We start from the raw sequence: 40,945 nt of genomic DNA, 5'->3' as shown, positions 1-40,945 counted from the left end.
CTCGCGTACCTGCGAAGTGCAAGGCGGCAAGTTCTCCTTTGAAAACTACACCCGCACGGCCCAGGTCCTGGCCGACACGATTGCCGACGCGCATTTTGCGTTCGTGGACAAGCCCATGCACCCCAGCTTGGTGCGCGACATGCTGGGCTACATCAATAGCCGCTTCCGCGACCTCGTGGGCGGTGGCTACCTGATCGGCGCCGAGGCCTACTTTGACCCCGACCGCAACAGCAAGGAAGACCTCGCAGCCGGCCGCCTGCTCATCAGCTACCGATACACGCCCGTGCCGCCGCTGGAGAACCTCATCTTTGAGCAATCCATCACGGACGACTTCCTGGCCGAGTTCGCGGCTGCCATCCAGGCCTGAGCCTGAAACCATAGGAGCACCAATCAATGGCACTGCCTTCCAAACTCAAAAACTTCAACCTCTTTGGCGACGGCAACGTGTGGCGCGCCCAGATCGACAGCGTGACCGTGCCCAAGCTCACCCGCAAGGTCGAAGAGTGGCGCGGCGGCGGCATGCACGGCCCCATCGAAGTGGACCTCGGCCTGGAAAAGCTGGAGCTGTCTTTCAAGGCTGGCGGCTTTCTGCTCGACGGCTACCGCGCTTTCGGCGGCAAGACCCACAACGCTAATCAGTGGCGTTTTGCCGGCGCCTATGAAGACGATGGCACTGCCGTGGTCACCGCAGTCGAAATTCTGGTCAGCGGCCGCGTGCGCGAGATTGACCCCGGCGATGCCAAGGCAGGCGACGACACCGAGCACACCCACACCATCAGCGTCAGCTACTACAAGCTGACCGTGGACGGCCGCGATGTGATCGAGATCGACATGCCCGGCCTGGTCTTCAACGTCGATGGCCAAGACGTTCTTTCCAAAATCCGCCGCGCTATCGGTATGTGACCCGGCGCCCTTCAATTCCCTTTTTCTGAGAACCCATCACCATGAACGAAAACGAAACTACTCCCGTGGTCGAAGGCGTGGAAGTTGTCACGCTGGACTACCCCATCAAGCGCGGCGACACCGAAGTCACGGCCATCACCCTGCGCAAGCCACTGGCTGGCCAACTGCGTGGCATCAAGCTGGGCGAGCTGCTTAATCTGGATGTGGGCTCTGTGCAGATGCTGCTGCCACGCATCACCACCCCCACCCTGCTGCAGCATGAGGTGGCCCAGCTCGACCCGGCCGACCTTGCCGAGCTGAGCATGAAGGTGGCTAGTTTTTTCGCCCGCAAGAGTATCCGCGCGGAATACCTGACAACGTAGAGGACGCCATGGCCGACTTGGCCATGGTCTTTCATTGGCGGCCTGCGGACGTGGAGGACCTGACGCTGGCTGACCTCATGGAATGGCGTGAACGAGCCCGCATTCGCGCCCAACATCAGGGTGTGTAATATATGGGCCATGTTTGCCGACTTCTTCCTCATAGCGCTGTTTGCACTGGCCGCCCTGGTCGTGCTGGGCTTTGCCCTGGCACCCATCATGGCTGCCACTGGCCTTTGGGCGCACAGCAGCGCCGAGGACCACCGCGCCCAGGCCCGCGAAATCGAGCGCCTGCTGGCCGAAAAAGACTAGCCGCCCCCCTGCACTCCCGCGCCCTGGCTCAAGGGGGTGCCCATGTCTGACACCCGCCTGCGGCTCATTCTGGAGCTGCGCGATAGAGTCCTTGCGCCCCTGCGCGGCATTCAGTCCGGCAGCAAGGACGCCGCCGCCGCACTCAAGGCCACCCGCGACCAGCTGCGCGACCTCGAAAAAGCCCAGCAAGACATTGACGGCCTGCGCAAGACCCGCGTTCAACTGCGTGGCCAGCAACGCGACCTGCAAGACCTGCAAACCAAGCTGGCCGCCAGCAATGGCAGCCTTGTGGAGCACCGCGAGCGGCACAAGAACATCGCCGCATCGCTCAAGACCGCGCGCGAGTCGCACAGCAAGCTCACCAAAGCGCTGCAGGACGGCGCCACCGCCACACCAGAATTCAGCCGCCAGCTGGAGATGGCCCGCATTCGGCTGCTCAGCAGTCAGACTGCCTATGAGCGCTCCAACTCCACGCTGAGCAAATACCGCACCCAGATCAAGACCACTGAGGCGGGCATTGCCCAGCTCAGCGGCAAGATCGACAACGGCAAGGAACGGCTGCAGGGCTACCAGCAGCGGCTGGAGCGCGCGGGCATCAGCACCGAGCGCCTGGGCCAGCAGTCCCGCAATCAGAAAATCCAGATCGAGGCCGCCACTGCAGCCATGGACCGCCAGAAGCAAGCGCTTGCGGGGCTCAAGGCTCAACAGGAGAAGCTGGCCACGCTCAAAGATAGTCACGCCAAGGCCATGATGCACACCGGCATGGTGGCCGGCACCGGCATGGCCATGGTGGCCGCTGGCCGTACCGTTGCCAAGCCCGTGCAGGCCACACTGGGCGCCTTCTCGCAACAGGAAGATGCATCGACCCAGCTGCGGGCGGCCATGATGCAGTCCGATGGCAGCGTGCAAGCCGAGTTTGCGCAGATCGATGCCCTGGCCAAGCGCCTGGGGGACCGCCTGCCTGGCACAACGGCTGACTTCATCGAGATGATGACCGTGCTGCGCAAGGAAGGCATCTCTGCGCAGGCCATTCTCGGCGGCACGGGCGAGGCTGCTGCCTTGCTGGGCGTGCAACTGAAAATGCCCGTCACTGCTGCTGCAGCCTTTGCGGCCAAGATGCAGGACGCCACCCAGGCCACCGAGGGCGAAATGCTCGGCCTGATGGATGTGCTGCAGAAAAATGCCTACCTGGGCGCCGACCAGAATTACCAGCTCAATGGCATCACAGCCATGGCTGGAGCCATGGGCTTGCTGCGCCTGAAAGGTGAGGAAGCCTACAAAGCACTATCCCCCATGCTAGTCATGATGAATCAGGCAGGCATGACCGATGGCGGCAGTGCGGGCAACGCCATCAACAAGGTATTTGAAGCAGGGCTGGACACCAAGAAGCTGAAAAAGGTCAATGAACTGCTCAAGCAATCGAAGACCGGCATCAAGCTGAACTTTGCAGATAAGGGCGGCAAGTTCGCCGGGGTTGAGAATTTCTTTGCGCAACTGGAAAAGCTCAAGAAGCTGGGCGAAAACGACGTTCTGAAAACCGACGTTTTCAAAGAACTGTTTGGCACGGACAAAGAAAACCGTCAGGTGCTCAACAACTTTATTGCCAAGGGCTACGACGGCTACAAGGAAACTGTGGCCAAGATGGATGCCCAGGCCAGCCTGCAGCAGCGCGTCAATGAGCAGCTGGGCACGCTGAGCAACGTCATGGAAGCCGCCCAGGGTGGGTTCACCAACGTCATGGCCGACATTGGCGCAACCATCAAAGACGACGCCAAGAATGTCATCAAAGCCATTGGCGACATCACCAGCGGCGTGGGCGGCTGGATCAAGCAACACCCGGCCTTGACTGCAGGCATTGCTCGCACCATGGCCGTGCTGGCCGGCTTGATGGTCGTGCTGGGCACTCTGCTGATTCCATTGGCCTTGATCGCAGGCAAGTTCATGCTGATGCGCTTTCTGTTCGGCATGCTGAGCATCAAGGTGCCTGTGCTGGGTGCAGGTATCCAAGCGCTGGTGAGTATGGTTTCCAGGCTCACCGGCGCCCTGCTTTCGGGCCTCATGGTGGCATTGCGCGCCACTACGGGCGTCATCGTCAGGCTGGGGGCGGCAATGCTGGCCACTCCTGTGGGGTGGCTTGCGCTGGCCATTGCAGGTATTGCGGTGGCGGGTGCATTGCTTCTCAAATATTGGCAGCCCATCAAGGCATTCTTTCGGGGCTTCTGGCAAGGTTTTTCCGAAGGGCTTGCGCCTTTGGGCGGCATGCTTTCGTCCGTCTTTAGCGGTATAGGTGCAGCGTTGGAGCCGCTTCGACCAGTCTGGCAATGGCTGGGGAGTGCCATCAGCAAGGCATGGGGCTGGATGACGCGTCTTTTCGCACCTGTTCAGGCGACACAAGAGGCGCTCAACAATGCCACAAAGGCCGGGCACGGCTTTGGCGCTTGGCTGGCAGGACTTGTGGTCAGCCTTGCAAAACTGATTGGCGGATTCTTCAGTTTCGGTGCAAGCCTCGTGCGCGGTCTTGTCGCTGGAATTGCCAGCATGGTCGGCGCCGTTGTCGAAGTGGTTAGCAGCCTCGCAAGCACTGTTGCGGCCATTTTTACGCGCCTGTGGCAAAGCATCAAAACCACCGCCAGCACGGTCTGGCAGTCCATCATTTCCGCATTGTCGGTCTTGTGGTCTGGTGCAGCAGCCCTGGCTCGCTCGGTATGGGGTGGTCTGGCGGGCTTCTTCGCTGGCATGTGGCAAGGCATCAAAGACACGGCCTCTGCCGTGTGGAATGGCACTGCATCCATGCTCGGCCAGATGTGGGCCGCAATGGTCAACACCGCCAGCACCATCTGGCAGCAAATGGGCGGCTCTTTCGCTGCTGTGCTGCAAACCATCAGCACGGCCATCGTCAATTGGAGTCCGCTGGGTCTCTTCTATCAGGCCTTTGCTGGCGTCATGAGCTACTTTGGCTTTGAGCTGCCCACCAAGTTCAGCGAGTTCGGGGCCAACATCATCCAGGGGCTGGTCAACGGCATCACCAGCAAGATGGCCATGGTTCGGGATGCCGTGGGCGGTGCTGCTGATTCGGCTATTGGCTGGTTCAAGGAAAAGCTCGGCATTCACAGCCCTAGCCGCGTTTTCATGGCGGCAGGCGTCAACGTGGGCGAAGGCGCGGCCATTGGTATTGACCGCACTTTTGGCATGGTGCGCAAATCCGCTGCTGCGATGGCCATGGCAACAGGGGTCACGCTGGCCGCGCCCACTGTGGCCGCGCCCGTCATGCCCGCGCCCGTCATGCCCGCGCCGCAGATCGACCTGTCCGCCAAGGTCGCGCAGCTGCCATCTGTGCCCGCCCAGGCGCTGCCGCCTGCCACGCAACCGCTGCTGCCTGCCCTGCACAAGCTGCCGCCCGTGCCGGCCCAGGCCGTGCAACTGCAGCCCGCTGTGGCACAGGCTCTGCCACCCGCCGCGCAGCCACTGCTACCCATGCTGCAGAAGCTGCCGCCATTGCCCGCCCAGGTCGTGCAGCTGCAGGCCGCTGCAGCCCAGGCGCTGCCGCCCGCCGCACAGCCGCTGCTGCCAGCGCTGCAAAAGCTGCCGCCTGTACCAGCCCAGGCCATGCAGCTGCAGCCCGTCATGAAGCAAATCCAGGCCATTTCTGCGCAGCAGCTGCTAGCCATGCCCGCCATAGCCGACCCCGTGCAGATTGACCGCCGCCCGGTGCTGGCCACCCCAGCGCCTGCAGCTGCGCGCCCTGCTCCTGTAATCCATGGCGACACCATCACCATCCAGATTCACGCCGCTCCTGGCATGGACCTGCAGGCTATCGGCAGGGAAGTGGAGCGAGTGATCGAGCAGCGCGACCGCGCCAAGGCCGCACGCCTGCAAAGCAGCTTTACAGATTGGAATTGACCGCCATGCAAATGTGTCTCGGCCTCTTTGTTTTCAGCCTCGATACCCTCTCGTATCAAGAGCTGCAGCGCCGTACCTCTTGGAAGCACCCCACCCAGAGCATTGTGGGCGGGCGCGATACCTCGCAATACCTGGGCTATGGCGAAGACATCATCACCCTGAGCGGCAGCATGGTCCCCGAGTTCAAGGGCAAGCCCGCCAGCCTGGACGAGTTGCGCCGCATGGGTAACACCGGCCTAGCCTGGGCGCTGGTGGAAGGCAGCGGCACCATTTACGGCGCCTACGTCATCACCGAAATGCAGGAAACCAAAACCTTCTTTGAGGCGGACGGCACGGCTCGCAAGATTGAATTCAGCCTCACCCTACGCCGCATCGACCAGGACGATGAGGGCGACGGCGGCTACTCCGATGAAATGGGCGACCTGGAAACATCCGACGCCGTGAGCATGAGCTAAGGGTAAGGCCATGAGCGATATTTCCGACATCCGCGCCACCCTGCCCACGGCCGGCACCACGGGCAGCAGCAACCGCCGCCTGTTTCTGCAGCTCACGCCCATTTGGCGTGTGACGGTCAAGGGCCAGGACGTTTCCGACCGCTTCGCGCCGCGTCTGGTCAGCCTCACCATCACCGATAACCGCGACGGCGAGGCCGATGAGGTGGAAATCGTCATCAGCGACCATGACGGCACCGTAGAGCTGCCCGAAACCGGCGACCCCATGACCGTGGCCATAGGCTGGCAGCTCAGCCCCGGCAGCGGCCCCTACCGGGCACCAACGGCTGACGAAATGGGCGGCTTTCCCCTGGGGCTGGTGGATAAGGGCAGCTACACCATCCAGGCCGTGGAATACAGCGGCGCACCCGACACCATCACCCTGCGCGGCCGTGCGGCCAATATGCTGGACGAGCTGCGCACCCTCAAGGACCGCAGCTGGCACAAGACCACCGTGGGCACCATCGTGCGCAGCATCGGCGCGCAAAACAAACTGAAGGTCAGCATTGATAAGGAAATTGCTGCGCGCAAGATTGGCCACGCCGATCAGGCGCAGGAGTCCGATGCCTCGTTTCTGCGCCGCCTGGGCAGGCAAATGGATTGCCTGTGCAACATCAAGAACGGCACACTGCTGTTTAGCCAGGCACGCAAGGCCCGCACGCCCAGCGGCAAAGAGCTGCCGCCTGTCACCATCACCCGCGATGCCGGCGACCAGCACCGCTGGGCACGCTCAGACCGTGACTCGTATAGCGGCGTCAAGGCCTTCTATAACAACATCAAGCGCGGCACCCGCTCCAGCGTGGTGGCCGGCATCAGCGGCCGTGCCAAGACCTTGCGCCAAACCTATGCCAATGAGGCAGACGCCCTGGCCGCCGCCCGTGCCGAATGGCTGCGCATTCAGCGCGGCATTTACTCCTTTGACATTACCCTGGCCTATGGCCGTGCCGATGTCATGCCCCAGCGGCCGGTCATCGTCAGCGGCTGGAAAAAGCAGATTGATGAAACCGTGTGGATGGTCACTGCCGTGCGCCACAGCCTGAGCAATAGCGGCTACATCAGCCAACTGACGCTGGAGACGCAGCAGAGCGAGGGCGTGGACGGAGGAGATGAGGCAGAAGAGAAATCGTACTAATTTTATTCTGCTTATCAACTCCTTAACAATTAAATATTTCTCAACTTTTCTAGCTCTAACTTGAGATTTTTAATCCCCTTCTGTGATCTAGCAAATTTTTGCCATTTTTTATTTACTTTCCTAACTTCCAAAGGCGAATAGACTCTGACAATCAGGTATTTATCTATAAAATCTTGAAGGTTAATGAATCTTATCAGCCAAAATAAGCATATAGAAAATAAGACAAATGAAACAAAAATCATAAAATACAATAAATTCATCTGCTCAGAAATTGTCTTTTTGTAATAATCTTTCTTTTCATCAACCTTTAGCAAATCGCATATAACAATAACATCGTGATCAGTTATATTTTTTGGAAAAATAGTTTCTTCATTAATTACGTTCTCACAAAATTCTTTATTAAAAACTATTTTTTCGGCAACAGCTTTATCACCGTAATATTTAATACCTAAACCAGTTTTCCTTACTTTGAGATAGGCCACACTTGAATCAAAGGATGTATAGCTTAAAGACAAAGGAATATAAAACAATAAAACCATCAACAAAATAGACAATTTAAATATAATAAACCTGTAATATTTATTATCAATATCCATTGATTCAACATTAAAAAATCTCGTGATTCTATAAAACTCCACCTCTGGTAATTTTCTATTTTTTCTCCACTCCTCAACTCTTGAGTAATCATTAAAGTCTACTATCTTTAAATTTGTCTTGTATCTAAATAGCTCAACGTCTGATATATTTTTCCATTGCTCGGCCATAATAGTGTTATTAAATGCACTACCGCCTGAGACAAATTTCCAAATTCTATCCACGAAAAAATGAGATGACCCCGCTCTATGGGCGCTATAAATCCAGAATAGAGCAAATGCACCCAATATGAAGAGTGGTCCATAAACTCCAAATCCATCAATTACTTTTTTTATAGAATCTGTTGCTACATCATCCATTTAGACATCCAACAAAATATGGTTTCTAAAGAAAAGACAAACCTTCATTTTTGTCGCACCATATCAATCATCTTTTTGATTTCATCAGCATTTAGCTTTTCAAGCATCTGAAAAACAGGTGGCTTTTCGGTGTGCTTACCGTCCAAAGTTGTCGAAGCGTTGTAAGCGATTGCATTGATCGACTTGGCAATCAACTCCTTCTGCAAGTCTTCTGCATCACCCTTCAGGTCCTGAAGCTGCTTCTTGTAGCCTTCATAAGACGACGCAAGTGCCTCTTTGTGCGCGTACTCTTGCTGGAGTCGTTCATACTGGCTTCTGCGAGTAGCAGAGAACACTGCAAACCAAACTACTGGAATCACAACTGGTGCGCGAACCAGGAGTGTTTTCAGCATCTCAGTCCAATCATGCGCTTTCACAAGTTCAATCTTTAAAGGATCGCTAGTGAAATCAATAATCATAAAAAGTCCAGATAATAGCAAAACAACCAACGCACAATAAAACGCTATCGTATAGTTTTTAATGGGTTTATTGAATGAGTCTTTCAGCGATTTATAGGCTGTTGCTAAGCCTGCGCTAGTTGCCCCAGGCAAGAGAGATTCAACTTTCTCGAACATCGCATTATGTCGAGTTTGATGTTCACCCTCAAAAACTCCAAGCTGTTTAAGTCGATCATCAATTTCCTGCTTGAGTCCAATGCTATCAACTTTCCCGTCTACACCGGGCGAAGAACCGAATACTCTCTGATAGAACTGCTTTAATTCTTCATGCTCTTTTTCCGAGGAATTAGTTAACTCCGTTAACCTATTTCTCAAGTTGTCGATATCGCGCTGGTATCCACCAATTAACTGAGCAGTAGATTCAGGCCCCAAGAGCAATTTGTCATGCAAATCTGAAACTGACTTTTGATCCGTAGTGACTTTTTCCACCATGGATTTTATGCGTTGCTCAGTTGACCCCTGCTCATCAATATTTAAAAATAGATAGTCATCAAATCCTTTTATCTTAGCTTCAATTTCATCGATTCTCTTCTTTTGTGCCGCTGCCTCGCCGTTTGCAATAGAGAGTGCAGATTGAGCCTTTTTTGCAGCTTGTTCAAATGAGCCTATATACTCATTAACCTGCTCTACGTATTTCTTCTGTGCAATCCCATGAGCCTTTAAATATCCATCGGGAATTGAAATATATGGCCGCAGATATGAGATCAACGCATCGGCATACTCGTTCGAATTAACTAGATACCCATAATTTTTGGTTGCCTGATATTGCCTTATATTCTGCAAACAATTATCTGAGCTTTGCTGGCAGTTAGAAAATAGTGATAGTGGCACCAGCTCAAAATCTAAACTTGAAATTAAATTTTCCAAAAATGCCAGAACCTTCTTCAGCCGTGCTAACTCCTCCATAAGACTAGCATCAGCTGTTTCGTCAATAATTGGCTCCTGAACAGCGTCCAAGAGTGATTCCCAAGATTTCTTAAACGGATGAATCTCAGCTGCACTAATCCAACGACTCATAGTGTTCCTCCTTGGATTTTTAATTCAAGTTCTTTAATCAACCGAGTGCGTCATAGAACGCCCTCACCGCCGCACATAACTCTTGCGCCCTGAATCCGTATAGCAATACTGCCCACCGCGTGGCCCGGTGCAAATACTTCCGCTACGACAGCTGCAATCACCACCAGCGGATTGGGCAGGCTTAGGCTGTGACGTCAGCCCCAGCGCGCGGCTGGCACCGCCGCCCATCTCTGCGCTGCAGCTGCGTTTAGAGCCGCTGACGGAGCCGTCATTGCAGATGAACAGCTCACCCTGGCAATGCGATACACCGCCCTTACGGCCAGAGCATGGGTAGTTGGCTGCATTCGCCTGGGTAACGGTCGTAGCCAGTACAAGGCAAGCGCAGGTAGCCCTAAATAAGCGAGCAAACATGGCGTCGCCTATTCAGAGAAAAATCTGCACTAGCGTTGAAGTGGGGCCGGTGGACAGCCCAACGCGCTTGCCTGCAAATTTGCCGTCACGCACGGGGTCGCCATTCTTGACGCTTTCCAGCAACTGACGTGCGGCGTCCTCGCCAAGCGCATAGGTCAACACCTGGGCGGCCAACTGCAGGTTTTCGGCGTTCTTTGCTTCAAAGGTCTCGCCGTCGTCGTCCCTGAAAAACTCCCAATACACGTTCACGCGGCCGCGGCGGAATTCAAGGCCAAATTCCGGCCCGCACACGCTCTTGCCGCACTTGTCGGTCAGAAAGCTATAGCCCTTGCCATCATTGAGGCGGGTTTCGCTGACCACAGGGCGGCCAACGGCGGCGATAAGTCCGGCCTCATCTAGCTGCGCTTGTTGGCTTCCCCCGGCATTGCTGCCGTTCTGCTGCGAGCAACCTACGAGCAAACCCAATACAGCAACGCCCAAGGCTGTGAAAAGACCTCGCCGCGTTGAACGAGCGTTCTCTAAAAACAGCATTGCACTCCCCCTCTTGAATGAGCTGCAGTCTCTCTGTACCGTCAGCCCGAAAGTCGGCTCTTACCTATTTCTCTTTCTGTTCTGACGAAAAAGCGAGCTTCGCAACAGCTTCCAGGGCGATACGGCCTTCAGAGGTGCTGTTACGCCACGCTTGCAGCAGTTCACGCTCAGCGGGCGCAAGCGTGCTTTCCGATGCATTGGCCCTCTGTCCCGTGACCACGTAGAGCACATCGACACCAAGGGTAGCCATTACGCCTAGTGCAGCTGCTGAGGGCGTCTGATCGCCCTTTTCCCAATTCGATAACGTGCCCCGGTTGATTTCACATGCATCCGAGAAAGCTATCTGGGAGTAAGCAATCCGCGTGCGCTCTTCCCTCAGCCGCTCGCCGATTTGTTTAAAAGTTTCGACAGTCATCTATTGACATGCTGAAAATATTCAGCAATGATTCTGCTTACGTTGTAAATCTCAGTTCTCATCGTACATGACCACCACCGTCAACCTGCAGACATCCCAGCGCGCCGCTTTGGTCAGTGCCTCTGCGGACAAGCCCATTGCCATCCGCCTGGGCCAGCAAGAGCTGGACGAAGTGCTGCAATTGGCCCGCGCAGAGGACCGCCCTGCAGGCAACTTTGCGCGCATGGTCTACCTGCTAGGGCTGGCCGTGTACCGCGAGCAAGGCTTTTTGACGCTGCAGGCCGATGTGGCCCAGCCTGCCCGCAGCCGCTGGCAGGCCGCCAGTGGTCTGGTCAATGAAAAGCCGATTGCCATGCGCCTGAACTCCGCAGAGCAGGCCGATGTGGAAGAAATGGCCCGCAACGAATCGCGCCGCCCTGGCAACTTTGCGCGGGCCGTGTTTCGCATGGGCATGCCGATCTACCGCCAACGCATACAGCAGCGCGCTGTGGCCGCGCCCGCAGTGGGTGCTGTCAGCTATGAGTGAGGTGCCCATGGTCGAAAACGATCCTTTCAATGCAGAGCCCGGTCTGCAGGCGCATCGTAGTTTTGCGCAGGCTGCCCTGGGCGTAGGCGTGCGTAAGGTCAGCATGGGCGTGGTGGAGCCTCAAGCTGTGGGACAAACCGGGCAAGGCTGTAACACCGCGAACGGCCAGACCGTGGCACGCGAAGAGAAGCAGGCGCCGCTGATTCTTGACCGCAAGCCCAAGAGCATCCCGCGTGACAGGACGCGCCTGCGCTGCCCGCATTGCAAGTCGCCTTGCAACTCGCGCACCAGCTTTGAAACCAGCGCGCTGACTCGCACCTTCATCTATTGCTGCACCAACTACGAGTGCGGCCATACGTTCAAGGCGGTCATGGAGATTCACTACACGATCTCCCCCAGTGCCACCCCTGACCCGGCAGTGAACCTGCCCATATCCACCCATGTGCGCCGTGACTTGGTACGTACCCAGATGGATGTGGCGCGGTCTGCAGACCATGTGCCCGAACACACCGAGCCGGTAACGGGCGACCTGTTCGCAGGCATACCGCCCGACCCGCCGCGCACCTAGCGCCCTAACCGCTTCCCCTTTTCCACACCGCTGACAGAGCCAGTTTGCTGGCCCTGCGGCCCTTTTCACGCCCAAAAACCTGAAAGACCCTTGCATGAGCCGCTTTGCCATCACTCACATAGACAAAAACCATGTGCGCCGCCGCATGGTGATCGGTGCGCCCAACAACGCCATGGCCAGGGATTGCGCAGTGCGCATCTATGGCGCTGCATGGTTCATGAGCTGCGTGAGGGTCTGAATGAACGCCCCGATGCGCAATGCCTTGGTAATGCTGCCGCCCAAGCTGGCACCCGCAGATGTGTTGGTGGCAGAGTGCCTGCCCGATACCTCTGCGCAGCCGAGTGCGCTGCTGCCTGGGGCGGTTGAACTGCTGCGCATCACCGTGGAAGCCTGGGGCCCGCTGCGTGAGAGCGATGCAGTGCCCATGCCGCTGGAGACGCGCAAGCAGTGGGCAACCCTGCGCAAGGAATACCGCAAGCAATCCGGTCGTGGCTATATCGATGCAGAGAACCAGGAGTGGTTCAGCCTGCCCGAAGAGTTGCGCATGGTCATCCTGTTGCTGGCCCAGGTGAGCGGCAACCTGCCTGACCTTGTTGGCAGAGACTGGCGCGAAACGCCACCGCCCGAGCGCGCAGCCATCAAGGCTGCGACACGCTCGCTCAAACGACATTCCGGCCGCCTCATCGCGCTGGCCAGCCTCTGGTAGTTCGCCATGGCTGTCTCTCTCATTCCGCGCAAGCGCGTCACCACCAACTTTAGGGAGTGGCTGCGCCATCTGCCCAAGCAGGCGCACGTCAATCAGCACCTGCAGCGAATCATCGAGTCCGCGCCAAAGGAGTGGCAAGGGGCCATTCGTGCGCGCTTTGTCAAGACCGCACCCTGCCCGCCTGCCGGTGTGGCGCTAGACGCTGAGGCCTATGCACGCTGGGAGATGGGGCAGCCCACCGAAACACAGCAGGCCTGGGCGGCCCTGCAGGAGCTGGCGGACTATGAAGACCGCTATGGAGATGCACTGCGCCTGAACCTGAGCGATGACGAAATCTGCACCTGGGCCAAAAAGCTGGCCGAAGATGTGGAAGAGTTTGACAACCGCCTGCAGGCACATGCGCGCACTACGCTGAGCTTTCCCAAACTGCAGCCGGTTGACCCGCAAGTCACTTTGCTGGCTCGCGTCAATGCGGTGCGCGGCATTGTGGACATGCTGGGCGTGGAGGTCAGCAAGCCCATCAAGGGCGAATCAGACATTGCCCGCGCCAAGTGCGCGCGCTGGTGGCGCCGCCGCCTGCGCCGCCATATCGCCCGCGTGGTGGAGGCTGGCGCCATCCACATGGGGCTGGTGCATCTGAACAGCGGCGGCTATGTGAGCCACAGCGGGCTGCACCGCCGCAAGGGCCAGTTGGCACGCAATGCCGATGCCTTGGGCCGCACGTATTACAAGAATGAAGCGGGCCAGCATTACAGCCTGGCTGAACTCTCGGCACTGTCGCCATCCAATCCGGCTATTCGTGGCGGCGAGTTGATGACGCGCATTCGTGGTGCTGAGGAATATGCCGACACCCATGGCCATGTGGGCCTGTTCCTGACGCTGACACTGCCCAGCAAGTACCACGCCATGCGGCTCGTGGGCAGCGGTGAAAAGCGCTGGGCCGAGCGCAACCCCAAGTTCAACGGCGCCGACCCACGCGAGGGCCAGCAATGGATGCTTGCGCTGTGGAAGCGTGTGCTGGCCAAGCTCGATCGTCTGCACATCAAGCGTTATGGCCTGCGTGTGGTAGAGCCCCACCACGATGGCACGCCCCACTGGCACATGCTTGTGTGGACAGAAGACAAGGCCCAGGCGCGCGCCCTGGTGGCCACCATTCGCAAATACTGGCTGAGCGAAGACGGCAACGAACGCGGCGCCAAGGAAAACCGCGTGGATGTGAAGCGCATGGAGCGCGGTGGTGCAGCGGGCTATGTGGCCAAGTACATCGCCAAGAACGTGGGCCACATCGCACTGGCCGAGCATATGGACGTGGCCATGGGCCAGGAAATCCAGATGCGCCTGGGCCTTGACCAGCCCGACCAGCCTGCGCCCACCGACACCCATGGCATGGCCGCCCAGCGCCGTGTGGATGCATGGGCTGCAACCTGGGGTATTCGCCAATTCCAGGCCTTTGGCATGCCCAGCGTGACGGTATGGCGCGAGCTGCGCCGCGTGAGCAAAGACCAGCCACAGCAGCTTGACCTGTTCTGCCCAGAAACCCAGCACAACATTCAACGCGCCTATCAGGCCTGCCACCGCCATGGCGATGGAGAGAACGCCATACGCGCGGACTGGCGCATGTTCATGGAGTGCATGGGCGGCCACAGCTGCAAGCGCTACGACTGGCTGCTGCGCCCTGCCCGCCGCGCCGCAAAGGCCGGGGCCACCAATATGTACGGCGACCCGCTCACCGTGGGAACGGTGCGCGGCGTAGAGATTCAGCGAGGCCGTGCGCGTGGCCACTGGCTGGTGAGCCGCCGCATTGCGTGGTCGCACTGCACAGATAAGCCCCAGGCAGCGCACGCCGCCGGCGTGGCTGCAGACGCCGATGGTGTCATCAACAGCGCAGGCCAAGAGGCGCAGACACGGCCGGCTTTGCCGGCCGCTTGGACTGGTTTCAATAACTTCACGGGCCGCCTTCAAGGCGCCGCCGCTGAGCAGATTTCCATAAGCGGCAACCGTGAATCTGAGGTCAAAACCGATCACCTCACCCCGGATTCACCGGCCTACCAGCGCCAAGCACTGGCCAACCGCTTCCAGCAAGCCGCGCACTTCTTCAAAAACGCCCATTGATCCATCACAGGAGGAACCGCCATGCCCGCAAAACGCACCGAACCCAGCCGCGCGGCCGTCAATCCGGCCGCGGGCTTCAAGTACACGCGCGCCGAGAGCACCGATTTGGCCAAGCGCTTTGCCGCCATCCGCCGCGAGCAGGCCAAGGCCCAGCGCGAAGCCGCTGCCGCTGAGTTCGCCCAGACCCAGCAGTCGCTGGAGCTGGAGCCGACCGCCCAGGTTGTCCCACTTTTCAAGCACGCCGTTTAACCCAACTCACATCAGGAGGTATCACCATGGACCAGAACATCACCGCACTGCATAGCTATCGCGCCATCCTCATTCCTACCGACGCTTCCGGCAACGTGGAAGCCCTGGCCGACGCGGGCCTGCTGCCCACCATCCGCGTCAAGGCAGGCAATGCCACCCAGGCCAAAGTCAACGCGCATGTGGCCAGCGGCCAGGGCGTGCTGCGCGTTGAGCGCGTGGAGGGCTGAGCAATGAACACGCTGAACCTCATTCGGCTGATCGTCCTCAAGCTGGCTCTGCTCGGCGGCGGCGCCATGGGCTGGGCCTTTGCGCGCCACTACATCGCAGACAGGGTGCGCCAGATGGGCCAGATACTGCTGGGCAAGCAAGACCTGCGCTGCATCTTCTCCATGCTGGAAGTCATGCAGGCCCGCCAGAGTGCAAAGCGTGTCTATCTGTCCGGCCCCATGAGTGGCCTGCCAGAGCTGAACTATCCGACCTTCAACGACAAGGCCACCGAGCTGCGTGCGCGCGGCTGGCATGTGGAGAACCCGGCAGAGAACCCTGCCCCGCCCTGCGGCTCCTGGCGCGGCTATATGCGCATGGCCCTGTGGCAGCTGGTGAGCTGCGAGGCCATCTACCTGCTGCCCGGCTGGGAAAACAGCAAGGGCGCCCGCCTGGAATACAGCATTGCTCAGTCCCTGGGCCTGGAGGTGATCGAGGCCGCCATCAGCATCCACATCAACAGCACGAACAAGGCCGCAGCCTGAGAACGGGAGAAATGAACATGAATCAATCCAATTGGGTCACCATCGCAAAAGCAGGCGCAGAAACAGGTCTGCCGGAATCCTTTTTCAACGAGCGCACCGGGCTTTCCGGCATCTGGCCAGAGGGGCCAGTCTGGAAGTGGTTTGAAGGCCGCAAGCTCATCAACATGAACGGGTTCTATGCGTTGGTCGACAAGACTCCCAGCGTGCGCAGCAACCGAGGCCGCAAGAAGGCAAAGACATGCCAAGAGCAGTAGCCAAAACCACGGGGGTGATTGTTCGGGAGTCACACCTGCAGATCGACCTGCGCGCCCAAGGCTTTGGGCGCGAGCGCCTGGACTTGGCGCCGACGCCAGCAAATATCCAGTACGCGGCCCGACTGCGGCTGGAGATTCTGGCCAAGATCGAGCGCGGGGCATTTGCCCTGGCGGATTACTTCCCTGACTCGCCGCGCGCCGTCAAGGATGCGCAGTCCCTCACCTTCAAACAGTTGGCAGGTGAGTGGCTGCGCGTGAAAAAGCCGCAAGTGCAGCACAGCACTTTCCATCACTATGAGCAGACCTTGACCAGCTACCACTACAACGAGCTGATGGAAATGCGGCTGGCCAGCCTGGACTACCGCGCGTTGATGAAGCTGCTGGCGGACTTCCCGTCCAATGGCAAGACCTTCAACAACGTGGCCACCGTGCTGCGCCAAGTGCTGGAATATGGGTTCAAGGCCAAGCTCCTGGCAGAGCCGTTGCATGACCATGTGCAGATGCGCCGCCATCAGAAGCCAGGGCCGGACCCGTTTCCACTGCATGAGGTCAATCAGATCATCCAGTCCATGCCTGCCGGTCAGGCTCGCAACTATTTCGAGCTGGCTTTCTTCTCGGGCATGCGGCCGTCCGAGCAGATTGCAATGCAGTGGAGCAAGGTGGACCTCAAGGCCGGAAAAATGCTGGTCGATGCCGCCAGGACGCGCGGCGAGGAAAAGGGGACCAAGACCGGCAACACCCGCACGGTGGAGCTGACTGCCAATGCCCTGGATGCATTGCGCCGTCAAAAAGCGAGCAGCCACAAGAATGCTGTCTATGTGTTTGAGAATGAGCAGGGCAAGCCTTTTGGCTCCACGGACATTCCACTGGATTCATGGTGGCGCCCCACCGTGAGCGCGCTGGGGCTGCGCTACCGCGACGCCCGGCAGACCCGCCACACCTTTGCAACCATGTGCCTGATGGCAGGCATCACGCCGGGCTGGGTGGCCATGCAGATGGGGCACTCCATAGAGATGTTTTTCCGCGTGTACAGCCGGTGGATTCAAGGCGCAGACCAAGGCGCCGAGCGCCGCAAGCTGGATGCATTCATTGCGGGCAGCTAAGTTGGAATAATGAAAAGACCAACCGCTCCAGCCCACCCGCATCAAGTGATGCGGACTCTCATCTCGCAAGTTCAATGCATCGTCCTCTAGTCCTGCATCCCATGTTGCAGACTTGAGCGGCACCTAACTGGCTGAGTACTCTGATGAAAAAGCGCAAGTAAATTAAAAAAGGGCCTTAAAGGCCCATTTTTAGAATCTCAAACGCTACTAAATTAGTAGCGAATATGCTGCCAATTTTCGGCATGTCTGGGTAAGCCCTTGGCGCTCCAGCATATCCAGATACTCTTGCGCTGTGAGTTTTGGGTTCTTGAGACTTGCGCGATGCTTGGATGCTGCATTCAGAACGGCCGCTAAATCCAGGTCCATCAAATCGAAGAGAAATTCGTCAGGGTGCTGGGCCTCAACCCCATACTGCGACAAAGCCGCAGGGGGGAAATCTTTGAGGTTCATAGTGACGATGACGCCGGCGCCGCACCGAATGGCTGCAGCCAGGACGTGACGATCATCCTGATCAGGAAGAGTCAGACCATTGATCAAGTCTTCATAGCCAGTAACCAGACAATCTGGCACCGCCTGATCCATGAGGCTGGAAACTCTGTCCAGTTTTTCTTGAGTGAAGTCCGGACGATTCTTCAGCAGGTTACGTTTCCATTCGTCATGAATCTGAGCAGTCCAGCGCGCCCGGTAGCAGCCCTCAAGGGCAACATACATCAGGAAGCTGCGCAGGGGCGCTGGATACATCACGCATGCGTCATAGACAACAGTAAACGGACTGCTTCGCATCAGTAACCCATATCCAGCTCTTGATCCAATGCGGACAAGGCTGTCATGGCCTCTGCACTGCTCTGATCTCGTTTTTCCTTGTATGCCTGCAAATCAGAGAATTTCACGCGACGATGCGTGCCTGCTTTGTGAAAAGGCAGCTCACCCGACTCCATCAGTTGCACCACATACGGACGAGAGACATTGAGTAGATCAGCAGCCTCCTGAGTGGTCAGTTCTGCATGCACGGGCACCACTTTCACAGCGTTGCCCAAGGCCAACTCTGCCAAGACCTCCTGCAGCAAACGTAGCGCTGAGGTTGGGAGCTCAATCGGGTGCTGCTGACCGTCAGTGCTGGTGATCTGGATGAGTTGGGTTTCTGCCTTGGTAGACAGATAGGCGGCCAGAGCGCGCTGGCCCTCTGTAGCTGCCTGCTTTTCGGTAGCATGAGGCAGCATGACTTTATCGTTAGCGATTGCGTTCATGGTTGCTTCTTTCAATATTTAATTTCATTACTTTTTAGTAGCCAATGGCTACATGAGCAATGTAAACGAAATAAACGAAAACCTCAACTTTGCGTGTTGTAACCTTCCCGAAGATAAGTCATTGTTTTTATTGAGACTCATCACCACCACCCCTGCCGGGCTAGATGACCGCCAATGGTCATCGCAGCATCAGAGCGCTCTCGTGACGATCCTAGCTACCGGCCACGGCATTGCGGCCACCTGGGCCACTAAGCGAAGGTTCTGACCACGTCGACCGTGGGACACAGCATGGGACATAGCGGGTTAAAAATGCGCAAATGGGCGGAAATTGGCCACTACGCCCATCGGGAAGGTGTGGCGGATTCATGTCTAAACAATGGCGCAACGGGTTCGATTCCTGTCGGGGGGACCATTTTCTAGTCCGGTAGCTTCCAAAGGCTTCCGGACTTTTTTATTTCTCCTCTGAAAACGGCCTTTTTCTTTCCACGAAAGTCCATCGGAGTCCAATAGCATCCACGCATATGCGGGGGTACATTTGGGGGTATGAAAGCGAAATCTGGGGGTACATTTCATTTGTACCCCCAAAGGCACTCTGCAGGATGTACCCCCAGATCGTGCCGATGTACCCCCAAGGATCCGAGCCAGATACCCCCACGGGTCAGGTTCACTTAACCCCCTCTGGTTGCCACCTCTAACGCTTGCGATCGCACAACTCTGCTGATGCGTAGAGTTCAGATCTTCAGTTAACCCCCTTAGGCAACCCGCTGAACAGTCCGACAACGCGGCTCGAATTACCCGCTTCCAAGCTATACAGGAAGGACCCGTGGCCGGTCTCACTACACAACCCCCTATAGAGGGCCGTAGAACAGCGGGCACATGCGGCTCGGGGCATCCGCGTCATAGAGAAATGTTTTTGGGCATGCCCTGCAGGCCGTGGCCATACCCATGCACGCCCGTATCGGCACCAGAAGGCTGCCCGAGCACTGTCTTCTCTGGTGCCATGCCTGCCTCACTGCTATCCGTTGCAGCGCACAGAAGGCCTTGCCCAGCCCCCTCCGGGGCCGCCGCACCAACTGCATTCGCTCGGTCAAAACTCGTTGAACAGGCGCGGCAACTGCATGCACTCACGCAGCTTTCTTCGGGGTATGACTCTTTTTTAGCGGGAACAGTGGGAACACGCAGAAAAATACGCATAAGCCAATGATTTTATTAACAAAAACTGTTCCCACCGATCTATGGGAACAGCCAAATTCGCAGTGGGAACGTGGGAACAGATTGCAGCTGAAGCACACATGCAACCGCACTTCCTTCGGGGTGTGACTCTTTTTTAGTGGGAACAGTGGGAACACACTCGAAAATACGCGCAAGCCAATGATTTAATTAATAAAAACTGTTCCCACTGATCTGTGGGAACAGCCAAATTCGCAGTGGGAACGTGGGAACAGATTTATGTGTGCCCATAGCCCTCATTACTTCAGTGAATCACCCGGCGGCTGTATTCCTTGCCGCTCCTTTAGCTTTTGCGTTTCCTTTGCACTCATTTCATCCAGCCAAAGTTGGCCTGCTTTGGTCTTGAAGGCATACCAAACAACGGGGCGCTTCAACCATGCGACCTGTAACTTGGCTTGCTCATACTGAAATTCTTCACTTAAGAATTCAATTTTTTTGTGCTCGTTCTCCATGTAGGAATAGTCATCCTGCAGCAGCTTAAGCACCTCAGGACTCAGCTCTCTAGACCGAGCCTGCCCAGAATCCAGGTAGTGATTGACCCGAAGTACAGCGGCTCGGGCGATGTATTGCGATGTCTGACGAGGAACACTGTTGTCCTTTGCATCTAAGGTCCGCAAGCGCTCCAAGAGGTCGGTCACCATCACTGGATCATGGATTTCATGCTTTGGTAGATCCGCTAGCTGCCGAGCCCGTTCGTTAAGATTCTGAGCATCACGTAGTAGCAACATAGTGGCTTGTGACAGATAAATATTGTGCTCAAGCTCCATCAACTTGGTTCGACGATTCTGGGCAGCGTGCTGCATCCAAGGCACCGCTATTGCAATTAGCAACGCAAAGAGCGCACCAGCAGTTTGCGCCCAACCCGAGAGATTCGGATTTGCATTCATCCACGCGAGCAACTCCTCCATATCGACCCCGTATTTCTTTTTCAAGTGGTGTGAATTCTGGCATCAGTCTTTGATAGGTGCCCAACAAAAAAAGGACTCCCGAAGGAGTCCTTGAAGCCTCTGTCACAAGGCAATGACAGCCGTAGCTCTGTCATGTCAGCCATTCACGCTTGCAGACCCGTAGTGGTCAATTCGTGGGCGAAGGAGTAAAGCCCGTCACCACAAACCTGCAAACGCTCTCGCTCTAGGGCGCGGCTGGGTTCGATGTGGGGGCGCTGCTGCTGACGCTCACCAGCCGTGCACCTTGTGCCCCCATGTCTCCGTCTGGGTCGTAAGCCAGCACCACGGCAGGGTCGGCGTCGGCCCGACGGTAGATCGGCAGGTGGGCCAGCTCGGCTTCACAGATCAGTTCTTCTTCTTTTTCCTCCAGCGTACGCAGCTGCGTGGTCAGCTGTTCGCGGCGTGTGGTGCGTTCGGTCAATGGCAGGCCGGGCACATAGTCCATGGCGTCCACCTTGGACAGAAATACCTTTTTGATGGTGTCGCCAAACAGCCAGATCAGCTGCGGTGCGATCGAGATATTCAGCATCCCCGAAGCATTGCTTTGCCCCACGGGCAAATTCACCCCCTGAGTCACGCCCAAGGGGTTCACCTCGGTGATAGATGCCCCCGGATTGCGCAGGCTCAGGAACTTGTTGTTGACCTCGGCGGCATCGCTCGACATGCGATCGAACCACGCGGACACACGAACCTTGAGGTCTTCGCGGGACAGCGGTGCCTGCACCAGCCAGTCGATTTCTTCCTTGATCTGCGCGATCTGCTCGCGCAGCTTGTCGATTTTTTGAATCAGTTCCATGCTCAACCTCACAGCTCGTGCTCGGGGGAGTTGAAGCCCCATTGAATGACGGCTTTCACCAGCGGATCCACGCATGCAAATTGCTCGCTCTGGGCCGCTTTCACGCGCTCTTTTTCAGCTTCCAGGCGCTGCTGGCGTTCCAGCAGTTGCAGGTACTCGCCCCACAGGCCGTAGCTGATGCCCGTTGGTGCCACGTCGTATTGGGTGCCCGAGCCGGTGTATGTGGGTCGCTGGAATTTCTCGACCTGCTCCCGCGTCAAAGCACGTGCTTTGTCCAGCGGCAGTTCAAGCATGGACTCCACCTGATCCCGGCTCTCGTACATATTGGCGTTGCTGCGCATGAAGGTGCGCTTGCCGCCGATGTGCTCTCTCAGCTCTCGCAGGCGGTGGTAAAAATCATTCGAGGTCAGATGGATGGCCCGCTTTGCCTCCAGCAGCCGCATCATCTTTGCTTTGTCATAGCTTGGCATGTGCTCTCCGTTCAAGTGTCGTTGTGACAAGAGCCATGCTCGCCCCGCAGCCCGAGAATCAACAGCCACAGGCCGCGTATTCAGAGGGCGATTCACGCTTTCAACTCAGTTGCAGCCCATGTTTCGCAAGGCCTTGCGCAGCCCGTCGAGCGTGGCGGGCAGGCCCAGCCCCTGACGATGGGCACGGTGTATCAAACGGCGTGCGGCAGTCCAGTTCATGTCGGGCTGCTGCCGGTCTTTGAGGTACTCGGGAACCCGCTCCAGGTACAGCAGCACTTCGCGGTGCAGCGCGCGCATATCGCCATGCAGATGCAGCAATGCACGCGACAACAGGCGGTTGCGCCACACACGCAGCACATCAAAACGAGGCGTGCGGCCCAGCGTGCCCGCAAAGCCCAGCGCCCTGTCCATATCGGTGCCCTGCCGGATGTGTTCTTGCACCGCCACCTCCAGCCATGAAGCCAGCTCGGCGTGCTGCTCACGCAGCAAACGGGCTGCAATGCGCATGCGTCGAATGGGGTTCTCCGGCAGGCGGCTGGCCTGCCTCGTTCGCTTGCACTCGGTCACTCACACCTCCAGTTCATAGATCGCTGACGTGATGCGATAGCAGCGTGCTTGCCCCAGTCCGGGCAGGCGCTGCTTGTCGTCGTAGCTACGGCCCTTGCCTGGCTTCAGGCAGCCATACTGAAGCAGCACGCTGCACACCGCCGTGTAGTCGTAGCCGTTGCAGACCTCGTTGCGGAACACCTCGGGCAACACAAAGAACTCCACCTGCATATCCTCCGTGGCCACCGCAGGCAGCAGCTCGTCATACAGCCGCTGATCGTCGCCGTTCAGGCGTGGGCCGCTCACCTTCGGCTCGGCCTTCACAGGCTTGCCCTCTGCGTCGACCAAACGCCGGTATCCGGCCCGCTGCAGAGTCTTCACGCTGTGATCGTCGGCGGCTCGATGCCACCACGTAAAGCGGCCCTCGCCATGCGCTTCAAAGAAGGCCCGCACCTGCCGCAGCATGGCCGTCACTTCACCATTGCCAGATCCGCCACGGCTGGCCAGCCATGCGTCAAAGCAGGCTTTCACCGCGTCCTCGCTCTCGCCCTCCTTCCAGCCGGTCAGGCCCGCTTCGGTTGCCATGGCACCGGCCACCGCAACCAGAGCAAAACGAGCCGCCACACGCGCCACTTGGCCACTCACTTTGCCAGGAGTCCACGACGCAGCCAGAATGCCCACCTCTTGGCGCAAGCGCTTGCCCAGCGTGGGCGCCTGCCCTGCCGCCCACTGCAAAAAGGCATGACCCACCGCCCCATGGCAAAGCTGAGCCTCACGCGCCAGATGCATAGAAAACTCGGCTCCATCGCTCATGCCGTGCAACTGCTCAAACGCCCCCAATCCTGCACCTGCATCGGCAGGAATATCGGCCATTCGCACCTCTTGCCCGATGCGCGTGCGCTTGCCTCCTTCTGCCATGTGGTCGGCCAACCCCAACTCGCCTGCACTCAGAAAAAGTAAACGCCAAGAAAGCCTTGCCCGTGCTGCACCAGTGCGTGTTGACCGTGCCTTGCTCTGCTCGTTGGCCAACATGTAGGCACACTCGCCCGCCACCTTGCCTTCGACCTGGGCCAGCTCATCCAGAATCAGCAAGCTGTCGCAGTGCTGGGCCGCTATCGCTTCCAGGGCGTTGTCTGTGGTGCGCCAGCGCTGCATATAGTTCTGGTCGCCGTACACACTGGCAGCCAGCCGCAGTGCTGTTGTCTTGCCGCAAGAGCTATCACCACGCAGATGAAAGCCGCCAGACTCCATGCCTGCCGGTCGCAGCAGCGGCCCTGCGAACGCACAGGACACGGCAAATACCAAGCGGCTATTGCCTGCACACAGCCGCCCGATTCGATCAACCCAACTCTGCACATCGCGCTTGATGCTGAAAGTGTTTTCCATTGGTGCCTCTGACTGAAAAACAATGCGCTCGTCCTCGTCGCCAATGGTTTCATGCGGCAGTACAAAGGCCCGCTTGTGCCAGCCTATGCGGTCTGTGCAGCTAGCGAACGCACCGGGTTTGCGGGTCTGGATGTACTCGGTCAGCCGGTTTCTGGCCATGGGTGCAGTGGCAATGCGCAGCCCCATGTTCAGCAGCGTTCCCCGGTACTCGCCGCCGTCGCCGCTCAACATGCGGGCGGGCATGGCCCATTGGCGCGGCACGCCCAGTGGGTCTTCAAAGGTCAGCAGGTAGCCCCAGCCCATGCCCTCCTGATTGCGCGTCAGCGCCTCCACCTGCAGGGGCGAGCACAACCACAGCGGGCGGGCCGGGTTGCCGTCCTTGTCGCGGCCATGAAACCACACGCCATATTGCGTCACGCTGAACGGGTCGTCGCCCGTTTGCACAGGCGCAGCATCAGGCCCCAACTCATGCCTTTGCTGTGACTCTGCAGCCTGGGCGGCATTCTTGTGGTGCTCTTCGATCGCATCCATTACGCACGCCTTCACGGCCTCAAGGCTGCAGGCCAGATGCATGTCGTTGAAGTCGCTGCCGCCGTCCGGTAGATCCTTGGGGAAGACCACCGCACCGCCCACCGCCGCAGCGGCTGCACTGGCTTTGCTGCGCCCGGTATTGCGGCCCATCTTCTGCTCGGCGGCTGCATCGTCATCGCCGCACACCACCAGCAAGGCGTCGGGCATCAGCCCATGCAAGGCCTTGGCCACATGCAGCAGATTGCCCGCATCAAAGGCCATGGCCACTGGCAATCCCGTGGCCTGCCGCAAGCTGGCGGCAGTGGCGTAGCCCTCGGCCAGCAGCACTGTTTCGGCCGCGTCTGCACTGCCCAGCATGTGCCACAGGCCCGACTTTCTGCCGCCCTTCAAAAACAGCTTGTCCGCCCCCTTCGCAGGCTTGGCTGGGGCAATGCGTTGCACATTCCACAGCTCGCCTTTTTCGTCACGCAGCGGCACCAGCAAGCAACCATCAGCGGCATATCGCACGCCGTAGCCCATCACGCCCTTGCGCTGCAAATAGGCACTCCTGCCCGTGGTGCTGGCGGCATCCCACTGCTGCACGGCCTGCTGCGCCACGGCTTGATGAGCAGCCCTTTGCTGCGCCTCTTCGGCGGCCTTAGCAGCGGCAGACTTTTGCACCGCCCTGCCCTGCAACGGCTTGCCCGGCACATGCGGCCCCTTGCTTCGCCGCGGCAGTTTGAAGCCATGTTGCTTGGCCAGATAAAGCAAGGTGGAAACACCCACCCCGCCACCGGCCTTGATGCTGCGCCATGTGCTCAGCGCCGCAGCCTTGTCGAAACTGGCCGCATCCCTGGCGCTCCAGTCTCGAAACAGTCCCCAGCCCGCATCGTCCGGAAACTCGCTCTTGATCGCCATGCCCACGCGTGCCCATTCGTCACGCGGCAGGCTTGCCGGGATAAAGCCCAGCGCCTCGCCCAACAGAGCGACAGAAATCGGCGTTCCAGTCATCGCAGCCTCGGCATCAGGTCGTGAAACGTCAGCGCCTGAAACTCGGGCGACAACTTGAACGGCGCGCCCGGCACCGAAACGGCCAGCAGCTTGCGCGTGCGGAAATGCATCACACGCAACACGCCCGATGCATCAAAAGTCACTTTCACCGGCGTTGTGTGCGGACGGTGGATGGTCGCCTTGAGCAGCACACGATCCGCCGGGCATAGCGCATGCAGCTGGGCCAGCCTGTCTCGCATCACCCAGCCCGCATTGGCCAGATTGGCGCTTTGCAGCAAGCCAACGCGGGCCTTCACCAGTTGCAGCACACCCGGCCACGCAATCTGTAAATGCAGCGTTGCATGCGGATTGCCGGGGTCTGCAGGAATCTGCACCTGATGCAGCACTTCATCCTCCGGCACCTTGTTGGCATGCAGATGCTCGGTTGCCAGCTTCAGCAGCTTTTGTGCCTGCAACCGGGCTGCCTGAATTGCTTTCTCGGTAGCTGGGCTGGGTGTCGATTGATCGGGTAAACGGCTCATGCCTTCTCTCCTTCTGGCTTGCCTTCAGGCACGCCGCTCAAAGCCAATGTCATCAGTGCATTGCTCATTGCAACCTCGGCAGCAGATCGTGAAAGCTCAAGCCCGTGTAATTGCGGCTCAGCACAGATGGAATGCCTGGCTCCGAATAGCCGTAGCAATCCTTGGTTCTCGCATGGCAGACACGCAGCACGCCCGATGCATCGAACGTCAGCCTGAACGGCGCCCGGTGCGGCCTACGCCACACCGCAGTCAGCAGCACGGCATCGGCCTTCTTGCGCTTGCGCAGCAGACTCAGCTCATAGGGCATATCGCGCTCCATCCATCCGGCAATCGTTTCTTTCAGCACCGTGCCCTGGCCATCCACCAGCTGCAAAACACCGGGCCAGATGAACTGCAGCCAGCGTTGCTGGCCAGCCACTGAAGGCAGGCGCAGCTTGTACAGCGCACCATCGGCAGGCACCTGAAGCTTGAGGAATTGGGCCGCCCCCTCCATGCGCGATTGCGCTGCCACACGGGCGGCCTGAACGACGTAGTTGGCCGCAGCCGTGGGCTGCAGCGAAGTGTTCGGGGTTGAAGTCATCAAACCTCCTGCAAGAGTTATTCGGTAGGGGTCGGCAGATCTGCAGCAGGCTCGCCTGCACCGGCAGACTGGGCCTCGATCCAGGCTTGAATGGCCCGCTCGCTCCAGGCCACGCGGCGGCCTGCACACAGGCGGATCGGACGTGGAAACAGCCCCTGCCCGATGCGGTAGTAAATCCAGCTCTTCTTGGCCGAAGTCATGCGTTCCACTTCGGCCAGCGGCAGCAGGCGGTCGCCCGGCTGCAAGCCGCCCTTGGCATACACAGCCACCGGCACGGAGCGGCGGCGCTTCTTGCAGGCATCAGCTTCTTGGCGGGACGGCGCGGCGTGGATGTCATGCACGTTCATGTCTTGCTCTCCGTAGAAAAGTGGGAAACCTCAGCCCTGGCGCAACTTGGCCGGCGCGATGGATGCAGCCTGTTTGCACGGGCCTGCAGCAATACGTGCGAAGCGGCGCGACGCAGGGTTTGGCAACGACTGGCGGGCATTGATGTGCATGCGCCAGTAATGGGCACTGGCAGCCAAAACGGCACGCGTGGCTTGTGATCGGTGATGCATGTTTTGTCTCTCCAACAAAGTGCAGGTAAGTCCAAGAAAGTCAGTGCAGGCAATGGTCTGAGGAGTGCTGCGACAAGTCACTGCGACACATGTCTTTAATTTCTGTCGCACCCAACAAGGGCTTATCCAGACTCAAGTCGAGCAATGAAATTGATAGCAACTCTTGAATGATTTCGAGCGGCACAAGGCATGAGAACCTCTCCAACAAAGTCCAAAGAAGTCCGGTAAAGACGAATGCAGGCGATGGTCCGAGCAGCAGGCGGAAATTTCCATGTGAACATTTCACAAATTTGCTTCCGCCCCCTTGAGCGCTTACGCCGTAACGACCTCAACTCTCGGATTGATAGCAATCTGCTGTTGAAAAAGTCTTTGCTCTGCACGGCTCGTTCTCCATCGAAGTCCAAAGAAGTCCAGCGAGGACAGGTGCTGACGATGGTCTGAGCAGCGGGCGGAAGTTTCCAGAGGAAGTAGTTCTCTAAATTAGTTCCGCCCTCTTGCACCCTTATGCAGCAACAGCCTTGACTCTCGAATTGATAGCAAATCACCGCTAAACAGGTCTCTTCCTTCATGGCTCGCTCTCCATCGAAGTCCAAAGAAGTCCAACTAGGACAGGTGCTGGCGATGGTCTGAGGAGTGCCGCGACATTTCCAGGTGAACGAGTTCACAAATTTTTGACGCACCCTGCAAACACTTATGCAGCAACAAAATTAACTACCAAATTAATAGCAACTGATATCAGATGACCCGCCGGAGCACAGGGCCAGTCCGGCCCTGCGGTTTGCTCCAGAAAGGTTGGGTCAACCCTGAGAGGTGCCCTGACGGCCCAGCCAGCGGCCCAAAAACTGCATGGACTCGGCCCGCAGTTCGGCGGCTTTTTCGGGGGTTGATGCGGACTCGGCCAGCGTCAAACGCAGCAGGCTTTCGTCCATCTCCGTCCACAGCCAAAGCAGCAGGCGCTCCATGTCATCCATGGCTGCGGCCAGCGCCTTTGCATCGGGTGCGTTGAACTGGCGTGCCCATGTGCGGATCTCGCACACCAGCTGGCGCGCTTCGCGGTGCGAGAGCCGGGCTTGTGGATCCGAGGTGGCGTCGATAGGGGTTGTGTACAGCGGCGCAAAAGACGGGCACGGCTGCGCTGCCACTGCGTTGCGGGCAGCAGAGGTGTTGAGGGCTGTCATGGCTCAGCCCTCCGGGTTCAAGTCGATGGATTGCAGCGTGGCGATGGCCTGCTGTGCCTCTGCCAGCAGTTGCTGAGCAAACAGGTACATCGGCTCGCGGGCCGTGAGCATGGCTTTGCAGCGGCTCAGGCTGTTGAGCGCCTGCATATGCAGCTTGATGGGATCGGGGGTGTTGCTGCCCGTAGTTGGCGCATTGGATTGCACAGCGGCGTGTGCGGGGGAGATGGTAGCCATGACGGCCTCCAAGCAGGTTCGGTTTTCTAAAACCACCACGCTGAGACCAATCAGGGCGGTAGCTCGACAGGTTGGTCTACCGGGAACCCGCTTGCGCGAACCGGCCAGGCTTGCGCCTGCCTGCCGAGCCACCATAAAAGGGGCACCGACAACAAAGCCGCAATCCATTGCGGAAACTGCGGCTTTTGTCGCAGCGAGTTCACCAGGAGACCAATCCCGATCACGCTTTACTGGCGTGATGGGTGGAATGTAGCACATTGCTGTGCTAGATGTGAACCTAGCGTTGATATCGAATAAAAATCTTTTTAGGTTTTTAAATTAGAAACCATCCATTGTTTTTTTAACTTCTCCAGACTGAATAATCTCTTTTACAGAGTGAGGCCCAAGATAATCCGATATAAATACTGAAATAGACTTTAGACTTAGATAAGCAGATATAGATATTAATAAAATAAACAATAGAAAATCAATTACATTCCCCCAATGAAATGCGACCAATAATCCAAATCCAATACCTGCAAAAAGCTCCGAATTGAAATTAATATTTCTAATCCTTAACTTTACGTCATTTGTCATTGAGTCTATCCATTCAACAGCTTCTTTCCTCTCTGAAATTTTCAATTCTTCGCCGAAATTGAATTGGGGCTGTTTGGAGTTTATTTTTTCCCAAATCTTGCTAGAGCGAGCTGCTAGGTAAAGAAAACATCTCAAAATAATTCTCGAGAACAACCAGCCAGAAAACACCATAAAAAAACCAAAAATCAAATCGTAAACTACGAATTCCTTTAGTAATTTTGATGGTTCAGAAAAAATAGAGATATTAATATTTGCAACACTTTCAGAAATACTTAAATGAGTCTGCTTATTTATGGCAATAGAAATTAGCAATCCACATGCAAAGATAAATACTCTATGCAAAGGAAATACTGCCTGTATTGCATCAGTATATGATTTTTCAACAGATTCCCACGAAGGCATAATTAAGCCACAGCCAAATAATATAAATCCCCACCATTTACATCAAACCCAAGCGCCTCGACGATCGGACAGACATAAATTTGAATAGGTTCACCATTATGAAATGGTCGCAATTCGTTAAAGTCTTCAATAGACCTTAAGTGCAATATAACATCTCTGTTTGTATGCAGGTTCTCAATTTTCGCACTTGGCTTTGTTGTCTTGTTGCCCCTATCAAGTGATCTAATCTTAGCCTTCAATATAAGCGGAGCACCAAGCTCACGTTTAGACGATATTGCATGAAATCGCCTTGCCGTTTGAGCCGTAAAGAAATATGGCAAATGAGCTACTTCTCCGTTAATAGTAATTTCTGCCGTACTCCCTGCCAAATCCTCAGGCGTGATTTGCTTAACCAGTTGATCAACTTCCTTTATGACAGATCTATTTGAATATGCCGACGCCCAGTTTGGAGGAGGATTATCAATCACATCTTGGAAAGACTGAGTGCGAGCCCCTACACCCTGAATATACTCTTTTCTCGCGGATATTTGCCTTGCCAAGCTATTACTCTGAATAACTGCTCTATTTGATGCCTCTTCAAATACAGGATGTATGGCTGCAGCAATTCTATCAACTATGGCATTTGCTCCTTCTTTTACTGCATCTAAAATTATCCCCCCTTCTCTGGGGTATTCCGCAATAAACTCGGTGTCTTTGTACTGCTCATTTGTAAGTCGAGCATGTTTCCAGACTTGCCCATAGCTCTCAATGAGATACGCTCGGTCAATGGCACGTTGCATATGCTCATACGTTCGAGAAAGTACTCTGATTGAAACCTTATGGTCGACTGTTATTGGTCCGTCAAAGTGAATTCCAAAAGTAGCCATGTCAATATAGGATTAATTTTGATAATTAAGAGAACTCGAATGGCATATGCAATCAAGTCATCAAAGCAAGCACTTAATACAGGTTAGTTAGTTTGTCTTATTTTTCTTTCTGTTCCCACTCTGTTCCCATCTGGTTCCCACTCTGTTCCCACACAATTTGATAGCAACTATCGCTTATTGCATCAACGTTTCCGGCATTTCTGCTACGGTTGTTCCCGCGTTCCCACGGTTTTTGCAGAAATATTCCCAAAGCAAAATGCGTTGTAACAAAGTGACACTTCTTGGTTAGCAGGCACAAAAAAGCCGCCTCGGCGGGCGGCTGGTGGTCTGTCTCTTGTGTCTGGAGCGGTCTAACCTCTGGCCTGCTGGGGCATGGCCAGGGTCTGCCCTGCTCTGCGGGCATCCAGGTAATCGGCCCACCATTGCATGAGCTGGGTGCGCTCTGTCATATAGGTGCTACGGTGGTAGGCGGCCCGCACCTGGTTGCGCTCCTTGTGGGCAAGTTGCCGCTCGATCACATCGGGGCGCCAGCCTGCCTCGTTGGCCACGGTCGAGAACAAGGCCCGAAAGCCGTGGGCCGTGGCCAGGTACTTGTAGCCCATGCGGGCCATGGCCGAGTTGAAGGTGTTCTCGCTCAGCGGCTTGGTGCTGTAGAACGGGCTGGGAAAGACCAGCTCCAGCCGCTCGGAGATGGGCCGCATCTGCTGCAGCACAGCCACGGCCTGCCGCGACAGGGGCACACGGTGTTCCTGCCGCATCTTCATGCGCTCGGCAGGGATAGTCCACACAGCAGTGTCCAGGTCGATCTCGTCCCAGCGGGCACCGCGTGCCTCGCCGGGGCGCGTGGCGGTGAGGATGAGCAAGCGCAAGGCACTGACGGTGTGCAGCACGCCGTCATAGGCGTCGAGCCGGGCCAGGAACTCGGGCAGCTCGCGGTCGTCGATGGCGGCACGGTGTTTGACTTCACGGGGCCGCAGGATCTCGGACGGCACCAGATCCACCATGGGGTTGCTTTGCAGCCGCCCGTGAATGACGGCCCAACGAAAGATGGCCTTGACCCGTTGCAGCACCCTACCCGCCTGCTCGCCCGCGCCACGGGCCTCGATCACCTTGACGGCAGCCATGACCTCCAGCGGCGTGATGCTGGCCAGCGGCCTTGCGCCCAGGATGTGCAGGATGTCGTTTTCCAGAGAGGCCTGTATGCGCTGCAGGGTGACAGGCTCCCACCGGGCGGCCTGATGCTCCAGCCATTCAGCGGTCACGGCCTGCAGTGTGTTGACGGCCTCTGTCTCGGCCTTGACCTTGCCTACCTTGCGCTGCTCTACCGGATCACTGCCGGACTGAATGAGCATGCGAGCCTGCACGGCCTGTTCCCGTGCATCCTTGAGGCCGACAGCCGGATAGACACCCAGGGCCAGCAGCTTCTCTTTGCCGTTGCTGCGGTACTTGAGCCGCCAGTACTTGGCGCCAGTCTTGGTGAAGTCGAGAAACAGCCCGCCGCCGTCGAAGTATTTGCCGGTCTCGCTCAGGTTGCGCAGCTTGGCATCGGTCAGTTTCATGAGCATCCTCGCATGGCTGGGGGTACATTTGGGGGTACATCTTAGGCTCGTTTTTACGAAGCCTAATATCCATGCGGTTTAGAGAACCTAGTGTGATTCCTGTCGGGGACCAAATTCAAGGCCGCGAAGGTGCATAACCTTCCGGCCTTTTTCTTTTTCTCCTCTGTAGACCTCAATTTGAAGTGCATCGGAGTCCGTAGAAGTGTGCCGCAATCCGGGGGCATCAGGGGGCACATTTGGGGGCACATTTTTAAAAATTGGGGGCACATTTCAGATGCCCCCAGTTTTGCCTCCTGGCTTCATCTCCCCCTCGCCACCCAGCCCTTGCCCTCATCGACGTGAATATCGACCAGCCCTTCTCTGGCGCTGGTATATGAGTCATGCTTTTCGCCGCAGGCAACCAGACAGCAACAGGAGCGCGGGCCGCTCAATGCAAAATGCCCATACGCATGCGTACTTCGCAATCAAGCCTTGGCACGCGGCTTGAAGAGATGGATGGTTTCGCCGCGGGCAAGCATCTCCACCAGCTGAGCGACGCGTCTGGCGCGCGTCTCGGCTCTCGCGGCAGTCTGGATACGCCACAGTATCGCGTAGCGATTAGAGGCATTGATGCTTGCAAAGAAGGTCTTGGCCGCCGGCTCGGCATCCAGTGCAGCCTGCAGATCCTCGGGCACCGTGGACGTACGCGCACCGTCGTAGGCCCGCGCCCAGCGCCCGTCAGCCTTGGCCGCCTCTATCTGAGCCTGACCCGGGGCCTGCATGCGGCCCGCTTCAATGAGTGCCTGTACCTTGTTGACATTGATTCTCGACCAGACACTTCGCGCACGCCTCGGCGTGAAGCGCTGGAGATAGTGTTGATCGTCAAGACTTTTCTTCTGTCCATCGATCCAGCCCCAACACAGCGCAATCTCCACCGCTTCGGGGTAGGTGACACTGGGCTCGTTGGAGCCTCGCTTGGCGATCTTGAGCCAGAGACCTTCGGAAGTAGCGTGATTCTTCTTCAGCCAGGCCTCGAAGGCTTTGGCGCTCTTGAACAGGGTTGGAGCAAGCTCAAGCGGGATGATGGATTTGACAGTAGGCATCATCTGGACCTATGCGGCATTAACATCAGCGCGATTCGTGGCATAGAGGCAGGAACCTGGTTGATGGTGGGGTAAGACAAGTTTAACCAGAGCTCCCAGCCTATGGCAGTCGCAAAATGCCCCACGACTCGCCCCCAGACCAGGGGCTTGAGCGATCACAACAATTGCGCAAGCAATCCTGTCAGCCCTGCCGCCACAATGACGTAGATAACATTGATCTTGAAGCGGAGCAACGCGATGCCTGCTGCCAGACCAATGGCAATCGACGGCCACTCTATGTGTCCTGCGAAGCCGTGGGGCCAAACTACATGGTAGGCAAAGAAGACCGCCAAATTCAGGATGACACCCACGACCGCAGCGGTGATTCCGACCAATGGCGCAGTGAATTTCAGATTGCCGTGGGTGGACTCGATAAAGGGACCACCCAGGAAAATGAAAAAGAACGACGGCAGAAAAGTGAAGAAGGTCACGATCACTGCAGCGACGACTCCAGCGAGCAGCAGCGAATCCACACCGAAGATCGCTTTTGTCCAGCCGCCCACAAAAGCCACAAAGGACACCACCATGATGAGAGGGCCCGGAGTAGTCTCCCCCAAAGCGAGGCCATCGATCATTTGTGTTGCAGTCAACCAATGGAAGTTCTCCACCGCGCCCTGGTAAACATAGGGAAGCACCGCATATGCGCCACCAAAAGTCATCAGCGCAGCCTTGGTGAAGAACCATCCCATTTGTACCAGCGGTGATTCCAGACCAAACGCCGTGGCGAGCACGCCCATTGCGATGCCCCACAGCGTCAGGCAGACCAGCGACACCCTCCAGAATCCTCGCCAGGAAAATTGTGCATGCGGCGGAGTTGGAGTGTCGTCATCGATCAATGCGGCCCCGACTGGCTGACGCGCATCGCTTTTTTCATGGCTGGAGCCACCAAAGACCTCAGGTCGCAATTTGCCACCGATGAAACCGATGGCTGCAGCCGCAATGACGATAAGCGGAAACGGAACATTGAGCGCGAAAATGGCGACAAACGCAGCAGCCGCAATGCCCCAATGCCAGCTGCTCTTGAGCGACCTGGAGCCCACTCGGTAGGCTGCCTGTGCCACAAGCGCTGTCACAGCGGGCTTGATGCCATAGAGAATGCCCGCAATGACCGGCATGTCCCCGTGGGCCATATACAGCCAGGCCAGAGCAATGATGATGAACAGCGATGGCAGGACAAAAAGAACCCCTGCCAAAATGCCACCCCATGTCCGGTGCAGCAGCCATCCCAGATACGTTGCAAGCTGTTGAGCCTCGGGCCCCGGCAGCAACATGCAGTAGTTAAGGGCGTGGAGAAATCGCTTCTCGGAAATCCATCGACGGCGGTCTACCAGCTCCTCATGCATGAGTGCTATTTGACCTGCGGGGCCGCCAAAGCTGATGAATCCAAGCTTCAACCAGAAACGCAGCGCTTCTGAAAGCGAAAGAGAGGCTGGCGCAACCGGATCGGTGGGCCTGGGCAAAGCGGTGTCCATAAAAGCTCCATAGGGAATATCCAGCTCTTGGACGAGACACCGTCTACCCTTGCGGGACGGGAGGCTGCTTTCCCGATGCAGGAATTCTAGCCCAGTCGCCTGAGCTCTCATGCACGCCGAAGACAAAGTCTGCAGCTACCGAGAGCAGCGCCAGCACATGGAGCAGAGCCGTACTTGCTGTGCGCCACAAGGACAGGCATCTCAGCCCTCAACGCCCAGAGCTCCTTCGCGGCAGCTCACTCGCGCAGACGAAGACATCGAGCTCCGGAATTTTCCCTCTTGAAGCACACCGCAGCTCGGATCACCAGAACCATCATCACCGATAGCGCTGCTTTCAATATCAGGCCGCCTCCACGATCGACGAGACATCCAGCACATACATCTGGCGCTGGCTCTCATGCACCGAGTCAATGCACACCTGCTTGCCATCACGACTCCAACGTGGATGCAGGTCACAGCGGTTTTCCTTGCTCAGCTCCGGAGTGGCATAGAAACTGCCCAGATTGCGACGCTCGCCGGTCTGCATGTCGAAAAGGAACAGAAAGCGCTCGTGTGTCCTGTCATCTGGATAGGTGTCACTCAGCATCCAGCGGGTACTCACCGGCGAGAACGTCATATGGCCGTTTTCCACCAGCACATCGCGACCAATCACTTTCACCTCTCCTCCTTCAACATCGTGATAGAGGTGGTAGTGAATCTCGCCGGCATGTGGCCCCCAGACAATGATGTGCTCGTTGTCCTGCCACAAGGGATGAGAGATCTGGTACTCCGACTTTTCATAGTCAAACGTGCCTGCGGCACTGGGGTCGAAGTCGTCAGCCAGCTGCGGCAGCGGATGATCGGAGCACTCCAGCAAGCGCATGTCCGAACCGTCCGGGTTCATGGTGATCAGGCGATGCAGGAAGCAGGTCTCATCCTTCACACGTTCTGTCCATCGATGCAAAAACAGGATGCGTGAAGAAGCCGGGTTGATCTCGATATGACTGACCCAGTGGATGGCCTTGTCCATCGACGACACATGATGGAATGCCTTGAGTTGCTCATAGCTGACCAGCAACCGGGAATCACCTGTCGCCAGCTCCATGCACCAGATGCCGTCATCTGCGGGCGCCAGAGGCAATTCAAAAGGCTGTCCCGGCTCGCTGTAACCAATGGTCTCGTGCGTGATGTACAGGCGCCGGTAGTTGACCGACAGCGCCCAGGCACTGCTGGGTGCAACCACATACACGGGCATGGGCAGAACTCGGCGCTCTTGCGTATCCACATCCACCACTACGGCGCCAAAGCCCGGGTAACGGGCTGACATATCGCCCGTGCGATCGTTATAGATCAGCTTGCGACCCGGTGCGCCATCTAACCACTGCAGCTGGCTGCCCATCTGGAAGTTCCAGGCACCGGTCTCGCCCACTGCGTGAAAGCGGTCACCGTCCTGAGTGTCGAAATAGCCAATCGTGGCCTTGACCTCTGGCGTCAGGTAAATGTCCATCCAGGGCGTTTGCTGGGCTGCCAGCAGGCGATTGCCTTTGTCCCAGTTGGACTTGTTGTAGTAGCCGAAGAAATGATGAAGGCTGCCGTCACCCACGCGTCGGCAGGGAGCAAAAGAAGAATGAGAAGAGGTCGTCATTGGATATCAAGCAGTAGCGTCGCAGCGACTGGCTGCGACTCGAAAGCGATGCAGGGCATGAAGAAGCCCGGCTCTGGTTAATTCGCCGTAATCTTTCCGGCAGCGATCACCTGGTCCCAACGCTGCTTTTCCTTGGCCACAAAGCTTTGCGCTTCTGCCAGGGTATTGGCCACGGCACTCATCCCTTGATCCTGCAGCCCCTTGCGGAACTCGGGTGTATTGACCACCTTGCGGATGTCTTCACTGAGCTTGTGCACGAGGGCCTGAGGCACCTTGGAGGACACGGCAACCGTGGTCCATGATGTGGCTACATAGTCCTTCATTCCTGCCTCACCGGTCGTCTGCACATCCGGCAGCGCCGCCAGGCGCTCATTGCCGGTCACCGCCAGCGCCTTGAGCTTGCCGCCCTTGACATGAGCCAGCACTGTCGGAGGGTTCTCGAACATCAACTGGATCTGGCCACCGAGCAAATCATTGAGCGCTGCCGAGCTTCCACGATAGGGAACATGAACAATGGGAGCGCCGGACTGGAGCTTGTACAGCTCTCCCATCATGCGAACCGACGAGCCCACGCCAGCAGAGCCAAAATTGATGCTGCCTGGATCCTTCTTGGCCAGCTCGGTCAGCTCCTGCAGATTCTTGACCGGCAGGTTGGGGGTTGCAACCACGACATGAGGCATCTCCGCCAGCACGGTGACAACGCGCAACTCCTTGGCAGGGTCGTAAGGCAGTTTCTTGTAAACCCCGTAAGCAGCATGCAATCCGATGGATCCCACCATCAGCGTGTAGCCGTCCGCCGGCTGATCGGACACGTATTTCCCACCCAGATGGCCGCCTGCACCTGGCTTGTTCTCAACCACCACGGCTTGATTCCACATACGGCCGAGCCTGTCGGCAAGCATACGGGCCTGCACGTCCGAGCTGCCACCCGCAGTGAACGGCACGATGATGCGAATTTGACGAGCAGGATTGGGATATGCGGAGCTGCCTTCAGCCCAGGCCGAGCCGACGCTCGCCAACGTTGCGGCAGCCAGCACTCCCAGACACAGAGAGCGACGAGCGCTAATGCAAACCATCTAATGACTCCTTGGATTGATTGATGCGCCCTCAATTCCTGAAAACGCATGCACTTATTCGTATGGAAGTCAGTGTAGAAAGCCTAACCTACTCGGAAAAATTCATTTTTCAAACTCATCTATACGTGGTTGGTATACCCTTCCTCCTCAGCATCAAACCGATTGCGCCATGCCACGCCCTTTGAGTTTTAAAGAAATTGAAGCATTTCGTGCCGTGATGCAAACCGGCACCACGACCGCCGCTGCGCAGCTGCTGCACACCACGCAGCCGTCCATCAGCCGTCTGCTGGCTCAGATGCAGACCGGCGCGGACCTGAAGCTGTTTGATATGCATAAAGGGCGGCTGCGCCCGACTGCAGAGGCACGGGAGCTCTTTTCGACGGTGCAGCAACATTTCGTAGGTCTGGACCGCATTGAGCGCGACCTTCAGGGGCTGCGGCAGTTCGGTGCAGGCACTCTGCGCATAGGCTGCACCCCGGCACTGGGACTGTCCATCGTTCCCGCGGCCCTGCACAATTTTCTGCTGCACTACCCGGGTACACACATCAGCCTGCAGACACTAGGTACTACACATCTTCGGGAAGGACTGCTGCACGGCCAGTTTGACCTGGTCGTCAGTACCATGGCCATTGGCTCCCCTGAACTCAACGCAAGCGTTCTGCATCAGACCCAGGCCGTCTGCGTCATGCATCCAGGCCATCCTCTGGCATCGCACAGCAGCCTGCATGTCCAGGACCTGGAAAACCAGCTGCTGCTGACCTTGAATTCCGACGACAACATCTACCTGCAGCTGCAGCGAACCATGCTCGAGCATGATGTCCGCCCCAGCTCAACTGTCGAAACCACCTACTCCTCCACCATCTGCTGCCTTGCCGCGCAAGGTACAGGCTTGGGCGTAGTGAACCCCTACGTGGCGGCAACATTTGCGTCAAGCCTCTGCATCAAACCGTTCCTGCCCGAGTGCTCAGTAGAGGTGGTGCTGGCACTGCCCAGTCATTCGGCACCTTCGGAACGCACGCAATGCTTTGTCGAGGAGCTGCAAAAACAGCTGGCAACATAAGCAGCCCAGCCCTGCAGCAAAGGCTAGCCACTCAAGAAAACTCCAGCGTCAGATGACGGCGAACGCCAAATGCGTCTCAAGGGTCTGCGCCCGCAACCGAGTACATGTGCATGGATGGGGTGGAATTCCGGCGATAGTCAGAGGGCCTCTTACCGGGCCTTGCATTGAATCGGCACCATGCGGCCGACCTCTACCGTCAGATCCAGTCCTTTTCCTCGGATGGTATTGGGCCCGTTGCTGTAAACAAATCCGGAGCCGCTTGGCTGCTGTGGAAGCTCTATGCCTTGACCGCCGCGTATCAAGACTGCTTTGCTGTTGGCAGGCGAGAAACGCACCGAAATGGATTCTCCGTTTGCACAGGTGAATGCAACTTCACGGTCTGCGTCTTGAGACGGCGCAGAACTGCAGGCACTGACGGCGATTGCGGCGAACATGGCAAGCCCGATGACTTTCATAGACTTCTCCCGTGATATTTCAAGGCAAGACTCAAGCAGTCATGAAGAACTCTTGTGTCTGGTGGCACTTCCAACACTTGGCAGATCACCTTTGTCTCGACAGGCTGGGAGATCCCAACCTGCTACAAGCTCCTGCCAACGAGTCAGACCGCAACGCGAAATGGAGCTTGATTGACGCATATCTGAGCTCAGGCTGAACTCACACGCCTGTCGCGCTCCTTGTCCCGGTAAAGGCGTGCTTTTTCAGCATACATGGCCTTGTCCGCCCCTTGAACAATGCTTTCTATCGGCGTGCCTTCCAGGCCACAGGCATGGCCCATGGAAACCTGGATGCTGTGACCCGGATAGAACTGATTGTTCAACTCCAGCAAGGACAGGATGCGCTCCTGCAATGCCACGGCACCACGTTCATCAGTTCCCGGCAATAGCACGACAAACTCATCACCACCAATGCGGGCGGCGCAGGCCGGCGCATCCACTGCCTTGGAGAGAACTTCGCCCATACGCCTGAGCATGGCATCGCCTGCAGTATGCCCATGCTCGTCGTTGACGACCTTGAGTCCATTCATATCTATGGCAAGCATGGACAAGGGCCAGGGCCCTTTGCGCGACAGCCTGTTGAGCTCTTCGGTATAGAAAGCGCGGTTGCGCAACTGGGTCAACACATCATGCTTGCCCAGATATTCAAGATAAGCCTCAGCCTTCTTGCGAGCGGTGATATCCACGAGTGACAGCAGAACCAAACCCCACTTCTCCGCGTGGCTGCTCATGATGGCGAACTCCATATGAATATGGAGCACATCGCCAGCCAGCCCGTAGTTCACCACTTCCCGCTGCTGCACCAGCTTCCCCTCCCAAAGGTCTATCAGCTGCTCGGCAAACGAATCGTACATTTCGCCCCTGAAAACCTTGGACAGATTCTGCAGCAGTTGCTGCTTGCTCTCGGCACCGAACATTTGCAGCGTCTGGCGATTGACATCGAGCACCTGGATTTCCTGCATGCAGCGGGTCACGAATTCCGGATGCACTTTCAGAAAAGTCCGGAAATCGGTGATTCCGCGCGCTCGCACATCGTCCATCAGGCGCTTGACCACGCTGAAGTCCTCAACCCACAGCGACACCGGGGAGTACTCGAACAGGTCTCTGGCGTATTGCTCGCTGCGCTGCAGCTTCACCGTGCTCTGCACCTCCGCCGTCACATCCTCCAGAGAGACCAGCACCCGGCTCCAGCTTTGCTCGTAGCCCGGCAGTACACGCGCCCTCACCTGCACATCGAGCCGCCGTCCATCCAGGGCATAGTTGACCGAACGGGTCTCGAAACTGAGCCCCCCCTCCCAGAGAGCGACCAGTTCATTCATGATGCTGTCGAGCATGTCGCCGCGAAAGACCTCGCTAAGCCGGCTCTTCAGGGTTTCCTCATCTTCGGCCTTAAACAGGTCCAGCGTGTACTGATTGACCCGCAGCACCTTGTAGGACTGACTGCAAAGCCTGAGCCGTTCCGGATCCTCTTTGAGAAAGCTGAGCAGATCGCTCACCCCCTGCGCCCGCCATTGATCGAAAATCTGTTTCAGGCCGCTGTAATCCTCCATCCAGAGCGATACCGGTGCCAGGTTGAACATATCCTCGAAGTCCAGACCTTCTGCGAGCGAATTTTTCACAAACGATACCTCCGCCAACGATTATTACCGAGACTTCAAGCCTGCACTCAGCCCTCTTTTGCAAGAGTCGAGCAACTATCTCGCCGCAATGAAAAAGACTCCCTGCGGAGTCTTTTCAGGTCAGATCACCTCAGGCAGTCTCTGCCTTGCGGCTTTCACCTTGTACATTGCGGCATCGGCTTTCTGCAAAGCATCATCCACATCGGTGTCATCGGGCATCAAGCAGACCATTCCCACGCTGGCTCCTGCGTACTCGATCTCACGCCCGTCGGCCAATTGCAAACGGGCAACAGAGGCTTTGCTCAATCGCAGCTGCATCTCCCTGATCACGGCCTCAGCGTCTTCATCCAGCAAAGGCCCGGCACCGACCATGACGAATTCATCGCCACCGAAACGAGCCAGCATGTCACTGCTGCGCAGTCCTGATCGCAGTTGTTCGGCCATGGCACGCAGCAATGCATCCCCTGCCTCATGACCGAACTGGTCATTGATCTGCTTGAAGCGGTCAAGATCCACAAAGCCCACCAGCACCCATTCACGGGTGCGGCGGCAATGAGCAATGAGTCGGTTGAGTTCCTCGGTCACGCAGCGGCGATTGGGCAATCCAGTCAGGGAATCGAGCATGGCCAACGAGGCCAGCTCCTCGTTGGCATGCTGCAGCGATCTCACCAGTTG

The 40,945-nt window shown here is 57.2% G+C and carries 47 protein-coding genes (1 of these 47 running past the window's edge); 19 read left to right on the top strand and 28 right to left on the bottom strand.

Features of this window, described 5'->3' with window-relative positions:
• The 8 genes from AAIL66_RS19295 to AAIL66_RS19260 form a co-directional block, all read left to right on the top strand.
• Positions 1–367, top strand: a 367-nt coding sequence (locus AAIL66_RS19295) for a phage tail sheath C-terminal domain-containing protein (protein WP_343497501.1), incomplete at its 5' end; no start/stop codon positions are given.
• 26 nt (positions 368–393) lie between these two features.
• Positions 394–903 carry a phage major tail tube protein gene (locus tag AAIL66_RS19290; protein ID WP_343497500.1) on the top strand — a complete coding sequence of 170 codons (510 nt, stop codon included), beginning with the start codon at positions 394–396 and terminating at the stop codon, positions 901–903.
• Between the two features lie 41 nt (positions 904–944).
• On the top strand, positions 945–1,265 hold the full coding sequence (locus tag AAIL66_RS19285) for a phage tail assembly protein (protein WP_343497499.1): 321 nt from the start codon (positions 945–947) through the stop codon (positions 1,263–1,265).
• A gap of 8 nt (positions 1,266–1,273) precedes the next feature.
• Positions 1,274–1,393 (top strand): GpE family phage tail protein, encoded by a 120-nt coding sequence (locus tag AAIL66_RS19280; RefSeq protein WP_343497498.1) that lies wholly within the window; start codon positions 1,274–1,276, stop codon positions 1,391–1,393.
• Positions 1,394–1,403: 10 nt separating this feature from the next.
• On the top strand, positions 1,404–1,574 hold the full coding sequence (locus AAIL66_RS19275) for a hypothetical protein (RefSeq protein ID WP_343497497.1): 171 nt from the start codon (positions 1,404–1,406) through the stop codon (positions 1,572–1,574).
• Between the two features lie 42 nt (positions 1,575–1,616).
• Positions 1,617–5,474, top strand: coding sequence for a phage tail tape measure protein (locus tag AAIL66_RS19270; protein ID WP_343497496.1), 3,858 nt, complete (start codon positions 1,617–1,619; stop codon positions 5,472–5,474).
• A gap of 5 nt (positions 5,475–5,479) precedes the next feature.
• Positions 5,480–5,929, top strand: a complete 450-nt coding sequence (locus AAIL66_RS19265) for a phage tail protein (RefSeq protein WP_343497495.1) — start codon at positions 5,480–5,482, stop codon at positions 5,927–5,929.
• Between the two features lie 10 nt (positions 5,930–5,939).
• On the top strand, positions 5,940–7,097 hold the full coding sequence (locus AAIL66_RS19260; protein WP_343497494.1) for a contractile injection system protein, VgrG/Pvc8 family: 1,158 nt from the start codon (positions 5,940–5,942) through the stop codon (positions 7,095–7,097).
• 29 nt (positions 7,098–7,126) lie between these two features.
• Here the strand turns inward: AAIL66_RS19260 and AAIL66_RS19255 are convergent, their stop codons facing one another.
• The 5 genes from AAIL66_RS19255 to AAIL66_RS19235 form a co-directional block, all read right to left on the bottom strand.
• The gene (locus tag AAIL66_RS19255) at positions 7,127–8,050 is read right to left on the bottom strand and encodes a DUF6216 family protein (protein WP_343497493.1); all 924 of its coding nucleotides are present in this window, start codon (positions 8,048–8,050) and stop codon (positions 7,127–7,129) included.
• Positions 8,051–8,094: 44 nt separating this feature from the next.
• A complete protein-coding gene (locus AAIL66_RS19250) occupies positions 8,095–9,564 on the bottom strand; it encodes a hypothetical protein (RefSeq protein WP_343497492.1) in 1,470 nt (489 codons plus the stop codon).
• Positions 9,565–9,627: 63 nt separating this feature from the next.
• Entirely contained in the window at positions 9,628–9,792 is a 165-nt protein-coding gene (locus AAIL66_RS19245; RefSeq protein WP_343497502.1) for a hypothetical protein, read from the bottom strand.
• A 195-nt stretch (positions 9,793–9,987) separates the two neighbouring features.
• Positions 9,988–10,506: a hypothetical protein gene (locus AAIL66_RS19240; protein ID WP_343497491.1), complete on the bottom strand. Its 519-nt coding sequence runs from the start codon at positions 10,504–10,506 to the stop codon at positions 9,988–9,990.
• A 64-nt stretch (positions 10,507–10,570) separates the two neighbouring features.
• Positions 10,571–10,921 carry a helix-turn-helix transcriptional regulator gene (locus AAIL66_RS19235; protein WP_343497490.1) on the bottom strand — a complete coding sequence of 117 codons (351 nt, stop codon included), beginning with the start codon at positions 10,919–10,921 and terminating at the stop codon, positions 10,571–10,573.
• 67 nt (positions 10,922–10,988) lie between these two features.
• On the opposite strand from AAIL66_RS19235, the gene AAIL66_RS19230 reads away from it, so the two are divergent.
• From AAIL66_RS19230 to AAIL66_RS19185, 10 genes are all read left to right on the top strand, one after another.
• Entirely contained in the window at positions 10,989–11,447 is a 459-nt protein-coding gene (locus AAIL66_RS19230) for a hypothetical protein (protein WP_343497489.1), read from the top strand.
• A complete protein-coding gene (locus AAIL66_RS19225; RefSeq protein ID WP_343497488.1) occupies positions 11,440–12,015 on the top strand; it encodes an ogr/Delta-like zinc finger family protein in 576 nt (191 codons plus the stop codon). Before AAIL66_RS19230 ends, AAIL66_RS19225 begins: the two co-directional genes overlap by 8 nt.
• A 94-nt stretch (positions 12,016–12,109) precedes the next feature.
• Positions 12,110–12,253, top strand: a complete 144-nt coding sequence (locus AAIL66_RS19220; RefSeq protein WP_343497487.1) for a hypothetical protein — start codon at positions 12,110–12,112, stop codon at positions 12,251–12,253.
• The gene (locus AAIL66_RS19215) at positions 12,254–12,721 is read left to right on the top strand and encodes a hypothetical protein (protein WP_343497486.1); all 468 of its coding nucleotides are present in this window, start codon (positions 12,254–12,256) and stop codon (positions 12,719–12,721) included.
• A 6-nt stretch (positions 12,722–12,727) separates the two neighbouring features.
• A complete protein-coding gene (locus AAIL66_RS19210) occupies positions 12,728–14,833 on the top strand; it encodes a replication endonuclease (protein ID WP_343497485.1) in 2,106 nt (701 codons plus the stop codon).
• A 21-nt stretch (positions 14,834–14,854) separates the two neighbouring features.
• Positions 14,855–15,082 (top strand): hypothetical protein, encoded by a 228-nt coding sequence (locus AAIL66_RS19205; protein WP_343497484.1) that lies wholly within the window; start codon positions 14,855–14,857, stop codon positions 15,080–15,082.
• A 26-nt stretch (positions 15,083–15,108) separates the two neighbouring features.
• Positions 15,109–15,309, top strand: coding sequence for a hypothetical protein (locus tag AAIL66_RS19200; RefSeq protein WP_343497483.1), 201 nt, complete (start codon positions 15,109–15,111; stop codon positions 15,307–15,309).
• 3 nt (positions 15,310–15,312) lie between these two features.
• The gene (locus AAIL66_RS19195) at positions 15,313–15,831 is read left to right on the top strand and encodes a DUF4406 domain-containing protein (RefSeq protein WP_343497482.1); all 519 of its coding nucleotides are present in this window, start codon (positions 15,313–15,315) and stop codon (positions 15,829–15,831) included.
• 17 nt (positions 15,832–15,848) lie between these two features.
• Positions 15,849–16,085 carry a hypothetical protein gene (locus AAIL66_RS19190; protein WP_050872409.1) on the top strand — a complete coding sequence of 79 codons (237 nt, stop codon included), beginning with the start codon at positions 15,849–15,851 and terminating at the stop codon, positions 16,083–16,085.
• Complete coding sequence (locus tag AAIL66_RS19185; RefSeq protein ID WP_343497480.1) at positions 16,070–17,188, top strand: DUF3596 domain-containing protein; 1,119 nt, start codon at positions 16,070–16,072, stop codon at positions 17,186–17,188. The genes AAIL66_RS19190 and AAIL66_RS19185 overlap by 16 nt, the downstream gene beginning before the upstream one ends.
• A 207-nt stretch (positions 17,189–17,395) precedes the next feature.
• Here the strand turns inward: AAIL66_RS19185 and AAIL66_RS19180 are convergent, their stop codons facing one another.
• From AAIL66_RS19180 to AAIL66_RS19085, 20 genes are all read right to left on the bottom strand, one after another.
• Complete coding sequence (locus tag AAIL66_RS19180; protein WP_343497479.1) at positions 17,396–17,971, bottom strand: PIN domain-containing protein; 576 nt, start codon at positions 17,969–17,971, stop codon at positions 17,396–17,398.
• Positions 17,971–18,435, bottom strand: coding sequence for a helix-turn-helix domain-containing protein (locus tag AAIL66_RS19175; protein WP_343497478.1), 465 nt, complete (start codon positions 18,433–18,435; stop codon positions 17,971–17,973). The genes AAIL66_RS19180 and AAIL66_RS19175 overlap by 1 nt, the downstream gene beginning before the upstream one ends.
• Before the next feature lie 1,469 nt (positions 18,436–19,904).
• Complete coding sequence (locus AAIL66_RS19170) at positions 19,905–20,597, bottom strand: hypothetical protein (protein WP_343497476.1); 693 nt, start codon at positions 20,595–20,597, stop codon at positions 19,905–19,907.
• A 199-nt stretch (positions 20,598–20,796) separates the two neighbouring features.
• A complete protein-coding gene (locus AAIL66_RS19165) occupies positions 20,797–21,408 on the bottom strand; it encodes a hypothetical protein (RefSeq protein WP_343497475.1) in 612 nt (203 codons plus the stop codon).
• Between the two features lie 8 nt (positions 21,409–21,416).
• The gene (locus tag AAIL66_RS19160; protein ID WP_087863571.1) at positions 21,417–21,878 is read right to left on the bottom strand and encodes a hypothetical protein; all 462 of its coding nucleotides are present in this window, start codon (positions 21,876–21,878) and stop codon (positions 21,417–21,419) included.
• 105 nt (positions 21,879–21,983) lie between these two features.
• The gene (locus tag AAIL66_RS19155) at positions 21,984–22,445 is read right to left on the bottom strand and encodes a hypothetical protein (RefSeq protein WP_343497474.1); all 462 of its coding nucleotides are present in this window, start codon (positions 22,443–22,445) and stop codon (positions 21,984–21,986) included.
• Positions 22,446–25,331 carry a DUF927 domain-containing protein gene (locus tag AAIL66_RS19150; protein ID WP_343497473.1) on the bottom strand — a complete coding sequence of 962 codons (2,886 nt, stop codon included), beginning with the start codon at positions 25,329–25,331 and terminating at the stop codon, positions 22,446–22,448. It lies immediately after the preceding gene.
• Positions 25,328–25,852 carry a hypothetical protein gene (locus tag AAIL66_RS19145; RefSeq protein ID WP_343497472.1) on the bottom strand — a complete coding sequence of 175 codons (525 nt, stop codon included), beginning with the start codon at positions 25,850–25,852 and terminating at the stop codon, positions 25,328–25,330. Before AAIL66_RS19145 ends, AAIL66_RS19150 begins: the two co-directional genes overlap by 4 nt.
• 64 nt (positions 25,853–25,916) lie before the next feature.
• A complete protein-coding gene (locus AAIL66_RS19140) occupies positions 25,917–26,432 on the bottom strand; it encodes a hypothetical protein (protein WP_343497471.1) in 516 nt (171 codons plus the stop codon).
• Positions 26,433–26,449: 17 nt separating this feature from the next.
• Entirely contained in the window at positions 26,450–26,779 is a 330-nt protein-coding gene (locus AAIL66_RS19135; RefSeq protein ID WP_343497470.1) for an AlpA family phage regulatory protein, read from the bottom strand.
• A 30-nt stretch (positions 26,780–26,809) separates the two neighbouring features.
• Positions 26,810–26,989 (bottom strand): hypothetical protein, encoded by a 180-nt coding sequence (locus AAIL66_RS19130; RefSeq protein ID WP_343497469.1) that lies wholly within the window; start codon positions 26,987–26,989, stop codon positions 26,810–26,812.
• A gap of 797 nt (positions 26,990–27,786) precedes the next feature.
• Positions 27,787–28,167: a hypothetical protein gene (locus AAIL66_RS19125; protein ID WP_343497468.1), complete on the bottom strand. Its 381-nt coding sequence runs from the start codon at positions 28,165–28,167 to the stop codon at positions 27,787–27,789.
• 3 nt (positions 28,168–28,170) lie between these two features.
• Positions 28,171–28,401, bottom strand: a complete 231-nt coding sequence (locus tag AAIL66_RS19120; protein WP_343497467.1) for a hypothetical protein — start codon at positions 28,399–28,401, stop codon at positions 28,171–28,173.
• A 318-nt stretch (positions 28,402–28,719) separates the two neighbouring features.
• Positions 28,720–29,379, bottom strand: a complete 660-nt coding sequence (locus AAIL66_RS19115) for a hypothetical protein (RefSeq protein WP_343497466.1) — start codon at positions 29,377–29,379, stop codon at positions 28,720–28,722.
• A 2-nt stretch (positions 29,380–29,381) separates the two neighbouring features.
• On the bottom strand, positions 29,382–30,158 hold the full coding sequence (locus tag AAIL66_RS19110; RefSeq protein WP_343497465.1) for a hypothetical protein: 777 nt from the start codon (positions 30,156–30,158) through the stop codon (positions 29,382–29,384).
• Positions 30,159–30,595: 437 nt separating this feature from the next.
• Positions 30,596–31,804: an integrase arm-type DNA-binding domain-containing protein gene (locus AAIL66_RS19105; protein ID WP_343497464.1), complete on the bottom strand. Its 1,209-nt coding sequence runs from the start codon at positions 31,802–31,804 to the stop codon at positions 30,596–30,598.
• 464 nt (positions 31,805–32,268) lie between these two features.
• On the bottom strand, positions 32,269–32,889 hold the full coding sequence (locus AAIL66_RS19100; protein WP_052088756.1) for a YdeI/OmpD-associated family protein: 621 nt from the start codon (positions 32,887–32,889) through the stop codon (positions 32,269–32,271).
• Between the two features lie 152 nt (positions 32,890–33,041).
• Complete coding sequence (gene chrA, locus AAIL66_RS19095; RefSeq protein ID WP_343497463.1) at positions 33,042–34,397, bottom strand: chromate efflux transporter; 1,356 nt, start codon at positions 34,395–34,397, stop codon at positions 33,042–33,044.
• A 340-nt stretch (positions 34,398–34,737) separates the two neighbouring features.
• Positions 34,738–36,021 carry a hypothetical protein gene (locus AAIL66_RS19090; protein ID WP_034378154.1) on the bottom strand — a complete coding sequence of 428 codons (1,284 nt, stop codon included), beginning with the start codon at positions 36,019–36,021 and terminating at the stop codon, positions 34,738–34,740.
• A 77-nt stretch (positions 36,022–36,098) separates the two neighbouring features.
• Positions 36,099–37,097 carry a tripartite tricarboxylate transporter substrate binding protein gene (locus AAIL66_RS19085; RefSeq protein ID WP_343497461.1) on the bottom strand — a complete coding sequence of 333 codons (999 nt, stop codon included), beginning with the start codon at positions 37,095–37,097 and terminating at the stop codon, positions 36,099–36,101.
• 169 nt (positions 37,098–37,266) lie between these two features.
• Here AAIL66_RS19085 and AAIL66_RS19080 point away from each other — a divergent pair, with 169 nt between their 5' ends.
• A complete protein-coding gene (locus tag AAIL66_RS19080; protein ID WP_034378157.1) occupies positions 37,267–38,157 on the top strand; it encodes a LysR family transcriptional regulator in 891 nt (296 codons plus the stop codon).
• A 149-nt stretch (positions 38,158–38,306) separates the two neighbouring features.
• On the opposite strand, the gene AAIL66_RS19075 is transcribed toward AAIL66_RS19080, so the two are convergent.
• From AAIL66_RS19075 to AAIL66_RS19065, 3 genes are all read right to left on the bottom strand, one after another.
• A complete protein-coding gene (locus tag AAIL66_RS19075) occupies positions 38,307–38,612 on the bottom strand; it encodes an MliC family protein (RefSeq protein WP_034378158.1) in 306 nt (101 codons plus the stop codon).
• 188 nt (positions 38,613–38,800) lie between these two features.
• On the bottom strand, positions 38,801–40,270 hold the full coding sequence (locus AAIL66_RS19070) for a GGDEF domain-containing protein (protein WP_343497460.1): 1,470 nt from the start codon (positions 40,268–40,270) through the stop codon (positions 38,801–38,803).
• 120 nt (positions 40,271–40,390) lie between these two features.
• Positions 40,391–40,945, bottom strand: partial view of a sensor domain-containing diguanylate cyclase gene (locus tag AAIL66_RS19065; RefSeq protein ID WP_034378160.1) — the 3' portion only. 468 nt of this gene lie beyond the right edge of the window; the window shows 555 of its 1,023 coding nt (coding positions 469–1,023); its start codon lies off the right edge, out of view; it ends in the stop codon at positions 40,391–40,393.

Origin of the sequence: Comamonas sp. F1-6 (assembly GCF_039581415.1) — a bacterium.
GTDB lineage: Bacteria > Pseudomonadota > Gammaproteobacteria > Burkholderiales > Burkholderiaceae_C > Comamonas > Comamonas thiooxydans.
The sequence above is the reverse complement of the archived record's forward strand: the minus strand, read 5'-3'. Positions and strand labels throughout refer to the sequence as shown.

Excerpts from the sequence above, each read along its gene's own strand:
- AAIL66_RS19205 (WP_343497484.1), top strand. The coding sequence starts at position 14,855 with ATGCCCGCAAAACGCACCGAACCCAGCCGCGCGGCCGTCAATCCGGCC.
- AAIL66_RS19245 (WP_343497502.1), bottom strand. The coding sequence starts at position 9,792 with ATGGGCGGCGGTGCCAGCCGCGCGCTGGGGCTGACGTCACAGCCTAAG.
- AAIL66_RS19175 (WP_343497478.1), bottom strand. The coding sequence starts at position 18,435 with ATGAACGCAATCGCTAACGATAAAGTCATGCTGCCTCATGCTACCGAA.
- AAIL66_RS19180 (WP_343497479.1), bottom strand. The coding sequence starts at position 17,971 with ATGCGAAGCAGTCCGTTTACTGTTGTCTATGACGCATGCGTGATGTAT.
- AAIL66_RS19215 (WP_343497486.1), top strand. The coding sequence starts at position 12,254 with ATGAACGCCCCGATGCGCAATGCCTTGGTAATGCTGCCGCCCAAGCTG.
- AAIL66_RS19290 (WP_343497500.1), top strand. The coding sequence starts at position 394 with ATGGCACTGCCTTCCAAACTCAAAAACTTCAACCTCTTTGGCGACGGC.
- AAIL66_RS19075 (WP_034378158.1), bottom strand. The coding sequence starts at position 38,612 with ATGAAAGTCATCGGGCTTGCCATGTTCGCCGCAATCGCCGTCAGTGCC.
- AAIL66_RS19130 (WP_343497469.1), bottom strand. The coding sequence starts at position 26,989 with ATGCATCACCGATCACAAGCCACGCGTGCCGTTTTGGCTGCCAGTGCC.
- AAIL66_RS19120 (WP_343497467.1), bottom strand. The coding sequence starts at position 28,401 with ATGGCTACCATCTCCCCCGCACACGCCGCTGTGCAATCCAATGCGCCA.
- AAIL66_RS19100 (WP_052088756.1), bottom strand. The coding sequence starts at position 32,889 with ATGATGCCTACTGTCAAATCCATCATCCCGCTTGAGCTTGCTCCAACC.
- AAIL66_RS19285 (WP_343497499.1), top strand. The coding sequence starts at position 945 with ATGAACGAAAACGAAACTACTCCCGTGGTCGAAGGCGTGGAAGTTGTC.
- AAIL66_RS19160 (WP_087863571.1), bottom strand. The coding sequence starts at position 21,878 with ATGCCAAGCTATGACAAAGCAAAGATGATGCGGCTGCTGGAGGCAAAG.
- AAIL66_RS19080 (WP_034378157.1), top strand. The coding sequence starts at position 37,267 with ATGCCACGCCCTTTGAGTTTTAAAGAAATTGAAGCATTTCGTGCCGTG.
- AAIL66_RS19150 (WP_343497473.1), bottom strand. The coding sequence starts at position 25,331 with ATGACTGGAACGCCGATTTCTGTCGCTCTGTTGGGCGAGGCGCTGGGC.
- AAIL66_RS19165 (WP_343497475.1), bottom strand. The coding sequence starts at position 21,408 with ATGGAACTGATTCAAAAAATCGACAAGCTGCGCGAGCAGATCGCGCAG.
- AAIL66_RS19255 (WP_343497493.1), bottom strand. The coding sequence starts at position 8,050 with ATGGATGATGTAGCAACAGATTCTATAAAAAAAGTAATTGATGGATTT.
- AAIL66_RS19190 (WP_050872409.1), top strand. The coding sequence starts at position 15,849 with ATGAATCAATCCAATTGGGTCACCATCGCAAAAGCAGGCGCAGAAACA.
- AAIL66_RS19090 (WP_034378154.1), bottom strand. The coding sequence starts at position 36,021 with ATGACGACCTCTTCTCATTCTTCTTTTGCTCCCTGCCGACGCGTGGGT.
- AAIL66_RS19085 (WP_343497461.1), bottom strand. The coding sequence starts at position 37,097 with ATGGTTTGCATTAGCGCTCGTCGCTCTCTGTGTCTGGGAGTGCTGGCT.
- AAIL66_RS19140 (WP_343497471.1), bottom strand. The coding sequence starts at position 26,432 with ATGACTTCAACCCCGAACACTTCGCTGCAGCCCACGGCTGCGGCCAAC.
- AAIL66_RS19275 (WP_343497497.1), top strand. The coding sequence starts at position 1,404 with ATGTTTGCCGACTTCTTCCTCATAGCGCTGTTTGCACTGGCCGCCCTG.
- AAIL66_RS19185 (WP_343497480.1), top strand. The coding sequence starts at position 16,070 with ATGCCAAGAGCAGTAGCCAAAACCACGGGGGTGATTGTTCGGGAGTCA.
- AAIL66_RS19270 (WP_343497496.1), top strand. The coding sequence starts at position 1,617 with ATGTCTGACACCCGCCTGCGGCTCATTCTGGAGCTGCGCGATAGAGTC.
- AAIL66_RS19225 (WP_343497488.1), top strand. The coding sequence starts at position 11,440 with ATGAGTGAGGTGCCCATGGTCGAAAACGATCCTTTCAATGCAGAGCCC.
- chrA (WP_343497463.1), bottom strand. The coding sequence starts at position 34,397 with ATGGACACCGCTTTGCCCAGGCCCACCGATCCGGTTGCGCCAGCCTCT.
- AAIL66_RS19105 (WP_343497464.1), bottom strand. The coding sequence starts at position 31,804 with ATGAAACTGACCGATGCCAAGCTGCGCAACCTGAGCGAGACCGGCAAA.
- AAIL66_RS19195 (WP_343497482.1), top strand. The coding sequence starts at position 15,313 with ATGAACACGCTGAACCTCATTCGGCTGATCGTCCTCAAGCTGGCTCTG.
- AAIL66_RS19125 (WP_343497468.1), bottom strand. The coding sequence starts at position 28,167 with ATGACAGCCCTCAACACCTCTGCTGCCCGCAACGCAGTGGCAGCGCAG.
- AAIL66_RS19200 (WP_343497483.1), top strand. The coding sequence starts at position 15,109 with ATGGACCAGAACATCACCGCACTGCATAGCTATCGCGCCATCCTCATT.
- AAIL66_RS19265 (WP_343497495.1), top strand. The coding sequence starts at position 5,480 with ATGCAAATGTGTCTCGGCCTCTTTGTTTTCAGCCTCGATACCCTCTCG.
- AAIL66_RS19240 (WP_343497491.1), bottom strand. The coding sequence starts at position 10,506 with ATGCTGTTTTTAGAGAACGCTCGTTCAACGCGGCGAGGTCTTTTCACA.
- AAIL66_RS19250 (WP_343497492.1), bottom strand. The coding sequence starts at position 9,564 with ATGAGTCGTTGGATTAGTGCAGCTGAGATTCATCCGTTTAAGAAATCT.
- AAIL66_RS19135 (WP_343497470.1), bottom strand. The coding sequence starts at position 26,779 with ATGAACGTGCATGACATCCACGCCGCGCCGTCCCGCCAAGAAGCTGAT.
- AAIL66_RS19145 (WP_343497472.1), bottom strand. The coding sequence starts at position 25,852 with ATGAGCCGTTTACCCGATCAATCGACACCCAGCCCAGCTACCGAGAAA.
- AAIL66_RS19110 (WP_343497465.1), bottom strand. The coding sequence starts at position 30,158 with ATGCAACGTGCCATTGACCGAGCGTATCTCATTGAGAGCTATGGGCAA.
- AAIL66_RS19220 (WP_343497487.1), top strand. The coding sequence starts at position 12,110 with ATGAGCCGCTTTGCCATCACTCACATAGACAAAAACCATGTGCGCCGC.
- AAIL66_RS19115 (WP_343497466.1), bottom strand. The coding sequence starts at position 29,379 with ATGCCTTCGTGGGAATCTGTTGAAAAATCATATACTGATGCAATACAG.
- AAIL66_RS19235 (WP_343497490.1), bottom strand. The coding sequence starts at position 10,921 with ATGACTGTCGAAACTTTTAAACAAATCGGCGAGCGGCTGAGGGAAGAG.
- AAIL66_RS19210 (WP_343497485.1), top strand. The coding sequence starts at position 12,728 with ATGGCTGTCTCTCTCATTCCGCGCAAGCGCGTCACCACCAACTTTAGG.
- AAIL66_RS19280 (WP_343497498.1), top strand. The coding sequence starts at position 1,274 with ATGGCCGACTTGGCCATGGTCTTTCATTGGCGGCCTGCGGACGTGGAG.
- AAIL66_RS19230 (WP_343497489.1), top strand. The coding sequence starts at position 10,989 with ATGACCACCACCGTCAACCTGCAGACATCCCAGCGCGCCGCTTTGGTC.
- AAIL66_RS19260 (WP_343497494.1), top strand. The coding sequence starts at position 5,940 with ATGAGCGATATTTCCGACATCCGCGCCACCCTGCCCACGGCCGGCACC.